This window comes from Pseudomonas sp. NPDC088429 (assembly GCF_044753305.1).
In the GTDB taxonomy this organism is placed as follows: Bacteria; Pseudomonadota; Gammaproteobacteria; order Pseudomonadales; family Pseudomonadaceae; genus Aquipseudomonas; species Aquipseudomonas rustica.
On record NZ_JBIVMX010000031.1, the window covers coordinates 1 to 56,608 of the forward strand.

Genomic DNA, 56,608 nt, shown 5'->3' on the forward strand with positions numbered 1-56,608 from the left:
GCTACACCGAGCCTACTCCGGTGCAACAGCGGGCCATTCCCGCCGTTTTGCAAGGTCGCGACCTGATGGTGGCGGCTCAGACAGGTACCGGTAAAACCGGCGGTTTCGCCCTTCCGATCCTGGAGCGGTTGTTCCCCAACGGTCACCCGGACAAATCCCAGCGTCATGGCCCGCGCCAACCGCGCGTACTGGTCCTGACCCCGACCCGCGAACTCGCGGCCCAGGTACACGAGAGCTTCAAGATCTACGCCCGTGACCTGAAATTCGTCAGCGCCTGCATCTTCGGCGGCGTCGGCATGAACCCACAGGTTCAGGCCATGTCCCGTGGCGTTGACGTGCTCGTTGCCTGCCCGGGTCGTTTGCTCGATCTGTGTGGCCAGGGCAGCGTTGACCTGTCCCACGTGGAAATCCTCGTCCTCGACGAAGCCGACCGCATGCTCGACATGGGCTTCGTGCACGACGTGAAGAAAGTCCTCGCGCGCCTGCCGTCCAAGCGTCAGAACCTGCTGTTCTCGGCGACGTTCTCCAAGGACATCACCGACCTCGCCGGCAAGCTGCTGCACAACCCGGAACGCATCGAAGTGACGCCGCCGAACACCACGGTCGAGCGCATCGAACAACGCGTCTTCCGTCTGCCGGCCAGCCACAAGCGTGCGCTGCTGGCGCACCTGATCACCGCCGGCGCGTGGGAACAGGTGCTGGTCTTCACCCGCACCAAGCACGGCGCCAACCGTCTGGCCGAATACCTGGACAAACACGGCCTGCCGGCTGTGGCGATCCACGGTAACAAGAGCCAGAACGCGCGCACCAAAGCGCTGGCCGACTTCAAGGCCAACCAGGTTCGCATTCTGGTTGCGACCGACATCGCCGCACGCGGTCTGGACATCGATCAGTTGCCACACGTGGTCAACTTCGAACTGCCGAACGTCGATGAAGATTACGTACACCGTATCGGCCGTACCGGCCGTGCCGGTCGTTCGGGCGAGGCGATTTCGCTGGTCGCGCCGGACGAAGAAAAACTGCTGAAAAGCATCGAACGCATGACCAAGCAGAAAATCGCCGATGGCGACCTGATGGGCTTCGATTCGAGCACCATTGAAGCCGAGAAGCCGGAAGTGCGTGAGCGTCCGGACGTGCGTAACCCGCGCAATCCACGTGGCCCACGCGGCGACGGCCCGAATGGCGGCGGCGGTGGCGGCGGTCGTAAAGACAAAGGCAAAGACAAGGGCAGAGAGAAGCCGGCCGGTGAACGTGGCGAGCGTCCTGCCCGTCAGCAGAAGCCACGTGAAGGCACTCCGGCCCGTGAACAGCGTCCAAGCCAACCGCCGCGTGCGGCAGCTGATCGTGCGCCGGACGAGTTCCTCGATGACGATGTGGATAACTTCGGTAACCGCGTTGACTACGTGCCCAAGCCGGCTCCGGCTGGCGGTCGCGGCCGTCGTCCAGGCGCACCGGCTCAAGGTGCAGGCGCAGGTTCGGGCGCACCTCGTGGCGGTCAGCCACAAGGTCGCCAGAACGGCCCGCGCAACAGCAACGGTTCGAGCACCGGCACCCCACCGGCCAAACGCAGCGGCCCGCGCAACGGCGCACCGCGTGATGGTCAGCCGGCTCGTCGCGATGACGCTTCGTCGTCGCGCAACCGCCGTCCGGCCCGTGACGATCAGCCACGCAGCGAGCCAGCCGTGCAAAACCCGCGCAGCACTGGCCCGAAGATCATGCACAAGGAATCGAAAGCCGACCGCTTCCCGACGCCTGAGCAGCTCGATCAACTGCCAAGCCGCCCGCGTGGCGAAAAACCAGCCTTGCTGACCCGCAATCGCTGAGTTAACGCAGCAATGAAAAATGCCCCGCCTCGAAAGAGCCGGGGCATTTTTTATGGACGACCCAAACCCGCTTTCTGTAGGAGCTGCCGAAGGCTCGGGCCGCGATCGGACGATCTTTTGATCTTAGAAAAGCCAACATCAAAAGATCGCAGCCTTCGGCAGCTCCTACAGGGGGAATTGTGTTTTGGCGGGCAATAAAAAACGCCCCCGGCCTTTCAACCGGGGGCGTTTTTGTGGGGCGGGGGAAAGTTACTTAACTTTCACGCCTTCCAGCGAGATGTCCAGATCCGCAGTTTGCGAGGTAGGACCTGGGCCCTTGATCCCGAAATCGTTCAGGTTCAGGGTGGTGGTGGCGTTGAAGCCAGCACGCTCGCCGCCCCATGGATCCTTGCCTTCGCCATTGAACGTGGCCTTGAAGGTCACAGGCTTGGTCACGCCGTGCAGGGTCAAGTCGCCAGTCACGTCAGCGGTCTTTTCACCGGTCGATTTAACGGCGGTGGAGACGAACTTGGCGTCAGCAAACTTGCCAACATCGAGGAAGTCTTTGCTGGCGATGTGCTTGTCACGCTCAGCGTGGTTCGACCACAGGCTGGCGGTTTTCACATCAACGGAGATCTTGCTGGCTTCAGGCTTGGCCGAATCCCACGAGAAGGTACCGTCGAAATCTTTGAAAGTACCGTGGATGAAGCTGTAACCCAGGTGGCTGATTTTCCAGTCAACGAAGGCGTGCTGGCCTTCCTTGTCGATTTTGTAGTCCGCTGCCATGGCCTGAGCCGAGAGCAGTGCAGAACCGATTGCCAGAGCGGCCAGAGTCTTTTTCAACATGCTTTCTTTTCCTTTGAGTCGAGGTTGAATTTCAGGCTTTGCGACCGAGCATTCGCGTCAGGGTCACATCACGATCGATAAAGTGGTGCTTCAAAGCTGCCAACGCATGGAGACCGGAAAAAATTACCAGTATCCACGCCAGCCACAGGTGAATCACCCCAGCGGTATCTGCCTGATCCGGTAGCCCGGAAAGCAGTGCAGGAACTTCAAACAGGCCAAACACCGGGATCCCGACACCGTCTGCGGTGGAAATCAGGTAACCGGCAATCATCACAGCGAACAGCGCGAGATACAGAAACCCGTGGCCGAACTTGGCGCCGAGACGGGTCATGCGGCTGTAGCTTTGCAGCGTCGGCGGCGGTGGGCTGATAAAGCGCCACAGCACCCGTAACACCATCACGGCCAGCAATACCAGGCCGATGCTCTTGTGCAGATCCGGCGCCTCTTTGCGCCAGCTGCTGTAGTAATCCAGCCCGACCATCCACAGACCCAGCGCAAACAATCCGAAGACCACCAGCGCCACGCCCCAGTGCATGAAGATGCTGACCCAACCGTAGCGCGAAGAAGAGTTACGTAGCTGCATTGCCCAAATCCTGTGAGAACTGCGAACCAAGACTAGCGAGTTATCTATCGAATTAAAGCGGAAAATTTCGCTTTGAAATATCGAGAAATACGATCAAGAGTCTGTAAGTGGCGTGTTAAGGAAAGATTAACGGGGAAAGTGTGGCGGGATGTTGTTTCTAAGCAATGGATTTGTGTTGGCAGAGCCGGCCCTATCGCGAGCAGGCTCACTCCTACAGTTGGCCGTATTCCAACTGAAGAAATGCGATCCCCTGTAGGAGTGAGCCTGCTCGCGATAGCAATCTGAAAGGCAAAAAAAAGCGCGGCATAAACGCCGCGCTTCTTCATTCACCGCAAGGCTTACTGCGCCTTGGTCTCGGTCGTTGCAGCAGGCTTGGCCGCTGGCTTCTTCGCCGGCTCAGCCTTCTTCGCTGCCGGTTTCGCCGCAGGCTTTTTCGCTTCGGTTTTAGCCGCTGGTTTCTTCGCCGCAGGCTTGGCCGCCGCTTTCTTCGCTGGCTCAGCTTTCACCGGTGCCGCAGGCTTCGGTGCTTCCACCGGAGCTGGCGCAACTGCCGGAGTCGGCGCAGGTGCTGGTGCTACCGGAGCAGGAGCCGGCTCTGGCGCCTTCACTGGCTCAGGCTTCTTCTCGTCATCCGAACCACCAAACAGGTTGCTGAAGAAGTTACCCTTCTTCGCCGCCACGGCACCCGCCGCCGCTGCTGCAGCCGGCACCACTTTCACCGGTTCAAAGGATTTGCCCGCCGCCAGATCTTCAACCTGACTGGCCGCACGCTGACCGGTGCGCAGTGCGCCTTCCAGCGTGCCCGGGTACAAGGTGTCGGTGTGTTCGCCAGCGAACGCTACGCGTTGCAGCGGACGTTCCCACAGGCGCCAGAACTTGCTGATCTGGCCCGGGCCGTAAGCCAGATAAGCGCCGCCCATCGACGGGTCGGTGCTGTAGCGACGGATTTCATAACCGGTGAACGAGCCACGGGCCTGTGGATAAAACGCGTGCAAACGGATCAGCACCTGATCGACCATCTGCTTGTCGCCGAACGCCTGCATCACGCGGGCATTGTCGCCAGACAGGTTGATCACCACGTTGGCGCCGCCCTTCAGCGCAGGTTCGATCCACAACATGCCGAGACCGGTGTTGCTGTAGATCTCGCCGGACATGCGCGCCTTGGGTTCCCACACTGGCGTCTTGAACTTCAGCATGATCTGGTCGCGCCAGCCGTAGTTGGTGCCTTTGATGGCGGCCATGTGCTGGGCGTCCAGCGCCGGCGTCAGGGCAATCTTGTTCAGCGCACGCAGCGGCACGGCCAACACGACGTAGTCAGCCTGATAACCAACGCTGCCGACTTTGACGGTCACGCCGTCCTTGTCCTGAACGATCGCCGATACCGGCGAGTTGGTCTTGATGGTTTTGATCTGTTTGACGAACGCCTGCGCCAGCACCTGGCTGCCACCGACCAGACGCGAAGCACGCAGGTCACGGTCGGAAACGCCGCGATAAACGCGGTTCTGCTGCGCGAAGTACAGCAGCGACAGACGCGAAGGTTCGTCGTAGTGAGTGCGGATGTCCTGGTTGATCAACTGACGCGCAGTGGCCGGCAGGTTCTGCCGGTCGAGCCAGCTCGCCACGGTGATCTGATCCAGCGCGTGCAGGGTGTTGGTCGCGGCCGGGTTCTGCGGATCATCGATCGAACGCGCCAGGTCATCGACGGTTTTCTCGTAACGCTTGATCGCTTCGGCGGTGGCCGGTTGCTTGGTCGCCAGATCAGCAGCGGAGAAATACTCGCCGTCGATCAGATAACTCGGGGTACGCACGAATTCCGGCGCGGGCGTGGTGCCCAGCTTGAACGTCGACACGTACTTGTTCAGCACCGGCTGCGTCTTGTCGTTGCCGATCCACTCGCTGGTGGCCATGCCCGAGCGCCCGCCCATGCTCGGTTTGGCTTCCAGCAGCGTGACCTGCCAGCCCTTGTTTTGCAGTTCGTAAGCGGCGGTCAGACCCGACAGGCCGCCGCCGATCACGATTGCAGTTTTATCCTTGGCCAGCGCCGTAACGCTGAACAGCCCCAACATCACCAGCGCACAGGCGCGCAGCCAACCGACAGACATTCAGCGAACTCCGGAAATACCACAGAAAAAAGCAGTTGTGCGGGTCAGACGACCCAAAGAACCGCGAAGAATACGTTAGCCATCAAAACGCCGCCAGCGACGTCTATCGGCTCATACAAAGTAGCTCAATCGACACAATGGGTTGTTCCCGCGCGATGCATTGCATAGGCTTGCGCGATTGTTTGCCCGCGCCTGACGCGAGCCGCCTCGAGGAGACTGTAAATGGGCCTGAATAACCAGTGGATGCAACGCGACCTCGCGGTGTTGTGGCATCCCTGCACCCAGATGAAAGACCACGAACAGCTGCCGCTGATCCCGATCAAGCGCGGTGAAGGCGTCTGGCTCGAAGACTTCGAAGGCAAGCGCTACCTCGACGCGGTCAGCTCGTGGTGGGTCAACGTATTCGGCCACGCCAACCCGCGGATCAACCAGCGCATCAAGGATCAGGTCGATCAACTGGAGCACGTGATTCTCGCCGGTTTCAGCCATCAACCGGTGATCGAGCTGTCCGAGCGTCTGGTAAAGATGACGCCGGAAGGCCTGAACCGGGTGTTCTACGCCGATAACGGTTCGTCCTGCATCGAAGTCGCGCTGAAAATGAGCTTTCACTACTGGCTCAATCGCGGCCAGCCAAACAAAAAGCGCTTCGTCACCCTGACCAACAGCTACCACGGCGAAACCATGGCAGCGATGGCGGTCGGCGACGTGCCGCTGTTCACCGAAACCTACAAAGCGCTGCTGATGGACACCATCAAGGTGCCGAGCCCGGATTGCTACGGGCGTCCCGACGGCATGAGCTGGGAAGAACATTCGCGCAACATGTTTGCGGCCATGGAACAGACCCTGGCCGAGAATCATGACAGCGTCGCGGCAGTGATCGTCGAGCCGTTGATTCAGGGCGCTGGCGGCATGCGCATGTATCACCCGGTGTATCTCAAGTTGCTGCGTGAATCCTGCGATCGCTACGGCGTGCATTTGATTCTCGACGAAATCGCCGTTGGTTTCGGTCGCACCGGGACGATGTTTGCCTGCGAGCAGGCCGGCATTCGCCCGGACTTCCTCTGCCTGTCGAAAGCTCTGACCGGCGGCTATCTGCCGCTGGCGGCGTGCCTGACCACCGATGAAGTCTACAGCGCGTTCTACGACGACTATCCAACCCTGCGCGCCTTCCTCCATTCGCACAGCTACACCGGCAACCCGCTGGCGTGCGCGGCGGCACTGGCGACGCTGGATATCTTCGAGCACGACAACGTCATCGAGAACAACAAGGCGCTGGCGCAGCGCATGGCCTCGGCCACGGCGCATCTGGTCGATCACCCGAACGTCTCTGAAGTGCGCCAGACCGGCATGGTGCTGGCCATCGAGATGGTCAAGGATAAAGCCACCAAAGAGGCCTACCCTTGGCAGGAGCGTCGCGGCTTGAAAGTGTTCCAGCATGCGCTGGAACGCGGCGCGTTGCTGCGCCCGCTGGGCAGCGTGGTGTATTTCCTGCCGCCGTACGTGATCACCCCGGAGCAGATCGACTTCCTCGCCGAAGTCGCCAGCGAAGGCATCGACATTGCTACGCGTGACAGCGTCAGCGTGGCCGTGCCAAAAGACTTCCACCCCGGTTTCCGTGATCCGGGTTGATCCGGTTCACTCGCTCGTTCCCACGCTCCGCGTGGGAATGCAGCCCGGGACGCTCCGCGTCCCAAAGCGGACGCAGAGCGTCCATTGAGGCATTCCCACGCAGAGCGTGGGAACGATCTAATCTGAGAGACCCGAAATGAGACTGTCCCGCTTCTTTATCGACGCCCCCCTGAGCACCGGCGAACACGAATTGCCGGAGGCCCAGGCGCATTACATCAGCCGCGTGCTGCGCATGGCCGAGGGCGATGCGGTGCAGATGTTCGACGGTTCCGGTCATGAGTTTCGCGGCGCCCTGCTGGAAGTCGGCAAGAAGCGCGTGACCGTGCAGATCAACGAGCAGTTCGCCGGTCAGGTCGAATCACCGCTGCACATCCACCTCGGTCAGGGTCTGTCCCGTGGCGAGCGCATGGATTGGGCGATTCAGAAAGCCACCGAGCTGGGCGTGAATGAAATCACGCCGATCTTCAGCGACCGCTGCGAAGTCCGCCTCAAGGATGAACGCGCCGACAAACGCCTGCTGCACTGGCGTCAGGTGGCGATCAGCGCGTGTGAACAATGTGGTCGCTCGCGAGTGCCGGTGATTCATCCGCCGGTGTTGTTGGCGGACTGGATCAAGCAGACCGAAGCCGAGTTGAAACTGGTGCTGCACCCGGTGGCGGAGCCGCTGGTGAGTCATGCCAAACCGGCGACGCTGGCGTTTCTGATCGGGCCTGAGGGCGGGTTGACGGATGCTGAGGTTGAGCAGGCCAAGGGCAACGGTTTCCATGCGGCCCGGCTTGGGCCTCGGGTGTTGCGCACCGAGACTGCGCCGGTGGTTGCATTGGCGGTGGCTCAACAGCTTTGGGGTGATTTTTAGGGCCTTAAAAGATCGCAGCCTTCGGCAGCTCCTACACAGTATTCCCCTGTAGGAGCTGCCGCAGGCTGCGATCTTTTGATTTTACTGAACCGGATCACTCACCGGTTTGGCAATAATCGCCTTCAACTCGCTGGTCATCGGAAACTCCAGGTTCAACCCCTTCGGCGGGATCGGCTGTTCAAACCAGCGCTGATAAATCCCGTTGATCTCCCCCGAACGATACAGATCCGCCAACGCGCCATTCACCAGCGCCAGAAACTGCGGATCATCCTTGCGCACCATGCAGCTGTAGATTTCCCGCGACTGCTCCTCCCCCACCACCACCCAGTTATGCGAATCGCGCGCCTTGGCCCGTTCGCCGTAGAGCAGCGCGTCGTCCATATAGAACGCCGCTGCACGTCCCGACTCGAGCATCTGGAACGCCTCGCCATGATCCTTGGCGCTGATCACTGACATATCGAGTTTGTGATCGTGGTTGTAGCTCTTCAGGTAGCGCTCGTTGGTCGTGCCCGCCGTGGTCACCACGTTCTTGCCGCGCAGGTCGTCGAAGCTTTTGATACCGCTGTCCTTGGCCGTCAGCAACTGGCCTTTGACGTAGATGAACCCATAGGAAAACGACACCTGTTTCTGCCGTTCGGCGGTGACGCCGGTGGAGCCGCACTCAAGGTCGACCGTGCCGTTCTGCACCAGCGGAATCCGTGTCTGCGAAGTGACGAGGTTGTACTTCACTTTCAAATCCGGCCGCGCCAGTTGCTGCTGAACGCGCTCGACAATCTTGCCCGCCAGATCCACCGAATAACCCATCGGTTTGCCAGTGTTGTCGCCCACGTAAGAGAACGGCACCGAGGCATCGCGATAGCCCAGGGTGATGCTGTTGGCGTTGGCGATCTTGCCGAGCGTGCCACTCAGCGGCGCCTCATTGGCGTGGGCCTGACTGCCGATCAGCAGTCCCAACGTACAGGCAAGCAACGTGATTTTTTGCATTGTTATTCTCCGTTGTCGGTGTGGTTGTTTGAGCGGTAAAGCGTGTATCAGTTACGCCTCACGGGGATTAAAACCGTGCAGATCGATTGAGGTGCGGTGTTGGCCGATCAGCTCGCTGAGCAACTGTGCGCTGCCGCACGCGAGGGTAAAACCGAGCGCACCGTGACCGAGATTCAGCCACAGATTGCGATAGGCCGTGGCGCCTAACAGTGGCACACCGGTTGGCGTTGCCGGACGCATACCGGCCCACTCGACAGCGGCGTGGTAGTTTCCGGCCTCGGGAAAAGTGTCGCGGGCCTGACGTTTGATCAACGCCAATCGCTGCGGATCGACCGCCGGATCGAAGCCGACAATATCCACCATCGCCGCCACGCGCAGCTGTTCGCCGATGCGCGCGTAGACGATCTTGCGATCGTAGTCGGTGATGCTCACGTCCGGCGCACGGTGCTCGCTGCCGATCGGCACGGTCAGGCTGTAGCCCTTCAGCGGATACAGCGGCAAACGCAAACCGGGCAGCGCCAGCAATGAACTGCGATGGCCGGCGGCGATCACCAGTTGCTCGACGGGCAGCATTTCAGTGCCCAACTCGATTGCGGTGACCGCGCCGTTACTGTGCCGAATCGCGGTCACCGCTTGGCCCAGGCGAAACTCGCAACGCCCGGACGCCTTCAATCGCGCCGCCAGTTGCTGACAGAAACCGTGGCAATCGCCGACCTCTTCGTCCGGCGTATAGATCGCACCCACGAACGGCGCATCGGCCAGCGCCGGTTCCAGTTGCGCGCATTCGCTGGCGGACATCACCTGCTGTTGCTGCGGATCGGCCAGCCCTTTGCGTGCATGCTCAAAACTGCCGGCGTTGCGGAAGGTCACCAGTTTGCCGTTGCGTCGCCAGTTGAATCCGTCCAGCCCATCGTCCTCGCGCCAGCGCTTCAGCGTGCTCTGACTGAACAGCGCCAGACGCAGCAGATGCGCGGCATTTTCACGGTTGACCGAAGTGCGACAGGCGGCAAGAAACGCCACCATCCAGCGCCACTGCGCTGGATCCAGACGCGGACGCAGCTTGAGCGGTGAGTCGCCGCGCAGCATCCAGCCAATCGCCTGCACCGGCACACCGGCATCGGCCAGCGGCGCGACGTAGCGATAGGACAATTGGCCGCCGTTGGCAAAACTGGTCTCGCTGCCGAGCGCATCACGCGCCTCGATCACCGTCACTTCAAAGCCGTCGCGCACCAGCGCATAGGCCGTTGCCAGACCGATCACGCCACCGCCGATGATGCACACACGCTGAGCCATTGCGGCCTCTGAATCCTGCTAAAGACGGATCCGAGGTTAGAGCCAGGTGACAGCCGCCGGACAATGAATAAAGATGCCTTAACCATAAACAAAGGTTATGGAATCGCCATGCGTCTACGTCACATCGAGATTTTCCAGGCCATTCGCCAGACCGGCTCGGTCAGCGGCGCCGCGCAGTTGCTGCACGTCTCGCAACCGGCGGTGAGCAAGGTGTTGCAGCACGCCGAGCAGCAACTGGGGTTTCCGTTGTTCATGCGCGTACGTGGCAAGTTGCAGGCGACCCCGGAAGCGCTCGAACTGGAGCGCGAAGTCGACAAGGTCACGGAAAGCCTGCAAGGCGTGCGGCGTCTGGCGCAGAGCCTACGCCGCGAGCCGGGACACAGTTTGCGCATCGGCGCGACGCCGGCGCTGGCCTTGTCGCTGCTGCCGCCGGCGATTCATCAGTGGACAACGCGCTACCCGGACATCGCCTGCGAACTGTCCAGCGCGCACAGTCGCGAGCTGATGCAGAATTTGTTGATGCGTGAAGTGGATGTCGCGCTGACGTTGCAGTTGCCCGATCACCCGGGATTGAAGGCGCAAGCGCTGGCGTCTGGGGTGTTGGTGGCATTGGCGCCGAAGGATTTCTGGCCGGTTGAAGAGGCAGGAAAACCGTTACCGTTGATGGCGCTGGCGGGGGCGTCGTTGATTGGTCTGTCGAGTGCCGATCCGTTGGCGGCGCGGCTCGACAGTTACCTGGAAGCGGTCGAACCGCCGCCGTTGGTGCGGATTGCCGTGCAGACGTATTCACTGGCGCGGGCGATGGTGGAATCGGGTGCGGGGGTGGCGGTGATTGATCCGTTTACTGCGCTCGGCGCGTCATCGGCGACCACCACAATTCGCCCATTGGCCCCGCCGTTGCCGATCACCCTGTACGCCGTAACCCGCGCCAGCGAACCACCGCCGCATACCCTGAATGACCTGCTGAAAATCTTCAGCGATCGCGCGCAAGAACAACTCAATAACCTGAACCCTGCATAGAACTAATGTGGGAGCGAGCCTGCTCGCGAATGCGGTGTTTCATTCAACAAAGATGTTGCCTGAACTGACGCCTTCGCGAGCAGGCTCGCTCCCACAGGGGATTGGGGATGATTCTGGTTAGAGGACATAAAACATAATCGCCACAAAGTGCAGCAGACTCCCGGCGATCACGAACAAATGCCAGATCCCGTGCGCATGCCGCAAGCGATGATCAAGGGCAAAAAAGATAATCCCCACCGTGTACAAAACCCCGCCCGACGCCAGCCAGGCAAACCCGGTCGTGCCCAGCGCCGCGATCAAAGGCTTCACCGCCACCAACACAATCCAGCCCATCACCGCGTAAATCACGATCGATAGAATCCGCGCTTCCGAACGCGGTTTGATCTCTTGCAGAATACCGATCAGCGCCAGCCCCCAGACAATCCCGAACAACGTCCAGCCCCACGGCCCGCGCAGGGTTACCAGGCAGAATGGCGTGTAACTGCCGGCGATCAACAGGTAGATCGAAAAGTGATCGACCTTCTTCATGATCGCTTTCTTGCGCCCGCGCACGCTGTGGTACACGGTCGAGGCGCTGTAGAGCACCAGCAAGGTGAACGCGTAAATCGCCACACTGACAATCTTCCACGGGCTGCCGTCGAGGCAGGCGATCACCAACATCCACACGCCACCCACAAATGCTGCCACCGCCCCGACCAGATGGGTCCAGGCGTTCAATCGTTCTCCGTGATACATGTATTGCTCACCTCACATTCGTTACCGCAGCGCGCAAGGCTCGGGCCTTGAGCGTAAAAGCGCAATGTTTCTGTTCAAAGCCAAGATCAAAAGATCGCAGCCTTCGGCAGCTCCTACAGGTGATCGCATTCCAATGTAGGAGCTGCCGAAGGCTGCGATCTTTTGATCTTCCGTGCACAATCGGCCGATACCAAAAAGAGTCCGCGCCATGCTGATCGACGAAGAGTTGACCCTGAAAAAACTCGAGGTGTTCCTCGCTTTCATGCGCACCGGCAACCTCGCCCGTGCTGCGGCCGAGCTGCAGACCAGCAACGTCAGCGTGCACCGCGCCATTCATTCGTTGGAAAGTGCCTTGCGCTGCCCGTTGTTCAAACACGAAGGCCGCAACCTGACGCCGCTGGAAAGCGCTTACGTCCTCGAAGAACGCGCACAGAAACTGATCAACGACGTCGTCGAAAGCGTGCGCCTGACCCGCGAAGCAGCCGGATTCTCCGCCGAACGTTTCAAACTCGGCTCCCTGTATTCGCTGACGGTAAAAACCGTACCGCAACTGATCATGGGCCTGAAGATCCGTCGCAGCGAACTCAACATCGACCTGATCCTCGGCTCGAACATCGACCTGCTCTACAAGCTGAAAAACATGGAAGTCGACGCGATTCTGGTGTCGCTGGACGACAGCATCAACGACCCGGACTGCGAGCAGATTGCGCTGTTCTCCGACGACATCTTCCTCGCCACCCCGGCGGATTCAAAGTTTGCTCAGCGCAGTGAAGTCGATCTGGCGGAAGTGCGTGATGAAACGTTCATCACCTTGACCCAGGGCTTTGCCACGCATCAGGACGGCAACCGGGTGTTCAAGCAGGCGGGGTTCGAGCCGAAAGTGGCAATGCAGGTGAATGACATTTTCACGCTGCTGAGCATGGTCAGTTCGGGGGTGGGTTATGCGTTGCTGCCGGGGCGGATTGCGGCGGTGTATGAGAACCGGGTGAAGCTGATTCCGTTGCAGGCGAAGTATCGGTTGCAGCAGCACATCGGGGTGGTGTTTTTGAAGGCCAAGGAGCGCGATCCGAATTTGTTGGCGTTGTTGGCGGAGTGTCGGATGTATGCGAATCGGCAGTTGGCGGATTAACAGCAGATCAAGAGCTTACCCCCTCACCCCAGCCCTCTCCCCCAAGGGGGCGAGGGGGAAAGGGAGCAGATCGGGGGCTTTTCAGAACTTGAGTTCGACTCAGAACTTTCAGGTCGATGTATACCGCCAAAACACCTCGGTCAGTCCCCTCTCCCTCCGGGAGAGGGTTAGGGTGAGGGGCTTTTGATCTTCAGCCCACAATCCCGCGAACAATGAAGAACAACAGCGATGGCCCCAGCAAGCACCCCAGCCCGGTATGGAACGTCGCCGTCAACGCCCCATAAGGCACCAACCGCCGATCCGTCGCCGCCAGCCCAGCTGTAACGCCGCTGACAGTCCCGGCCAAGCCACCAAACACCATCGCCGAACGCGGGTTATCCAGGCCCATCCAGCGCGCCGCGACCGGCGTGCCGACCATCACCAGAATCGCCTTGATCAACCCGGTGGCAATCGACAGCGCCATCACATCCGACGTCGCGCCAATCGCCGCGCCCGTCACCGGCCCGACAATGTAAGTCACCGCGCCCGCGCCAATAGTGGTCATGCTCACCGCATCGCGATAACCAAACGCCCAGGCCATGCACGCGCCAACAATGAACGGCAGGATCGTACCGAGCAACAGCGCAATCACACCAATCAACCCGGCCTTCTTCGCCTCGGTCGCCTGCACTTCAAACGCCGTGGCCACAATCGCAAAATCACGCAGCATCGCCCCGCCCATCAGGCCGATGCCGGAGAACAACGTCAGGTCCGCCAGGCCTTTCTGCCCGCCGGTCATGGTGCCGCCGACCCACGCCAATACCAGACCAATAACGATGGCAATCGCCGAGCCGTGAATGCGTCCGAACGTCAGGCGTTTGGACAGAATCACCGACACCCACATGATCACGCCGACGAAGGCGAATGCAGTGACCAGACCGTTGTGTTCCAGACCTTTTTCGATGAGATCCCACATATCAGCGACCCCCTACTGGCGTGCCGACCGGGGAGATTTCCAGCGGTTCGTCAGGCAACGGCTCACCTTTGTGGGTGCGGCTGATCAAGGCAATCGTGCAGCCGCAGACCACCACCGAACCAATCGCGGCCAGCACCGCCACCGTGCCGCCATGCAGCGCGGTGACGACGTTCTGTTGCGCGGCCATCGCCACCACCACCGGAATGTACATGGCGCCCCAGAAGCCGACGCCCATCTCGCAATCCTTGGTCATGCCGCCGCGTTTCTGCATCCACAACCGCGCGCAAATCAGCAGGATCATGGCGATGCCGACCCCGCCGACGTTGGATTTGACGCCCAACAACGCGCCGAGCATGTCACCCATGATCACCCCTGCCAGCGTACAGATCGCGAGCAGCGCCACACCGTAAATAATCATTGTTGTAGTCCTCAAAGTGCATCGTCGAATGTTGTTTTTGTTGTTCGAAGCTTGAGTCGCGGCGGTTTAGGGTTGGCGGCTACCCTCCTCACGCAGCAGCGCTTGCAGGGTGTCGAGGCGAGCGCTGTCGAAGGCCGTCACGGTGCCTTGTTCAAACACCCGGCGCGCAAGGCCGGTCAGGACTGCACCGGGCGGTAATTCGATCTGTAGCCGCACGCCGCGCTCGTAAGCGCTTTGCACGGTGCCGCGCCAATCCACCACGCGGCACATGTTGAAGGCGAGGTCGTCGCGCAACGCTTCGACTTTGCTCACAGGGCGTGCGCGACTGCCGCTCAGGTAAGCGATCTGCGGTGTCTTCAACTCGACTTTGGCGAAGGCCTCAGCGAGGGTTTGCGCCGGTTTTTCCAGCAGCCGACAGTGCGACGGCACGCTGACCGCCAGACGCTTTACCAGACCGGCGCCGAGACTGCGCGCCAGATCCGCTACCGTTTGCATCGCCTCGTCACTGCCAGCAATCACCACTTGGTTGTCGGCGTTGATGTTGGCCAGATACACCGGCGAATCCTCGCTGTGCACCTGCGCCAGCAGCGTTTCGACTGTGGATAATTGCAGCCCGATGATCGCGGTCATGCCGTAGCCCTGTGGATAAGCCTGTTGCATCAACTCACCGCGCAGGCTGACCAGGTGCAACGCATCGCTGAAGCTCAAGGCCCCCGCAACCACTGCTGCGGGATAAGCGCCGATGGACAGACCGGCGACGTAATCCGCCGTGAGTCCGTCCTGCAACAACTGCCGTGAAGCCGCGACACCAGCGATCAGCAGGCAGAGTTGAACCGCTCTTGTCGTGCACAGTGCCTGAGTAGAATCGAGCAGCAAAACATCTTCACCAAGCACATCACTGGCCTCGACCAGCGTTTCCCGAGGCAAGCGTTGAAGCATGCCCGCCTGCTGCGCGCCCTGGCCGGGGAATACCAACAAGCTGCTCACGCTGCCTGCTCCTGCGGGTTCCACGGATCAATCACCAGACAGGCCTGATGAGCGTTTTTCAGCAGCACGCGCGCCGAGCCGCCGGCCCACTCACGCAACGCCACAGCACCGAATGGCGTCTGCAATTGCATGTCGATCCGGCACGCGGCTTGATCGAAAAGCTCAACGAACTTGCTTGCCTGATTACGCGTGATCATCTGCGGTGTCCGCAAAATCAAATCGAGATCGCTGGCCGCGTGCATCGCGGTAAAGCCACTGGCCAATTCAAACCCGACACTGCCGCTGACACCCCAGACCCAACCGCAATCATCGAGCATCGGCCGCAGTTGTTTGAGCGCCTGCATGACTGGCAGAACGCGCTCGCTGTCGATCTGACACAGCGCTTCCGGGCTGACCCGACAGGCAATCGAATCAACCGCCATAAACGCCGCCAAGCGCTGCTCGCGCAACACACCGCGCACGCCGACCGCGATAAAACCCTCATCGCTCAGCGCCCGCCGCACCACCACCGGTTGCCCGGCGCTGAGCGACTCGACGGCCCACAACGGCGCATCCGCCGGCAGCTGCGCCGGGGTCATGCCCCAGAGCAGATCGTGGGCCAGAGGGGTGCTCACCACTGCGCCCTCAACAGTTCGCGCACACGGCTGGAGGCAGCACGATTTTTTGCGCCGAGACGATTGCTCAAGTCAGCACCGGTGATATCACCGATGGCTTGCTTGAGGCACTCGTTGACCCTTGATAGATCCTCCGCCGTTGGCTGTTCAATCTGCTGCACCGACAAGGTTTCCCAGAGCAATCCGAGGCTCGCATAACTGTCGATGTCATAAGCCATTGGCGGCACACTGGCGGCCAGCGCTTCCAGTTCTTCAACACTGCGCAACGTCACCCGCGCCGCCGACGCCTTGCCCATCGCATGCACCATCACGCCCGGATCGCGCAGCGCGATCAGGCGGTTGGCCTGATAACCATGAGCGAGAAACGCCCCGGACATCGCTTTCCCCACCAACAACGCAATCACCGGATGCCCGGCCAAACGCGCACGGGCATAACTGTCCGCCGCCCCGGCCAGCGCCTGATGAATGCCGAGCGCTTCTTCGCGCCGACCATAAGCCTGGCTCGGCACATCGACGATGGCGATGATCGGACGCTTCTGGGATTTATCACGATCAGCAGTGATCGCATCATCCACAACCTTGGCCAGACCCCAGCCCTCAAGCAAGCCGACTTCGCCATTGCGAGCACGCGGAAAACGATTGTCCGGATCAGCGACCACGGCGATAAAACGCCCCAGCTCACCGTCAGCAACCCTCAACGATGGCGGCAGTCCTTCAACACTTTTGGCGCCCGCGCTCAAGGCGTTGAACCAGTTCAAACCGCGCAATGAATAGCCGCTCATGAGCGCTCTCCTTGATACAGATCGCGAACCACTGACGGTTCGATTTGCGGGTCAGTGTTCAGACTGCCAAGGCGTTGCAGGAACCACTCGGCGCGCTGGCTCCGTGGTTTCGCTGGCAAACCCTGCTGCAGTAATTCACCAACCTGCTGACGAATCTTCGCCACGTCATCGGCGACATAACGATCCACCAGACCACTGGCAAACCGCTGCTCGCCGCCAGTCACGCTCCAGATGAAGGGCCGGTCGCGAGAGTCATATTCTTCGATCCCCGCTTCCTGTTCGATGACCTGCGGGCCGTTCAAACCAAGGCGCGCTTCCTGAGTCACCAGCAAATAACTGCACAGCGCCGCCGCAATCGACATGCCGCCGAAACACCCAACGCTGCCCGCGACCACACCGACCACCGGTTGGTACTGCTGCAAATCGACAATCGCCGCATGAATATCAGCAATCGCCGCCAGCCCGAGATTGGCTTCCTGCAAACGCACGCCACCGGTTTCCAGCAGCAACACCGCGCGGGTCGGAATGCCTTTACGGTTGTCTTCAGCCGCCAGTTCCAGCGCGCCGGCAATCTTCGCCCCGCCGACTTCGCCAAGGCTGCCACCCTGAAAGGCGCCTTCAATCGCGGCAATCACCACCGGCAACCCGTCGAGGCTGCCCTTGGCGATCACCACACCGTCATCGGCCTGCGGCACCACGCCCTGACGTTCAAGCCACGGCGACATCACCCGTTGAAACGGATCAAGCAACTCACGAAAGCTGCCGGCATCGAGCAAGGCTTTCGCCCGTTGCCGCGCGCCGAGCTCGACGAAGCTGTGTTTGTTGAGCAACGCTGCGCTGTCAGTCATGGCCGATCTCCTCGAAACCTTGTTCCAGACGCAAGCGAACCACGCCCGGCGTCGCGCCGAAATCGTGGATATCGATGGCCATTGCCGGCGGCGTGGTGCCGTCGAACATCCGCGCGAACAGGTGCTGCCAGCGCAGTTGCGCGCCGTTGACCGAGGTCTGCACATTGATCGTCAGCTTGCCGGCCAGGCCCGGTTCGATCAGCACTTCCAGATCACCCGAGCCGACACAACCGACCAGCGCGCGACCGCGTGGCGGCTGCCCGGCGGGGAATTCAAACGATAGGGTTTCCATCAAAACGCTCCCTGAAGGATGCCGTTGTGCTCGATACGGTCGAGCAGCAGCGTGGCGGCGAGCAAGTCGGCGGCGCCACCGGGCGAGGCATTCAATGCGATGAGTTGTTGATCCAGTTCGTGCAAGCGACGACGACCGCTGAGGCTGGCGCTGCCGCCAGCGTCGAGCACGGCTTGCGCGCCGAGTTGCATGGCCTGCAAACCCTCTTCGCCGGCGCGGTAGAGCACGCAGGTGTCGGCCAGATTGGTCATGATTGCGAGCAAGGCGTCGAGCCGGGCGTTCTGTTCGCCGCTGGCGTTGGCGCGGCTGCGTTTGAGTTGTGGCAGACCGCGTTGCAGCACCGAGGGGAAGCCGAGTTGCGCTTCTTCCCGAGCGCCGCGTGCGCCGTAACGCAGGGCGACTTGCGCGCCATGGCTCAAGGGTTTGGGGGCGTGGCGATCGTCCAGCAAGGCCAAACGTGCAGCGCGCAGTGAGACTGCGTTGGCACTAGAGGATTGTGGTTCCAGCGCAGCGGCGGTCACCAATAATCCCAAGGCCCAGATCGCACCACGATGTGTGTTCACACCGTTGGTGGTGGTGAGCATCGCTTGTTCGCCTTCGCGCCCGATGCGACCAATCGCTTCGCGCAACGTTGAATCGACTTCACCGATTGCAACCGCCGCTTCAGCCATTTCCTTGAACGCCGGCCACAACGACAGTGCCGAAGCGTGCATCAGGCCCAAGTGCAGATCGGTGTGCGCGCCGTTGCCGCGACGGTCGACCAGTGCCGGTTTCGGCGACAGATCGGCTTCGTCGATCAACGCGTCCACCGCCAGATCGGCCAATCGATCAGCCAGGGACAGCGGTTTCGCTTGCAGGTTAAGTGCGTGCATTACCAGCTCCTGAATTTCGCGGGCGGGTTGTACAGGCCGCCGGACCACTCGACCAGATCGGCCACGCTTTTCGCCGCGAGCAGTTCGCGGGTGGCGTCGGTGCGGCGGATGCCGAGGTCTTCGGGCAAGGCGATCAGGCCTTCGCGGCGCATGCGTTCGGTGTCTTTCGGGTTGTGGCGCAGGCCGATGGCGGTGACGCCTGCAACGGCGGCGATCATTGCCTGGCGCTCTTCCAACGAACGCGCCTTGTACAGGTAGGCGATGCCTTCTTCGGTGAGCAGGTGGGTGACGTCGTCGCCGTAGATCATGATCGGCGCCAGCGGCATGCCGCTTTTCTTCGCCACTTCGACCGCGTCGAGGGTTTCGACGAAGGTCGGTTTGCCGCCCTCTTGGAACGTCTCGACCATTTGCACCACGAGTTTTTTGCCGCGTTCGAGCATCGGTTGCTGCGAGTCGTCGTGGCGCATGTCCAGCCACGCCGGGGTGCCGTGACGCCGACCGCGCGGGTCGTGGCCCATGTTCGGCGCACCACCGAAACCGGCGAGGCGGCCACGGGTGACGGTTGAGGAATGGCCATCGCCATCGACCTGCAACGTCGCACCGATAAACAGATCCACCGCGTATTGTCCGGCGAGTTGGCAGAACATCCGGTTGGAACGCAGCGAGCCATCGCGACCAGTGAAGAACACGTCCGGACGCGCGGCGATGTAGTTTTCCATGCCCAGTTCGGTGCCGAAGCAATGCACGCTTTCGACCCAACCGCTTTCAATCGCCGGGATCAATGTTGGGTGCGGATTGAGCGTCCAGTTGCGGCAGATCTTGCCTTTGAGGCCGAGGGATTCGCCGTAGGTCGGCAGGATCAATTCGATGGCGGCGGTGTTGAAACCGATGCCGTGGTTGAGCGACTGCACGTTGTGTTTTTCGTAGATCCCGCGAATCGCCATCATCGCCATCAGTACGTGCACAGGCTTGATGTGACGTGGATCGCGGGTGAACAGCGGTTCGATGTAGAACGGCTTGTCGGCCACCACGACGAAATCGACCCATGACGCAGGAATATCTACCCGGGGCAGTTCGCTGACGTCGTCGACCAATTGGTTGACCTGAACGATGACAATGCCGTCGCTGAACGCGGCCGGTTCGATCAGCGCCGGGGTGTCTTCGGTGCTCGGGCCGGTATAGATGTTGCCGGCACGGTCGGCCATGAACCCGGCCGAGAGCACGACGTTGGGGATCAGATCCACCACCAGCCGGGCGTAGAGTTCGATGTAAGTGTGAATCGCGCCGACTTCCAACAAGCCGTCTTCGAGCAACTGGCTGATGCGCAGGCTCTGGGTGCCGGCGAAGGAGAAATCGAGCTTGCGGGCAATGCCGCGTTCGAACAGATCCAGATGCTCAGAGCGGCCGACGCTGGGCATGATCATGTGCAGGTCGTGGAGTTTTTCCGGGTCGGCTTTGGCCAGCGAACGCGAAAGGAAATCCGCCTGCTTCTGGTTGTTGCCCTCCAGCACCACACGGTCGCCGGGATGGATCAGCGCTTCAAGCGCGGCGACGATCTTGTCGGTGGGCAACACCACACCGTCGGCCAGCCCGCGCACCTTGTCGAGGCGGCGCTGCTTCTCATCGCGCCGCCGCGTCCAGCGCGAGTCGGGGGAAATTGTTGTTGTCATGCTCACTCCACGGGGTTCGCTGTCGTGGAGCTAAGGTAGGCGCGTGGGGTGGGGGCATCAATCAAGCACGGTGGTGAATCATTACGCTCAGAGTAATGGTCAAAAGCCCCTCACCCTAGCCCTCTCCCGGAGGGAGAGGGAACTGATTGGGGGATATTTTAGAAGTACGCCGACCTGATTTTGCTGTGTTGAATCCATAATCGACTCGGATTGTCAGGTCGATGTATGACGCCAGACACCTCGGTCGGCCCCCTCTCCCTCCGGGAGAGGGCTGGGGTGAGGGTCAGGCCGTTAAACCAGATCTGCCTCAACCAACAGTCGCTCCAACCCCAACAAATCCGGCACCTTCGCCACTTGTTCCCCCACCTGCACCGCCGCCTGCTCCAGCGCACACAACGGCACGTCGACATAGCTCAACTGGCTATCAAGCTTGTACGACCGCGGAATCCCCTGCACCAGCAGCGCAATGAACTTCAACTCCGGCAACCCACCGAGCGCATTCAAGATCACGATCCGAGCGCGCTCGCCAATCACAATTTTCTGCCCACACGCCGATTCAAAACTCAGCAACGGAATCCGCCGTTCACGCCACGTGACCCTGCCGAGATACCACGGCGGCGTATCCAGATCGAAGGCACTGGCCTGATAGTCGATCAGCTCAGCCACGGCGACGTTGGGCAGGATCAAATTGCGATCCGCCAACGGCAACAGCAGCCCGGTCAGTTGGCTACTGCGCTGATTGTGCCGGCGCTCATGCATGTTTCTTGCTCCATTGGGCAATGCTTTCGAGCAGCACCGATTCCTGGTACGGCTTGCCGAGGTAGTCGTTGACGCCGATGGCCATCGCACGATCACGGTGTTTCTGCCCGGTGCGCGAGGTGATCATGATGATCGGCAGGTGTTGCAGACGTTCGTCGTTGCGCACCTGGGTGGCGACTTCAAAGCCGTCCATGCGCGGCATTTCGATGTCGAGTAGCATCAGGTCGGGCATGTGTTCTTCGAGCAGTAGCATGGCGTCGACACCGTCCTTGGCGGTCAACACGTTCATGCCGTGGCGTTCGAGCAAACGGCTGGTGACCTTGCGCACGGTGACCGAGTCGTCGACCACCATCACCAGCAGCGGCTTGTGCGGTTCGCTGTCGATCTCCGGCAGCGTCGGCGTCTGCGCAACCCGCGCTTGCATCGCCCGAATCGGTGCGAGCAAATCGAGAATCAGCACCACCCGGCCATCACCGAGAATCGTCGCCCCGGACACACCCTGCACCGCCGCGAATTGCGCACCGAGGCTCTTGACCACGATCTCGCGAGTGCCGGCCATGGTGTCGACCTGCACGGCGATGCGCCGGTCGTTGTAGTGCACCAGCAGCACCGGCAATGGCAGGTTCTGCCCGAGCAGTTTCGGCCGTGGCGCAGTTTTCAGCAGTTCGCCGAGGTAGCACAGTTCATAGGTCTGGCCGCCGTATTGATAGCGCGGCGGATCCTGACGGAAGTGCCCTTCGAGATCATTCGGCAACACGCGAACAATGCCTTCGATGGTGTTCAGCGGAATCGCGTATTGATCCTCGCCACACTGCACCATCAACGCGCGGTTGACCGACACGGTGAAGGGCAGACGAATGCGGAAATGCACGCCCTGCCCCGGCACCGAGTCGATGCTCATGGTGCCGCCGAGTTGCCGCACTTCTTCGTGCACCACGTCCATGCCGACGCCACGCCCGGAAATCTGCGTAATTTTTTCCGCTGTGGAAAAGCCCGGCTGAAGGATGAACTGCAACACATCGCGGTCGCTGATCTCGGCATTCGGCGCGAGCAAACCACGCTTGATCGCCTTGTTGCGCACCGCTTCCAGTGGCACACCGGCGCCGTCATCGCGGATGTCGAAAACGATGTCGCCGCCCTCGCGAGACAGGTCGAGGCTGATCTGCCCTTGCGCCGGTTTACCCGCCGCCAGCCGCACTTCGGCGGACTCCAGACCATGATCGACGGCGTTGCGCAGCATGTGTTCCAGCGGCGCGGCCATGCGTTCGAGCACGTTGCGATCCATCTCGCCTTCGGCGTTGCCGACGACAAACGCGACGTCTTTGTTCAGCTCTTCGGCGACCTGACGGACGATGCGTTTCAGGCGCGGCAACATGCGCTCGAACGGCACCATGCGCGTGCGCATCAGGCCTTCCTGCAACTCGGTGTTGATACGGCCCTGTTGCTGCAACAAGTTCTCGGCGTCGTGGTTGCGGCGGTCGAGGGTTTCTTTCAGATCGAGCAAGTCAGAGGCCGATTCAAACAACGCCCGCGACAGTTGCTGCAACTGCGAATGGCGATCCATTTCCAGCGGATCGAATTCTTCGTAACCGAGGCGTTCGGCATCTGCTTGCTGGCGACTGAGAATCCGTCCCTGGGTTTCGGTGTCGAGACGGCGCAACTGATCGCGCATCCGTTCGATGGTGGTTTCCATCTCGTTCAGGGCAATCTGTGCGTCGTTGACTTGCTGCTCGATACGGCCCCGGAAGATCGAGGTTTCCCCGGCCAGATTGACCAGTTCATCAAGCAGTTCGGCGGAGACCTTGACCATGTCCGCGCCAACGTCGGCCGCCGGCGGTGCGGCCTCGGTTTTAGCTGCAACCGGCAGCAGCACCGGCGGCGTTTCAATGGTCGCCGGATGACTGAAATTCTGGATCGCATTGATCAGCCGATCGGCCGGCGGGCACGGTTGCCCGGCACGCACCGCATCGAGCATCTGCGCCAGTCGGTCATGCCCGCGCTGCACCAGCGCAAACAGTTCGGTCGAGGCTTGCAGCGAACCGGCCGACAGACTTTCGTAAAGGTATTCCAGCTCATGGGCGAGGTCGCCGATCGGGCCGATCTCGACCATCCGCGCGCCACCCTTGAGGGTGTGCAGATCGCGCAGCAGGGTTTCGATTTCCTGACGATTGCCCGGCTCGGCCTGCCAGCGCAGCAGCGCGGCGCCGGAGTTTTCAATGATGTCGAAACCTTCTTCGAGGAAGATCTCCAGCAGCTCCGGATCGTGACTGGCGCTGTCATGATCGGCGGTGGCTGGCGGCGTTTCGGCGATGCCTGGCCCCTGCCGCACTTGGCGGATCGCTTCAATCAGATCGTGCGCCGGCGTCAGTGGCTGATGGTTTTGCAACTGATCAAGCAACAGCGCCAAGCGGTCGTGACTCTTGAGCAGCAAGCGGCCCAGGGTTTCGCTGTAGTTGTAGCGACGATCGACCAGGCCTTCGTAGAGGCTTTCCAGCTCCTGAGCCAGATCGCCGATGGCCTCGACTTCAGCCATGCGCGCGCCGCCCTTGAGCGTGTGCAAATCGCGCTGCAAGGATGACAACGGCGCGCTGTTGTCCGGATCACTCAGCCAGCGCTGCAAGGCCTGGCCGGCGCTGTCGAGAATGTCCACGGCCTCTTCGAGGAAGATCTCGACGATCTCGTCGTCCGCTTCAAAAGCGCTGGCCGTTTGTTGCAGTTCGGCGGTGGCGCTGCCCAGTTCGCGGATGCTCAGGGTGCGGCTGCCGTCGCTGCGAATCAGGCCCATCGACGACGGGTCGAGGCTTTCATCGAGCAGATCATGCAACGCGCGGATTCGCTCAGGCTGCGGGGTGACTTCCTGGCCGGCAGCCAGTTCGTCGAGCATGTTGATCAGCGCTTCGTGGGCATTTTGCGCTTCGTGAAAAAACCGCTCGCTGACCGCCAGACTGCTTTCTTCGACGGCGCCGTAAAGATCGAGCAAAGCCTCGCACAACACATCGACCGGCAGCAGATCGGCGAGGTGCGCGCCCTCGCCCAGCGTGGTCAATTCATCGAGCAGCGCGCTGAGTTCCTGACGCTCGCCGGGGTGCTGCTGCCAGCGCTGCAACAGGCTTTCGGCGTCGAGGAGGATGTCCATGCCTTGGGCGAGAAAGTTGTTGATCAGTTGCGGGTCGCGCTTGATCCGCAGGCCGGTGTTCGGCGCATCGAGGATCGACGCCAGCCGCTCGGCCAGCAGTTCATCGGTGCGCTTGATCAGCGACTGCGCGCCGACAATCGGCGCCAGCGGATCGTGTTTGAGCTGACGCAAACCGACGCGAAACAAGCCCTCGGCTTCAAGGAGCAATTCCACTTCGTCGAGATCCAGCGGCAACTGGTGCGCCTTGAATTCGCGGGCCAGTTGATCGAGCGGCGCGGCCAGTTCGGCAATCGGCAACACGCCGGCCATCGACGCGCTGCCCTTGAGCGTGTGCAGGGCGCGCTGCAATTCGTCGCTGGCTTGCAACGGCACATGCTCGGCGGCTTGATCGAGGAAACGGTTGAGGCTGGCGAGGTGGGTTTCCGCTTCGTTGCGGAAGATCTCCAGCAACAGTGGATCAAGCGCCGCGACATCGTCGACGTCTTCAGCGGCCATCGGCTCGTCACCCTTGGCCAAGGCGTGCGCGCGGGCGGCGAGTTGATCGACATCGCTGCGCTGACGCTGGCGGTTGATGGCGAATTCGCTGATCAGTTCCGGCAGCAACAGCACCGTGTCGGTCAGCAGTTGCTGCACCACGGAGCCGGGTTCGACGCTTTGTTCGAGCACGCGATTGAGCAGGTTTTCCACCGACCAGGCCAGTTCACCGAGGATCAACGCGCGCACCATACGCCCGCTGCCCTTCAAGGTGTGGAAGGCGCGGCGCAGTTCAGTCAGCGCATCGCGATCCTGCGGATTGGCAGCCCAGCGCGGCAGGTATTCGTGGAGGACTTCGAGGACTTCATCGGTCTCTTCGAGGAACACTTCGCGCAGCTCATCATCGACCGGTTCTTCATCGGCCGGCGGCGGCATCAGGCTGCCGGGAGTGATCAGCGCCGGAGGGTTTAGCGCCGACACCGGGCTGGCCAAAACATCGGCCAGCGACTGCACGATGTCCGGATCGTCAAGCGCCTGCATGTCCTGCATCACCAACGCTTCGCTAGGGCTGAGCACATCCTCGAGCACGGGAACATGCGGCTCATTTGGAAAGAACCCCAGGCTGGCGAGGGATTTCTGCGCGACATCCAGCAGTTGTTCGCCCGGTGCCTGCGGGTCGTCGCTCAAGCGTTCAAGGTAATACTCAAGGCTGCTGATGACATCGGCCAGATGATCCAATTGCTCCCAACCCGGTTCGTGCGGATCGAGCAACAAATGTTCGCGGATAAAACCGTTGCAGGCCTCGATCAGACTCGCCGCGCGGTTCAGCGGAATCATCGCCAGTGCACCGCGCACTTGAGTCAGCAGCGCCGGCAACGGTTGCAGGTGCTGGCGATCCCAATCGGCGTCGATGTAGTCGACGATCATGTCCTTGGCCTGTTGCAGGCAGATGCGCGCTTCCTTGATGACGATCTGATGGATCTGCGTCAGGTCGGTGGTCGGCAGGCGCGCGTCTTCCGGGCTTTCCGGCTCGACGGTGCCGACCATCCCGGCCAGCGTCGCCTCGACGTAGAGCAAGGCGCCGGCGACGTCCATCAGGATCGCGTCGTTCGGTTCGCGCTGGCCCTGGGCAAGGCTGAGCACCACCGCCAATTGATCGATGATGACTTTGCGCGGCTGACCGAATCCGAGCACGGCGAGGGTGTCGGCGATTTGTCGCAGCGGCGCGAGCAGGCTTTCCAGATCCGAAGTGTGCTGGCGGTCGCTGCGCACGAACAGGTCGAGGCGCTCCTTGACTCGCACCAGCTCTTCGCACAATGCCGCCAACACCGAGCGCATCGCATCGCGGTCAGGACCAGCGAGGCGCGCGCGTTCTTCATCGACCATCGCGCTGTCGGGCAGCGCGTCGTCCAGGGAGTAGCGATCTTTCATGGTCAGCATCTGCCCGGTGGGATGTTCGGCTTTGGCAATATAGAACAACAGGCTTTTCAGCAGCTCCGGCGGTGGCGGCTGGTTGAGGCCGGCCATGCCTTGATCGAGCAGACGCTTTAGCTCTTTGTCGGCGTCCTTGAACAGGCTGCGCAGCGCCGGGCTGTTGGCGATCACGCCTTCGCGCATGCCTTCGACCAGCGCCGAGGCGACTTGCCACAACGGACTCAGCGGTGTGTCGCCGCTTAACGCTTCGAGGCGGGTGAAGACTTTCACCAGATAACCGAGGTGGGTCTGGTCGTCCTGTTCACGCAGCAAACCGACCAGGGCCATTTGCAGTGTCTGCCGGAGTTTGCGCAGCACGTTCGGCAACTCTGGCGGTTCCAGCAGCGCCAAGGCCTCTGCGCTCAGCGGCGGCAGCTCGGGCAGTTGCGGGCTGAACAGGCTGGTTTCTGATAACAGGCTTTCGCCACGGGCGCTGCGCAGATCGTTGATCAGCGGCAGCACCACCAGCGGTAAATCACGCCGGGCGCTTTGCACGCGGTCGAGGTAGATCGGCAATTGCCCGAGCGCTTGCAGCAACAGATGCAGCGCTTCGTCGCGATCGCTGACGCGCTCTTGCTGCAGGGCTTCGACCAGATGTTCCATCTCTTCGGCGAGCAAAGCTGCGCCGTAGAATTCGACCATCTGCAGGCTGCCGTGCACCTGATGGATGTAATCCAGGCACTCGTCCAGCCCCGGAAAAGCCTGCGGGTCATCGAGCACGGCTTCAATCGCCTGATGCGCCTGTTTCAGCGTTTCGGCAATTTCGCCTTTGACCCATTCGAGGGCCACATAGTCGTGCCGATCACCCATAACCACTCCACTCACGCTTTGTCTTTCGCCGCCGGCAAGGTGAATCCGGACACCGAGCGCCGCAGCTGGCTGGCCATTTTCGTCAGGTTGCCGATGCTCTCAGCGGTAGCGGTGGAGCCGGACGAGGTCTGCGAGGTGATCTGCTGGATCACATTCATCGTCAGGGAAATCTGCCCGGCCGACGTCGTCTGCTGCTGCGCCGCGTTGGAGATGCTTTGAATCAGCGCCGCGAGGGTTTTCGACACGCCTTCGATTTCTTCCAGGGCCACACCGGCATCCTGCGCCAGTCGCGCGCCGCGCACCACTTCGGTGGTGGTTTGCTCCATGGAAATAACGGCTTCATTGGTGTCGGTCTGAATCGCCCGCACCAGGGTTTCGATCTGCCGAGTGGCGGCGGACGAACGCTCGGCCAACCGTTGCACTTCGTCGGCAACCACAGCAAAACCGCGCCCGGCATCACCGGCCATCGACGCCTGAATCGCCGCGTTGAGGGCGAGGATGTTGGTCTGATCCGCGATGTCATCGATCAGGCTGACGATATCGCCGATTTCCTGCGACGACTCGCCGAGACGCTTGATGCGCTTGGCGGTGTCCTGAATCTGTTCGCGAATGTTGTCCATGCCGTGGATGGTGTTGTGCACCACCTCGTTGCCTTTGTTGGCGATCTCCACGGAACGCTCGGCTACCGCCGAAGACTCGGCGGCGTTGGCCGAGACCTGATCGATGGATTCGGCCATGTCGCTGATCGCCGTCGAGGCTTCGGAAATCTGCTGGGCCTGATGTTCCGAAGCCTGCGCCAGGTGCATGGCGGTGGCCTGGGTTTCCTGCACGGCGGCGGCGACCTGGCCGGCGGTGAGGTTGATGGTGGCGACCAGATCGCGCAGTTGGTCGACGGAATAATTGATCGAGTCGGCGATGGTGCCGGTGAAGTCTTCGGTCACCGAGGCGGTCACGGTGAGGTCGCCGTCGGCAAGGTCTTCGATTTCGTCGAGCAGGCGCATGATCGCGTTCTGGTTGCGCTCGTTCTTCTCGGCGGTTTCGCGCAGTTGCCGGTTGGTTTCGCGCACCATGACCATGCCGATCAGGATGATCGAGGCCAGTGCCAGCAAACCGAGGACGTAGCCGCCGATGGTGTCGGTGTTGCGCCCGCCCGCGAGGTTTTCAAAACCGGTGGCCAGGTGCGAGGCTTCGTCGAGCAGGGTTTGCGAGAGGCTGAAGATATTGCTCGCCGATTCGCGAACCTTGAACAGCTCGGGCGAGGTTTCGAGGATTTCATCGACGGAACCGGAGACGAACTGGAACAGCTCGGAGATTTCGCTCAAACGCGCGCGCGCGTCACGGTCTTCGACCTGAGTGATTTTCAGCGTCGGGTTGCCTTGCAGCATGCCATTGAGCACTTGGCCGAAACGGGTAGCGTCGCGGCCAAAGGCATCGGCGGCTTGCTGCGAGTTTTCGTCACCGGCGAGCACGGTGTTGACCGCGCCAAGGATGCGCTCGGCCAGCAACGACTGACGTTGGGCCATCGCTACTTGTGCAGCCGGGGCACCACGCTGGAGGAGGATTTCGACGACTTTTTCGTATTCGATCTGCAACTGCGGCACGGTTTCAGCGAGGGTAGCGGCGACTTGATGCAGCGACAGCACGGTCTGTTCGCTGGAGAGAATCGCGTCGGTGTTTTTCAGCAGGCGTTCCCAGTCCAGCTGCACGGCGCGCATTTCCGGGCGCACGGTGGCGGGGGCTGGCGGCAGGCCGGTGACCGGGTCGCCCTTCTTCAGGTAACCCCAGCGCAGGGCGAAATCGTTGCGCGCATCGCTGAGCAACTTGAACGCCGCAGCTTTGCCGGCGGCGGCTTCGGTGGCGTTTTTGGCGATGCGTTGCGAGAGCACGCGCAGCTCACCGGCGTGGCCGATGTACTGTTTGTCGTAGTTCGCCTGGGTGTTGAGGTAAGCGAAGTTGGCGAACAGCAGCATGATGAACACGATCAGTGCGATGAACAGCACGATGATCTGCGAGCGACTGCGCGATCCTTCCGCCGGCTTGCCTGTTTTTGCTTTTATCATCGGTCCTCGCCTTGGGAACGGTTCACTTACCCTGTAGGAGCTGAGCTTGCTCGCGAAAGCGGTGGGTCAGCCAACATTGATTGCACCTGACACGCCCTCTTCGCGAGCAAGCTCGGCTCCTACAAGGGACGGTGTTGAATCTGTTATATCGCGACGCTCATGAACACCGGGGATTTCGCCAGCGCGAACAGGCTGAACACCCGCCAGTTCTGCTCGCGCCGAAAATAGCCTTTGACGAACTCGGCCTTGGAGCCCTGGCGCTTGCTGATCGAAATCGGTTCGAAGCTGTCCTGTTCAAAGTGCTGCAAGCCAATAACCTCATCGACCATCAGCCCGGCAAACACGTCCCCATGCTCCACCACCAACACCCGCCGCTGTTTGCGCAGCGGCGACAGTTCATGCCCGAAGAAACCACACAAATCCATGATCGGCAGTAGCCGCCCGCGCAGATTAGCCACGCCTTTGACCCACGGCTTGACCCCGGGCAACTGGGTGAAGCGCGGTTCGTGCAGCACTTCGCTGACTTCGCCCATCGGCGCCACATACCAGTGTTCGCCGAGGCGAAAGCCGATGCCGCTCCAGCGATCCTGGCGCGCCGGTTGCGACGGCAAGTCCGCCGCCAGCAAGCGGCAGCGCTGGTCGATCTGCCAGAGCAGTTCGAACGCGGTCAGCGATTCGCTCATGGTTGCGCGATCAGCCTTTGAGTACGTTGTTCAGGGTCTTGATCAGGGTGTCTTCGTCGACCGGTTTGGTCAGGTAGTCCTTGGCGCCCTGACGGGTGCCCCAGACCTTGTCGGTTTCCTGATCCTTGGTGGTGATAATGATCACCGGGATGTGCGTGGTGTCGGCATCCTTGGTCAACTGGCGGGTTGCCTGAAAACCGTTGAGGCCGGGCATGACGATGTCCATCAGTACCGCGTCAGGTTTTTCCTGCCGGGCCAGGGCCACGCCGTCCGCGCCGTTTTCGGCCTTCAACACTTCATGGCCGTGCTTTTCCAGCATGCCGGTGAGTTTGTACATTTCAGTCGGCGAATCATCGACGATCAGGATACGTGCCATGGTTTTCCCCATTTTTCTTGTCGACGCCCGGCCCGCTGACCGCGCGTCTCTGTACGTGTCTTACTGCGGCAAAACGGCGGCAAAGCCCGGAACATGGGCCTGAATCGCGTTGAGCAGTTCTTCCTTGCTGAAAGGCTTGGTCAAAAATTGATCAGAACCGACAATCCGCCCCTTGGCCTTGTCGAACAGCCCGTCGCGCGATGACAACATGATCACCGGTGTCGCCTTGAACGCGCTGTTGTTCTTGATTAAAGCGCAGGTCTGATAACCATCCAGACGCGGCATCATGATGTCGACAAAAATGATCCCGGGGTGGTTATCGGCGATCTTGGCCAGGGCGTCGAAACCGTCGATCGCCGTGATCACTTCGCAACCGACATTCTTCAACAATGTTTCGGCGGTGCGACGAATCGTTTTCGAGTCGTCGATCACCATGACCTTCAAGGCGCTGGACTGCTGTTCCATAAGAGGGCTCTACCGTCGCCTTTGCGAATCAAATTGTCCGTTTTGCTATGAGTAATGGCCGGAAACCCTTGATGCTTAAGGGCCAGCACGATATGCCAGCCTTTTTAGCACAGTCTCCAGATCCAATCTATCGACGGGTTTTCCCTTGACCGAAAACCCACCCGGCGCCACTCTGGCGGCACTTTTTCAATACCGATCCGGTAGCCAATTTTCGAGGAAAACCCAATGAGCGTTCGCGTCGGGATTGTCATGGACCCTATCGCCAGCATCTCCTATAAAAAGGATAGCTCGCTGGCCATGCTGCTGGCCGCGCAAAAGCGTGGCTGGGAACTGTTCTATATGGAACAGCGCGACCTGTATCAGGGCGAAGGTCAGGCGCGGGCGCGCATGAAGCCGCTGAAAGTCTTCGCCAACCCGGAAAAATGGTTCGAACTGGACGCCGAGCAGGACAACCTGCTGAGCGATCTGGACGTGATCCTGATGCGCAAGGATCCGCCGTTCGACATGGAGTTCGTTTACTCCACCTACCTGCTCGAACAGGCCGAAACCGCCGGCGTACTGGTGGTGAACAAGCCGCAGAGCCTGCGCGACTGCAATGAAAAGCTGTTTGCCACGCTATTCCCGCAGTGCACGCCGCCAACCATCGTCAGCCGCCGTGCCGATGTGCTGCGCGAATTTGCCGCCAAACATGGCGACGTGATCCTCAAGCCGCTGGACGGCATGGGCGGCACTTCAATCTTCCGTCACCGCGCGGGCGACCCGAACCTGTCGGTGATTCTGGAAACCCTGACCGCCCTCGGTGGCCAGCAGATCATGGGCCAGGCCTACCTGCCAGCGATCAAGGACGGCGACAAACGCATCCTGATGATCGACGGCGAGCCGGTGGATTACTGCCTGGCACGCATTCCGGCGCAGGGCGAAACCCGTGGCAACCTCGCCGCCGGTGGCCGTGGCGAAGCGCGTCCGCTGACCGAGAAAGATCGCTGGATCGCCGCCCAAGTCGGCCCGACCCTGCGTGAGAAGGGCCTGCTGTTCGTCGGTCTCGACGTGATCGGCGAGAGCCTCACCGAAATCAACGTGACCAGCCCGACCTGCATCCGTGAAATCGACAATGCGTTTGGCACTGATATCGGCGGCATGCTCATGGATGCCATCGAAAGCAAGCTGCAAGCCTCTAGCCGTAAGCCGCAAGCCTGACGGCCAGCTACAAGCCGCAAGCCATGAGCTACAAGCTTTTACTTGCAGCTTGCCGCTCGAAACTTGCAGCTGCCCTTATGTCGCTTGCCGCTTGAAGCTTGCAGCTAAAAACCAACATTGCGTTATCATGCCGAGCCCGTAAAAACGCGATGTTGGTTTTTCTGTCATGACCCTCCCGTCCGATCTGCCCGCTGAACTCGCCCATCGTGGCGTGCGCCCGGCCGATCGCCTCGGTTTTACCCTATTCCTTGCGGCGCTGATTCATTTGGCGTTGCTGCTTGGCGTCGGCTTCACGATGGTCGAGCCCAAGCAAATCAGCAAAACCCTGGAAATTACCCTCGCCACTTTCAAGAGCGATAAGAAGCCGGAGAAGGCGGATTTTCTCGCTCAGGAAAATCAGGAAGGCAGCGGCACGCTGGACAAGAAGGCGATCCCGAAAACCACTGAAGTGGCGCCGTTCCAGGACAATCAGGTCAAAAAAGTCACGCCGCCACCGGCCGCCAAGCCGGAAGTGCAGGAAGCCGCGCCCAAAGCAGCGGTGACCACGGTGGCACCGAAGCCGAAAAAGGCACCGACCAAGAAAGAAGAAACCAAGACTGAAGTGAAACCGTCGGTCGACGCGCCGACGTTCGACAGTTCGCAGCTGTCCAGCGACATCGCCAGCCTTGAAGCCGAACTGGCCAAAGAACAACAGCTGTACGCCAAACGCCCGCGCATTCATCGCTTGAGCGCTGCGTCGACCATGCGCGACAAGGGCGCCTGGTACAAAGACGAATGGCGCAAGAAGGTCGAGCGCATCGGTAACCTGAATTATCCCGACGAAGCGCGGCGCAAGCAGATCTACGGCAATTTGCGCCTGATGGTTTCGATCAACCGCGACGGCTCGCTGTATGAAGTGTTGGTGCTGGAATCGTCTGGCCAGCCGCTGCTGGACCAAGCGGCGCAGCGCATCGTCCGGTTAGCGGCGCCGTTTGCACCGTTTACCGGCGACCTGTCGGACATCGACCGCCTGGAAATCATCCGCACCTGGAAATTCGCCCGCGGCGACCGCTTGTCCAGCAATTAGGGGCAAGATCAAAAGATCGCAGCCTTCGGCAGCTCCTACAGTTTGGCCTGTGCTCCCCTGTAGGAGCTGCCGAAGGCTGCGATCTTTTGGCGGCTTCAGCTTGTCAGTTTGCCCCCCGAACGCCACACTAGCGCACATGAAAAACGTCAGCCCCAGCTACCTCAAGCATCACTTCCTGATCGCCATGCCTCACATGGCCGACCCGAACTTTGCCCATACCTTGACCTACATCGTCGAGCACACGGCCAATGGCGCGATGGGGATTGTGGTCAATCGACCGCAAGAGCTGAATCTGGCCGACATTCTCGAGCAACTGCGCCCGGACATCGACCCGCCAGCACTCTGCCAGCACGTGCCGATCTTCATCGGCGGGCCGGTACAGACTGATCGCGGTTTTGTCCTGCACCCGGCCGGCAAAACCTTCCAGGCCACCGCACAGCTGGACGGCGACCTGTCGCTGTCGACCTCGCAAGACGTGCTGTTCGCCATCGCGGACGGCGTCGGCCCGGCGAAAAGCCTGATCGCCCTCGGCTATGCGGGTTGGGAAGCCGGGCAACTGGAAGCGGAAATGGCCGACAACGCCTGGCTGACCTGCCCGTACGACGCCGACATCCTCTTCAACACCAGCAGCGAACTGCGCCTCGAAGCGGCAGCCAAGCACTTGGGGATCAACCTCAGCCTGCTGACCAGCCAGGCAGGTCACGCCTGATGGCGCTGCGTCTGATTCTCGGCTTTGACTACGGCACCAAACAGATCGGCGTTGCCGTCGGTCAGGTAATCACTGGCCAAGCCCGCGAGCTGTGCACCTTGAAGGCACAGAACGGCGTTCCCGACTGGAACCAGGTCGAAGCGCTTATAAAAGAATGGAAACCCGACGCCGTGGTCGTCGGCCTGCCGCTGAACATGGACGGCACGCCGAGTGACATGTGCGTACGCGCCGAGAAATTCGCCCGCCGCCTCAATGGCCGCTTCAATGTGCCCTTCTATACCCACGACGAACGCCTGACCACCTTCGAGGCCAAAGGCGAGCGACTGGCCCGTGGCGGCCAAAAAGGCAGTTACCGCGACAACCCGGTGGACGCCATCGCTGCCGCGCTGCTGTTGCAGGGCTGGCTTGATGAAAACACTGCATTATTTGAATCCTGACAAGCGCTTCGGCGCTTTTCTTTTGAGTGAAAAACCGAGTCGTGTCCAAGGATCCGACTCGCCCCCAACAAGGAGCAACCATGAGCCTGCCAAATCCCGCCGATCTGATCAGTCAGATGGCGACCCGCCTCAAGGCGCACCTTGCCCAGCGTGACATCACTGAACCGCGCTACATCGGCATCCGCACCGGCGGCATCTGGGTCGCGCAGGCCTTGCTCAAGGAACTGGGCAGCGACGCGCCACTGGGCACGCTCGACGTGTCCTTCTACCGCGACGACTTCAGCCAGAACGGCCTGCACCCACAAGTGCGCCCGTCCGCCCTGCCCTTCGAGATCGAAGGCCAGCATCTGGTGCTGATTGACGACGTCTTGATGAGCGGCCGCACCATCCGCGCCGCCATGAACGAATTGTTCGACTACGGCCGCCCGGCCAGCGTGACTCTGGTCTGCCTGCTGGACCTGGACGCCGGTGAGCTGCCGATCCGCCCGAATGTGGTCGGCGCGACCTTGGCGCTGGCCGCTCACGAACGGGTGAAGCTGTCCGGCCCCGAGCCGCTGACGCTCGAACTGCAAGACATGTCCCTTTAATCCGCCCTATTGAGAGTCCCCTTCGCGATGACGCCTCTAGATACCAAGCGCCCGCTGCAGCTCAATGATCAGGGCCAGCTGCGCCACTTCCTCTCGCTCGACGGCCTGAGCCGTGAGTTGCTGACGGAAATCCTCGACACTGCCGACTCGTTCCTCGAAGTCGGTGCCCGGGCGGTGAAGAAAGTCCCGTTGCTGCGCGGCAAGACCGTGTGCAACGTGTTCTTCGAAAACTCCACGCGCACCCGCACCACCTTCGAACTGGCGGCCCAGCGGCTGTCGGCGGACGTGATCACCCTGAACGTATCGACCTCGTCGGCGAGCAAGGGTGAAACGCTGCTCGACACCCTGCGCAACCTCGAAGCCATGGCCGCCGACATGTTCGTCGTGCGCCACGGTGATTCCGGCGCTGCGCACTTCATCGCCGAACACGTTTGCCCGCAAGTGGCGATCATCAACGGCGGCGACGGCCGTCACGCGCACCCGACGCAGGGCATGCTCGACATGCTCACCATTCGTCGGCACAAGGGCGGCTTTGAAAACCTCTCGGTGGCCATCGTCGGCGACATCCTGCACTCGCGGGTCGCACGCTCGAACATGCTCGCCCTGAAAACCCTCGGTTGCCCGGACATCCGCGTGATCGCGCCGAAAACCCTCCTGCCGATCGGCATCGAGCAATACGGCGTGAAGGTCTACACCGACATGACCGAAGGCCTGAAAGACGTCGACGTGGTGATCATGTTGCGCCTGCAGCGTGAGCGCATGACCGGCGGCCTGTTGCCGAGCGAAGGCGAGTTCTACCGTTTGTTCGGCCTGACCACAGCACGTCTGGCCGGGGCCAAACCCGATTGCATCGTCATGCACCCGGGGCCGATCAACCGTGGCGTGGAAATCGAGTCCGCAGTGGCCGACGGCCCGCACTCGGTGATCCTCAATCAGGTTACCTACGGCATCGCAATTCGTATGGCTGTGCTGTCCATGGCCATGAGCGGACAAACCGCGCAGCGTCAATTCGAGCAGGAGAACGCCCAGTGAAGCTCAGCATTCTCGGCGCACGCGTCATCGATCCAAGCAGCGGCCTGGATCAAGTCACCGACATTCACGTTGAAGCCTGCAAGATCGTCGCCCTCGGCGCCGCTCCAGCGGGTTTCACGGCAGTAGAAACCATCGACGCCCAAGGCCTTGTCGCCGCTCCGGGGTTGGTCGATCTGAACGTGGCCCTGCGCGAGCCGGGTTACAGCCGCAAAGGCTCGATCATCAGCGAAACCCGCGCCGCCGCTGCCGGTGGCGTGACCAGCCTGTGCTGCCCGCCGAAAACCAAACCGGTGCTCGACACCTCCGCCGTGGCCGAGCTGATCCTCGATCGCGCCCGCGAGGCCGGCAACACCAAGGTGTTCCCGATTGGCGCGCTGAGCAAAGGTCTGGACGGCGAGCAACTGGCTGAACTGGTGGCGCTGCGCGACGCTGGTTGTGTGGCGTTCGGCAACGGTCTGGAGAGCTTCCGCAATACCCGCACGCTGTGCCGGGCGCTGGAATATGCGGCGACGTTTGATCTGACGGTGATTTTCAACTCGCAGGATCATGATCTGGCCGAAGGTGGTTTGGCTCACGAAGGCGCGGTGGCCAGCTTTCTCGGTCTGCCGGGGATTCCGGAAACCGCTGAGACTGTGGCGCTGGCCCGCGATCTGCTGCTGGTCGAGCAATCCGGCGTGCGCGCGCACTTCAGCCAACTGACCAGCGCGCGCGGCGTTGCCCTGATTGCTCAGGCCCAGGCCCGTGGTTTGAAGGTGACGGCGGATGTCGCGTTGTATCAGCTGATTCTGACCGACGAAGCATTGATCGACTTCAGCAGCCTCTATCACGTGCAACCGCCGCTGCGTACCCGCGCTGACCGCGACGGTCTGCGTGAAGCGGTGAAATCCGGGGTGATCTCGGCGATTTCCAGCCATCACCAGCCACACGAACGTGACGCCAAACTGGCACCGTTCGGCGCGACCGAGCCGGGCATCAGCAGCGTTGAGTTGTTGCTGCCATTGGCGATGACGCTGGTGGAGGATGGTTTGCTCGATCTGCCGACCTTGCTCGCGCGTCTGAGTGCTGGCCCGGCTGAGGCGTTGCGCCTGCCGGCGGGCAAGCTGGCGGTGGGTGGGGCGGCGGATATCGTGCTGTTCGACCCGCAGGCATCGACGGTGGCCGGTGAGAACTGGCTGTCGAAGGGCGAGAACTGCCCGTTCCTGGGGCACAGTCTGCCGGGTGTGGTTCGCTATACGCTGGTGGATGGGCGGATTAGCCACCAGGCTTGATACCGAGTTGTCCCAATCGCGAGCAAGCTTTGCTCCTACAGAAGATCGGTTTCTGTAGGAGCAAAGCTTGCTCGCGATGGCTTATTGGAAAGCGCCGCGATTCTGCGCGTTACGCACCGAGACCTGATCATTCAGCGTCCAGAAGTCATACAGCACGCCAATAAAGAACAACCCGCCCGTGAGCAGATACACCAGCCCGCTGATCCATTTCCCCTGATACATCCGGTGCACCCCGAAGACCCCAAGGAACGTCAGCAGAATCCACGCGACGTTGTATTCGATCGGCCCTGCGGTAAAACGCAGATCGGCCTCACGATCCATCGCCGGGATCAGGAACAGGTCGATCAGCCAGCCGATGCCGAGCAAACCGAAGGTGAAAAACCAGATCGTCCCGGTCACCGGTTTGCCGTAATAGAAGCGGTGAGCGCCGGTGAAGCCAAGAATCCACAGCAGATAACCGATCACCTTGCTGTGCGTGTCCTGCGGTTGAGCAACCTGCTGATAGCGGTTCATGAATGACCTCATTTGCCTCGATAGATAAATATTTTCTGCATCTTTGTGACTTTTTTGTGTCGAGCCGACAAGTGGCTCTTCACTGTTACACATTGCGCAAAGCCTTGTGGGGCTTGGGTTCTGTCCGACAATTGAGTCAATTTGCCGCTTGTTGAGCGAAATTGACCACCGGGTTGAATCGACCAACGGCCTCGGAAGGGACAAAAAAGCTGTTATAAAGTTGCGCGCTACCACTTAAGAGCCACGCCTAATGCGACCATTTTTCAAGACATGGCTAACCATCTGCCTATTAATGCCACTGGCCGCCCACGCCACCAATCGTGAGCAACGTCTTCCTAACGTTAACGGCTTTACCCCTAAATCCCATGCTTCGGCTCCTTCGAGCAAAAGCAGCAAAAGCAAAACCACCACGCTGAGCAGCAAGAACCACAGCAAGCTGGTGCCACCGATGGCGAGCAAGGAGAGCAGCAACGTGCTCAGCCGCGCTGTAAACGTCCTCGGTACACCTTATCGTTGGGGCGGCAGCAGCCCAAGTAAAGGCTTCGATTGCAGCGGTCTGGTGAAATACGCGTTTAACGACGCCACATTCGACCTGCCACGCACTTCCAACGCCATGGCCAGCGGTCATGGGGTGAAAGTCGAGCGCAACGATCTCAAGCCCGGTGACCTGATCTTTTTCAACATCAAGAGCCGTCGAGTCAACCACGTTGCCATCTACCTGGGCAATGATCGCTTTATCCATGCGCCGCGTCGTGGCAAGTCGGTGAGCATCGATACGCTGAACAAGCCGTATTGGGAAAAGCATTACGTCGTCGCCAAGCGCGTATTGCCTAATGAACCGGCCAGCAAGCAATTGCGCGTTGTTCAGCGCTGATCTGATTCAGCTTTAAACGCGACATACAAAAACGCCCCGATCATTGCTGATCGGGGCGTTTTTTATTGCCTGTTCGCCGGTTACGCAGCGATCGACAACTTGAGCTTGTTCATCGCGCTCTTCTCGAGCTGACGGATACGCTCAGCCGACACGTTGTACTTCTGCGCCAGGTCGTGCAGCGTGGCTTTCTCTTCTGCCAGCCAGCGCTGATAGAGGATGTCACGGCTGCGTTCGTCCAGCACTTCGAGTGCTTCGTGCAGGTTGTTGTTGGAGTTGTCGCTCCAGTCGGCATCTTCCAGTTGACGCGCCGGGTCGTACCGGTGGTCTTCCAGATAGTTGGCCGGCGACTGGAAAGCGCTGTCGTCGTCGGCTTCAGCAGCCGGGTCGAAGGCCATGTCATGGCCGGTCAGGCGACTTTCCATCTCGCGCACTTCACGCGGTTCCACACCGAGGCTTTCCGCCACACGGTGGACTTCCTCGTTGTTCAGCCACGCCAGACGTTTCTTCTGGCTGCGCAGGTTGAAGAACAGCTTGCGCTGGGCCTTGGTGGTCGCGACTTTCACAATGCGCCAGTTGCGCAGGATGAACTCGTGAATTTCCGCCTTGATCCAGTGCACGGCGAACGACACCAGACGCACACCCATTTCCGGGTTGAAGCGCTTGACCGCCTTCATCAGGCCGACGTTACCTTCCTGGATCAGGTCAGCCTGAGCCAGACCGTAGCCGGAATAGCTACGGGCAATGTGTACAACAAAACGCAGGTGGGCGAGCACCATCTGCCGAGCCGCCCCCAAATCCTGCTCATAGTAGAGACTCTCGGCCAGTTCACGCTCCTGCTCCGGCGTCAGCAATGGAATGCTGTTGACGGTGTGCACGTAAGCTTCCAGGTTCGCACCCGGAACCAACGCATACGCAGGTTGCAAAGAATTGGTCATACGAAAAAACCTCCGACTTACATACTCGTGCTTCTCAGCACTGCGAAAAATTGACCGGGAATTCAAACGAGAGTTCCCATAAAAACCGCGAGGTCAATCACGCGCAAAAAAGATTCTACTTCGGCGCCAGCTCCCTGAGATGACGTGCGACTGCAATCCATGCACCGATATAACCCAACAGCACCGCGCCAAGCAAGAGCGACAGACCGTCGGCAACTGGCACGCCGGCCAGTGCGAAATCACTGCCGTACAACCCGGCCAGCCCAACCACCGCATCGTTCAGCCAGTTCAGGCCGAACGCCAATACACCCCAGGACAACAGCCCCGCACCGAAGCCATACAACGCCCCCATATAGAGGAAGGGACGTCGCACATAACTGTCAGTGCCGCCGACGAGTTTAATCACTTCTATCTCGGTGCGGCGGTTTTCAATATGAAGACGAATGGTATTGCCTATCACCAAAAGTAATGCAGAAACCAACAGCACCGTCAGACCGAAGACAAAACGATCGCCGAGCTTGAGGATGGCGGCCAGACGCTCGACCCAGACTAGATCAAGTTGCGCCTGTTGTACCTTGGGCAGCTCGGAAAGTTTTTGTCTTAATGCTTCCAGGGTTGGCTTGTCGACTTCGTTCGGCGTCACTAGCACCACACCCGGCAATGGGTTCTCAGGCAGCTCGCGCAGGGCTTCGCCCAGTCCGGACTGTTGCTGGAATTCTTCCAGCGCCTGATCACGGCCGACATATTCAGCATCAGCAACGCCGGGCATGCCTTTGATCTGCTCGCGTAACGACTCGCCCTGCTCCGGGCTCGCGTCGAGTTGCAGATACAACGAGATCTGCGCCGCACGCTGCCACGAACCACCGAGACGCTCGACGTTGTTCAGCAGCAACGACAAGCCCATTGGCAGGCTCAAGGCCACGGCCATCACCATGCACGTGAAAAAGCTGCCAATCGGCTGCTTGCCGAGGCGACGCAGGCTGTCGAGCAGGCTGGCGCGATGGCTTTCGATCCACGCGCGGAACAGCGTGGCGAAGTCCGGGCCATCGTCATCGTCGTGCTTTTTCTTCTTTTGCGGCTGCGGATCGGCGGCTTTCGGCGCCACGCGCTCGGAAACCTTGGGGCTGCGCGTCGCACTCATACCCCAGCCTCCCCGTCGCCGATCAATCGGCCACGTTGCAGGGTTAGCATGCGGTGCCGCATGCGCGCGATCAGTGCCAGGTCGTGACTGGCGATCAGCACGCTGGTGCCCAGCCGGTTGATGTCTTCGAACACGCCCATGATTTCCGCGGCCAGACGCGGGTCGAGGTTACCGGTCGGTTCGTCCGCCAGCAGCAAGGCTGGGCGGTGGACGATGGCGCGGGCGATGCCGACGCGCTGTTGCTGACCGGTCGACAGATCGCCTGGGTACAGATCGGTTTTATCCGACAGCGCCACACGCTCCAGCGCCGAATCGACACGCTTGGCGATTTCGGCCTTGGACAGCCCGAGAATCTGCAGCGGCAACGCGACGTTGTTGAACACCGTGCGATCAAACAGCAACTGGTGATTCTGGAACACCACGCCGATCTGCCGGCGCAGGAACGGAATCTGCGCGTTGCTGATGGTGCTCAGGTCTTGCCCGGCCAGCAGCAATTTGCCGCTGGTCGGACGTTCCATCGCCAGCAACAGGCGCAATAACGTGGATTTACCGGCACCGGAGTGGCCGGTGACAAACAAGAACTCGCCACGACGGACTCGAAAGCTCAGCTCATGCAAGCCGACGTGACCGTTCGGGTAGCGTTTACCGACCTGTTCGAAACGAATCATGAACGCTCCCGCTCGGCAAAGAGTGCCTGGACAAAGGGTTCTGCTTCAAAAGTACGCAAGTCGTCGATGCCTTCACCGACGCCGATGTAGCGGATCGGCAAGCCGAACTGCTTGGCCAGGGCGAAAATCACGCCGCCCTTGGCAGTACCGTCGAGCTTGGTCAGCGCCAGACCGGTCAGTTCGACGGTCTGGTTGAATTGCTTGGCCTGATTGATGGCGTTCTGGCCAGTACCGGCATCGAGCACCAGCAGCACTTCGTGCGGCGCGTCGGCGTCGAGCTTGCCGATGACCCGGCGAACCTTTTTCAGCTCTTCCATCAGGTTGTCTTTGGTGTGCAGACGACCGGCGGTGTCAGCGATCAACACGTCGATGCCACGGGCCTTGGCGGCCTGCACGGCGTCGAAGATCACCGAGGCAGAGTCGGCGCCGGTGTGCTGAGCGATCACCGGAATCTTGTTGCGCTCGCCCCAGACCTGCAATTGCTCCACGGCAGCGGCGCGGAAGGTGTCACCGGCGGCGAGCATGACTTTCTTGCCTTCCAGTTGCAGCTTCTTCGCCAGTTTGCCGATGGTGGTGGTTTTGCCGGCGCCGTTGACGCCGACCACCAAAATCACGAATGGCTTGTTCTGCGAGGCGATTTTCAGCGGTTGTTCAACCGGTTTGAGCATCGCGGCCAGTTCGGCCTGCAGGGATTTGTACAGCGCGTCGGCGTCGGCCAGTTCTTTACGAGCGACCTTCTGGGTCAGGCGCTGGATGATCTGCGTGGTGGCTTCGACGCCCACGTCAGCGGTGAGCAGACGGGTTTCGAGGTCATCGAGCAGATCGTCGTCAATGGTTTTGCGACCGAGGAACAGGCTGGCCATGCCCTCGCCGATGCTGGCGCTGGTTTTCGACAGGCCTTGCTTGAGGCGGGCGAAGAAACCGGCTTTGGTTTCTTCGGTACGCGGGGCTTCGACGGGGGCTTCAGTGACCACTTCAACTGGCGCAACTGGCGCAACTGGCTCAGCGATAACCGGTGCAGGTAAAGGTGCAGGCTGTTGAACAACCGGCGCAACTGGCTCAACGAATACCGGGGCAACCGGCTCAGCAACCACCGGCGCAGGCTCGACAATCGGCTCAACCAGAGGCGCGGGAGCTACTTCCGGCTCAAACGCGACTGGCGCAGGAATCACCGGCGTAATGTGCGGCGCAGCCTCTTCAACCAACGCCACCGGCTCTTCCGCCACCGGCAAGGTAAGCCACGGCTCGGCCGCCGGGGTCAGCGGCAATTCCGCCGCTACTGGCACTTGCGGCTCGGGTTCCGGCTCAACCGGTTGCAACACCGGTTCGGCAAGCGGCAGAACGATCGGTGCCGGCTCTTCTTCTATTACCGGCGCCGGCGCGGGAGCGGGCTCAGGAATCGCGGGCGGCTGTTCGACGACGGGTTCCTGCGGTTTCTTACGCAGCCATCCGAACAGGCTTTTCTTCTCGCCAGCCGCAGCTGGGGTCTTCTTGTCGTCGTTGGAACCAAACATGGAGGACGGCTATCTCACGGTAGCGACGCGCCATAAGGGCGCCCCGGCAAATAAATATTCGATGCAGAACAGACTGTGTTTCATCCAGCTTGTTCACGCGCAACATTTTGTCGAGGCGCCAGAGGCACCTCAAAGGTCGATTAATACGAAGGACTGGAACGGCATCTTCGGCGAAAACGCAGAGTTTAGCTGACAAACTCAAAGCTTCTGCCGGGAACCCATACAACCTATCTACCGATCAGTGGCTTGATAGGCGTGGCCGCCAGTAAAACGGATCAGTATCCTAGCACCCTCTCGCCCGCCGACGCTAAGACCAAGCGGGCAGCCCAACAGGTTAAAAAACGAATGAATGCTCTAGCCCGCCGCGCCGCAGGCCTGCTGCTCAGCACAGTCTGCCTGCCCCTTTCGGCCCTGGCGGCCGACCCGCAACCGACCCACGAATTCACCCTCGACAACGGCCTCAAGGTCGTCGTGCGCGAAGACCATCGCGCGCCAGTGGTGGTCTCGCAGGTCTGGTACAAGGTCGGCTCCAGCTACGAAACCCCGGGCCAGACCGGTCTGTCTCACGCGCTTGAGCACATGATGTTCAAGGGCAGCGAGAAAGTCGGCCCCGGCGAAGCGTCGCTGATCCTGCGCGATCTGGGCGCCGAAGAGAACGCTTTCACCAGCGACGACTTCACCGCTTATTACCAGGTGCTGGCCCGCGACCGTCTGGGCGTAGCCTTTGAGCTGGAAGCCGACCGCATGGCCAATCTGCGCCTGCCGGCCGACGAGTTCGCCAAGGAGATCGAAGTCATCAAGGAAGAGCGCCGCTTGCGCACTGATGACAAGCCGATGTCCAAAGCCTACGAGCGCTACAAGGCCATGGCCTACCCGGCCAGCGGCTACCACACGCCGACCATCGGCTGGATGGCTGACCTCGACCGCATGAAGGTCGAAGAGCTGCGCCACTGGTACCAATCCTGGTACGTGCCGAACAACGCCACGTTGGTAGTAGTCGGCGACGTCACCCCGGACGAAGTGAAAACCCTCGCCCAACGCTACTTCGGCCCGATCGCCAAGCGCGACGTGCCTCCGGCGAAAAAACCGCTGGAACTGGCCGAACCCGGCGAACGCCAAATCACCCTGCACGTGCAGACACAACTGCCTAGCCTGATGCTCGGTTTCAACGTGCCAAGCATCGCCACCGCTGAAGACAAACGCTCGGTCAACGCCTTGCGCCTGATCTCGGCTTTGCTCGACGGCGGCTACAGCGGTCGCATCCCGACACAACTGGAGCGCGGCGAAGAACTGGTCTCCGGTGGTTCATCGAACTACGACGCCTACACCCGTGGCGACAGCCTGTTCACCCTCTCGGCAACGCCAAACACGCAGAAGAAAAAGACCATGGCGCAAGCCGAGGCCGGTCTGTGGAAACTGCTGGAACAGCTGAAAACCACCGCACCGTCCGCCGAAGAATTGGAGCGCGTGCGTGCCCAAGTGATTGCCGGCCTGGTCTTCGAACGTGATTCGATCACCAGCCAGGCCACTGCGATTGGCCAGCTGGAAACCGTCGGCCTGTCGTGGAAACTGATGGACACCGAACTTGCCGATCTGGAAAGCGTGACCCCGCAAGACATCCAGAACGCCGCCAAGCTGTATTTCACCCGCGAACGTCTCAGCGTCGCCCACGTCCTGCCACTGGAGACGACTCATGAGTGAGCGCAAAACCCCACGTTTGATGCTGCTGGGCCTGATCGCCGTGGCGGTGATCGGCTCTGCTGCTTTCTATCTGTCGCCAAGCGCTGACAGCAAGGCCAGCGAGACCAGCCAGAAGCTGCAATCGCTGGCCGAACTCGACGGCAAGGCCCCGGCCAGCCGCAAACTCGACGTGCAGACCTGGAACACCGCCGACGGCGCCAAAGTGCTGTTCGTTGAAGCCCATGAGCTGCCGATGTTCGACATGCGCCTGATCTTCGCCGCGGGCAGCAGCCAGGACGGCAGCGCCTCGGGTCTGGCAGTGCTGACCAACGCGATGCTCAACGAAGGTGTGGCTGGCAAAGACGTCGGCGCCATCGCCCAAGGCTTTGAAGGTCTTGGAGCAGATTTCGGCAACGGTGCTTTCAAAGACATGGCGCTGGCCTCGCTGCGCAGCCTGAGTGCCGCTGACAAACGCGAACCGGCACTGAAGCTGTTCTCGGAAGTGGTCGGCAAACCGACCTTCCCGGCTGACTCCTTTGCCCGCATCAAAAACCAGATGCTCGCCGGTTTCGAATACCAGAAGCAGAACCCCGGCAAACTCGCCAGTCTTGAGCTGATGAAGCGTCTGTACGGCGATCACCCGTACGCGCACTCGAGCGACGGCAATCCGCAAAGCGTGCCGAAGATCACCCTCGCGCAATTGCGTGAGTTCCACGCCAAGGCCTACGCGGCTGGCAACGTGGTGATTGCATTGGTCGGCGATTTGTCTCGCGCTGAGGCCGAGGCGATTGCCAATCAGGTTTCCTCAGCCCTGCCGAAAGGCCCGGCGCTGGCGAAGATCGCGCAGCCGCAGGAACCGAAAGCCAGCGTTAATCACATCGAGTTCCCGTCCAAGCAAACCAACCTGTTGCTCGCGCAACTGGGCATCGACCGTGACGATCCGGATTACGCGGCGCTGTCGATGGGCAACCAGATCCTCGGCGGCGGCGGTTTCGGTACACGCCTGATGAGCGAAGTGCGCGAGAAGCGTGGCCTGACTTACGGCGTGTATTCGGGTTTCAGCCCGATGCAGGTTCGCGGCCCGTTCATGATCAATCTGCAGACCCGCGCGGAAATGAGTGAAGGCACCCTGAAACTGGTGCAAGACGTGCTCGCCGACTACCTGAAAACCGGCCCGACGCAGAAAGAACTCGACGACGCCAAACGCGAACTGGCCGGCAGCTTCCCGCTGTCCACCGCGAGCAATGCTGATATCGTCGGCCAACTTGGCGCGATGGGCTTCTATAATCTGCCGTTGAGCTATCTGGACGATTTCATGCGTCAGTCGCAAAGCCTGACCGTGGAACAAGTCCGCGACGCCCTGAACAAACATCTGAGCACGGACAAAATGGTCATCGTCACCGCTGGCCCGACCGTGCCGCAAAAGCCGTTACCGGCCCCATCTGATAAACCTGCCGAGCAACCGCTCGGGGTTCCGGAGCATTAATGGCAACTCGTTCCCCTAAAAAGCCTGTGCACAACGTTCACAACGGTGTGAACCAGTTGCGCATCATTGGCGGTCAATGGCGCAGCCGCAAGCTGAGTTTCCCCGATGCGCCGGGCCTGCGCCCGACGCCGGATCGCGTGCGTGAAACCCTGTTCAACTGGCTCGCGCCGTACGTTGAAGGGGCCAAGGTACTCGACCCGTTCGCCGGCAGCGGCGCGCTGTTTCTCGAAGCGCTGTCCCGTGGCGCGGCCATGGGCCAGGCGCTGGACGCGAGCAACATTGCGGTGTCCAGCCTGAAGGAACACCTCGGCACCCTGCGCTGCACCAACGGCCAGGTGCAGACGGCGGACGCGCTGCGTTATCTGGAAACCCAGACCGCCAGTGCATACGACCTGGTGTTCCTCGACCCGCCGTTCAACCAGAACCTGCTGCCCGCCGTGTGCACCTTGCTCGAAGAACGTCAGTGGCTGGCCGCCGACTCGTGGATCTACACTGAAAGTGAAACGGCGCCATCGACGCTGGGCCTGCCGGGCAACTGGCGCCTGCACCGCGAACAGAAATCCGGCCGGGTTTACTACGCGCTGTGGCAACGTACGGCAGAAGTCGCCGCTTAACCCAAGGCGAGCAAAAACCTGTGGCGAGGGAGCTTGCTCCCGCTGGGCTGCACAGCAGTCAGAAAAAGGGCCGCTGCGTGCCCCGTCGGGAGCAAGCTCCCTCGCCACATTGAGCCTGTGTACTCTGGAAATTGACTAACAGCTTTGTGGGCCTCATCACATCGCTGCATCGAGAACCATCGTGTCCGCCTCTTCAGAACGCTTCATCCCCGCCCTCGGCCTCGGCAATCCGCACCTGCAAACCTTGTGGGGGCCGCTGTGGCGCAAAACCGTGCATATCCAGCGTGAGCGCGAGCGCTTTTGGCTTGAGGATGGTGACTTTCTTGACCTCGACTGGCATGGCCCGCACACGGCCGATGCGCCACTGGTGCTGGTGCTGCATGGCCTGACCGGTTCTTCCAATTCGCCTTATGTCGCCGGCGTGCAAAAAGCCTTGGCCGATCAAGGCTGGGCCAGCGTTGCGCTGAACTGGCGCGGTTGCTCGGGCGAACCGAATCTGCTGCCACGCAGCTACCACTCCGGCGCCAGCGAAGACCTCGCCGAAACCATCAAACACCTGCGCGCGAAACGACCGTTGGCGCCGTTGTACGCCGTCGGCTATTCGCTGGGTGGCAACGTATTGCTCAAACATCTGGGTGAAACCGGTAGCGCCAGTGGCGTGGTCGGTGCGGTGGCGGTATCGGTACCGTTCCGCCTCGACCAGTGCGCCGACCGTATCGGCCAGGGATTTTCCAAGGTGTATCAGGCGCACTTCATGCGCGAGATGGTCGCCTACATTAAGAACAAGCAACGGCAGTTTCAGCATGACGGGCGCGAGGATGGACTGGCGGCTCTGGCAGCGCTCGGTTCGCTGGAGAACATGCGCACATTCTGGGATTTCGATGGCCGGGTGACCGCACCGCTGCACGGCTTTACCGATGCCGAGGATTATTACCGTCGAGCGTCGAGCCGTTATTTCCTCGGCGAGATCCGCACACCGACGTTGATCATTCAGGCAGCGGACGATCCATTTGTGTTCCCGCACAGCCTGCCTTCGGAAAGCGAACTGTCGGCCTCGACCACTTTTGAATTGCAGGCGCGCGGCGGGCACGTTGGATTCGTCGACGGCTCAGTGCGCCAGCCCGGTTATTACCTCGAACGCCGTATCCCGCAATGGCTGGCCAGCGTGCCCGCATGAGCGATCAGGGCGAGTCGATCCGATTCTGGCAAACCGCGCCACTGGCCGGGGTCGAGTTGTTGTCGGCGCGCTATATCGAGCAACGCTTCGCCCCGCATGTACACGACGGTTTTGTCATCGGCATGATCATGGCCGGCGCTCAGCGCTACCGCTATCGCGGCGCTGAACACCTGGCGGGCAGCGGCACGTTGGTGCTGATCAATCCGGACGAATTGCACACCGGGCACAAAGGCACCGAGGACGGCTGGCTGTACCGGGCGTTTTATCCGGATACCGGCAAGATTGTTTCGCTGCTGGATGAGCTGGAGTTGCCGACCACCAGTCTGCCGGCCTTCGGCGCCACGCTGTATCGCGACCCGGATCTGGTCAACGGTTTCTGCCAGTTGCACCGTTTGCTGGAAAGCCCCGCGACCGCGCTGCAACAGCAAACGGTGTGGCGCGAGATGATGTTGCTGCTGTTGCAGCGTCACGCGGCGGTGCGCGAGGTTGCCAAACCCGGCAAAGAGCACCGCGCGGTGCTGTTGGCCAAGGACGTCATGCACGCTCAACTGGCGGCGCCGCCGTCGCTGGAAGAACTGGCGGCGGCGGTCAATCTGTCACCCTTCCATTTCGCCCGGGTATTCCGCCGCGCGACCGGCATGCCGCCGCACACATGGCTGATGCAGCAACGCATCGCCCAGGCGCGGGCACTGTTGCAGAGTGGTTGCTTGCCGCTGGAAGTCGCGACTCAGTTGGGCTTTGCCGATCAGAGCCACTTGAGCCGACAGTTCAAGCAGGCTTATGGCGTCGGGCCCGCCGCGTATCGCAATGCCCGCCTGGAAAGCTAAAAGATCGCAGCCTGCGGCAGCTCCTACAGGGAAATGCATTCCAATGTAGGAGCTGCCGCAGGCTGCGATCCTTTGATCTTATTCGCCGGTGGCGATGCCGCGCGCTGGCTCGTTGATCCACTCACTCCACGACCCGGCATACAACGAACCCAACGGATACCCGGCCAGACACAACGCAAACAAGTTGTGACACGCCGTCACCCCGGAGCCGCAATACGCGACCAGATCCGACGGCGAACGATCACCCAGCTTCGCGGCAAAACGCTGCTGCAACTGATCCGCCGGCAAAAAACGCCCGTCGCTGCCCAGGTTATCGGTGAACGCCGCGCACTGCGCCCCCGGAATATGCCCGGCCACCGGATCAATCGGCTCAACCTCACCCTTGAATCGCGGCAAGGCCCGAGCATCGATCAAGGTCAACGCTGGTTGGCCGAGACGCTTTTGCAGTTTTTCGGCACTGATCAACAAGCCCATGTCCGGCTGACCACTGAAACCCCCACGAGTGACCTCCGGCGCATCCAGACTCAACGGCAAACCCGCTGCATGCCAAGCCTTCAGCCCGCCATCAAGAATAAACACCCCATCGCGCTTGCCCAGCCACGCCAGCAACCACCACGCCCGCGCCGCATAAGCACCCGGGCCGTCGTCATACAAAACCACGTCACTGTCGTTGTTGATGCCCCACGCTTGCAGCCGCTCGATCAACGCCGCCGGCTCGGGCAGCGGATGACGTCCGGTCACGCCTTTCACCACTTTACCGCTGAGATCGCGCTCAAGATCGGCGAAGCGCGCGCCGGCAATGTGTCCTTCGGCGTAGCTGCGCTGCCCGTAATCCGGGTCTTCGAGGGCAAAACGACAATCGAGAATCACCAGCCCCGGCTGTTCCTTGCGGGCATCCAAGGCTTGCGGGCTGAGCAACTGCGCAATCTGCATAACGAGCTCCTGTGGAGTTTCAACGGAATGTTTACTTTACGTCTTCGAGGGCCTGGGCCAGCGGTACATAAAACTCGTCGAACAGTGCATTGACCGCATCCCGCGACTCATCAGTGACGAACCCGGCTTCCAGCACCAACACCTGATACACGCCGCGTTTAACGGCTTGCTCGCTGAGGTGGTTGGAATTCTCGCGGGTGGTGCACAGAAAGCGCACCCACGAGGTCAGGATGATCCACGCGTTGAGGGTCAGGGATTCGATCTGCACGCGATCCATCTTGAGGATCCCGGCGGCGACAAAGCCTTCGTAAATCGCCGCGCCCTGAATCACGCAGCGCTGGGAAAAGCGCCGGTAACGCGCGGCCAGTTCCGGGTCGCTGTCGAGCAAATGTTCAAGGTCGCGGTGCAGAAAGCGGTAACCCCACATCGCCGAGAGCAGCTCCTTGAGATAGAAACGCTTGTCTTCGACGGTCGCGGCACGCCCCTGCGGCGGGCGCAGAAAGCTGTCCACCAAGGCTTCGTACTCACTGAACAGCACCGAGATGATCGCCTGCTTGTTGGGGAAGTGGTAGTACAGGTTGCCCGGAGAAATCTCCATATGGGCGGCAATGTGGTTGGTGCTGATGCTGCGCTCGCCCTGCTGATTGAACAGCTCGAGGCTGTTCTGCACGATGCGCTCGCTGGTTTTTATTCGTGGGGCCATGGCTTGAGCTTTAATTCAGAGTGCGGTGAGGGGCATCTTACGACCTATCCGGAAATGGATAAAACAAAGCTGCACACGGAAGTCATTTGACTTTATAGAGCATAGACTCTAAAAAGTTCATCACTACAATAAATCCGGAGCCTACGATGACTGCCGATATTGCCTACCTGCAAACGCTGCAACAGCCCCTGGAAGAGCTCGACCGGTTATTCGAGGCGCAACGGGCCGCATACGCCGCCAACCCGATGCCGCCCGCCGCGCAGCGCCAGCAATGGCTGAAGTCGTTGCGCGACCTGCTGAGCAATGAACGTCAGGCTTTGATCGAGGCGATCAGCGCGGATTTCAGTCATCGCAGTGCCGACGAAACCCTGCTCGCCGAACTGATGCCGAGCCTGCACGGCATTCATTACGCAAGCAGCCATCTCAAGGGCTGGATGAAGGATTCGCGGCGCAAAGTCGGCGTGGCGTTCCAGCCGGCTTCGGCGAAAGTCGTGTACCAGCCGTTGGGCGTAGTCGGCGTGATCGTGCCGTGGAATTACCCGTTGTATCTGGCCATCGGCCCGTTGGTCGGCGCGCTGGCAGCGGGCAACCGGGTGATGCTCAAACTCAGTGAATCGACCCCGGCCACCGGGCAGTTGATGAAGGAATTGTTCGCGCGCATCTTCCCCGAAGATCTGGTCTGCGTGGTGCTCGGCGAGGCCGACATCGGCGTGGCTTTCTCCCGCCTGCGCTTCGATCATTTGCTGTTCACCGGCGCCACCAGCATCGGCAAACATGTCATGCGCGCAGCCGCGGAAAACCTGACGCCGGTCACTCTGGAACTGGGCGGCAAGTCGCCGGCCATCGTCTCCCGTGACGTGCCGCTGAAGGACGCCGCCGAGCGCATCGCCTTCGGCAAAACCCTCAATGCCGGGCAAACCTGCGTCGCTCCAGACTACGTTTTGGTGCCGGAAGACCGCGTCGGCGGCTTCGTCGAAGCCTATCGCCAGGCGGTGCAAAGCTTCTATCCAACCCTCGCCGATAACCCGGATTACACGGCGATCATCAACGAACGCCAATTGGCCCGGCTCAACAGTTACATCAGCGATGCGACCAGCAAAGGCGCGCTGTTGATTCCGCTGTTCGAACAAGGTCAGGGCCGACGCATGCCGCACAGCGTGCTGCTGAATGTCAGCGACGACATGACCGTGATGCAGGACGAAATCTTCGGCCCGTTGCTGCCGATCGTGCCCTACCGCGATCTGGAGCAGGCATTCGCTTACATCAATCAGCGCCCACGACCTCTGGCTCTTTACTACTTTGGCTACGACAAACGCGAACAAACCCGCGTGCTGCACGAAACCCATTCGGGCGGCGTATGCCTGAACGATACGCTGCTGCATGTCGCCCAGGATGATATGCCGTTTGGCGGCATCGGCCCTTCCGGCATGGGCCATTACCACGGGCATGAAGGCTTTCTGACCTTCAGCAAGGCCAAAGGCGTGCTGATTAAACAGCGCTTCAACGCCGCCAAACTGATCTACCCGCCGTACGGCAAATCGATTCAGAAACTGATCCAGAAGCTGTTCATTCGCTAATCATTCGTCACCGCCGGGTAATAAAAACAATGCACCCAAGCCTGACCGAAACACCTGCCCTGTCGCGCCGTGGCCTGCTGAAGTTCAGCCTCGGTGCCACGGCCTTCCTCGCCACCGCTGGCCTTGGTGCCAGCCTCAGTGGCTGCTCCTCCAGCGTCGCGGCCAACGGCTTCATCAGCTTGCGCGACGGCGATCTGCTGTTTCTGCGCGCGCTGATTCCAGTGATGCTCGATGGCGCCGTGGCTACTGAAAAGATGCCGAGCGCGGTGGATGGCACGCTGAAGACGCTGGATTACAGCCTCGATCACCTGTCGCCGGAAATGCTCAAACTCACTCGCCAATTGTTCGACGTGCTCGGCATGGCCGTGACGCGCGGGCCGCTCACCGGGATCTGGGGCAGTTGGGAAAATGCCAGTGCCGAGGCGATGCGCAACTTCCTCGATCGCTGGGAAAACAGTTCGTTGAGTTTGTTGAAAATGGGGCATAGCTCGTTGCAGCAAATGGTCACGATGGCTTGGTACACCCGCACGGAATCGTGGGGGCATTGCGGCTATCCCGGCCCGCCTACCGTCTGAGACCGTGTCGCGCCCATCGCGAGCAGGCTCACTCCTACAGGGGATTGCATTCCAAATGTAGGAGTGAGCCTGCTCGCGATGAGGCCAGCCGCTCCACCACCGCTATCAGAATAATAAAGAGAACCTGACCGATGCCTGTACCCGACCCCTTCCGCGAAGGCCTCGCCCGAGGCTGGAAAACCTACAACGGCGCGCAACTCACCGATAACCTGACCCTCGAAGCCGACGTCGCGATCATCGGCAGCGGCGCCGGTGGTGGCACCACGGCGGAAATCCTCAGCGCCGCCGGCTACAAAGTCCTGCTGATCGAAGAAGGCCCGCTGAAAACCAGTTCCGACTTCAAAATGCTCGAAGACCAGGCCTACAGCAGCCTCTATCAGGAAGGCATCGGCCGCATGAGCAAGGACGGTGCGATCACCATCCTGCAGGGCCGCGCGGTCGGCGGCACGACGTTGATCAACTGGACATCAAGCTTCCGCACCCCGGAACCCACTCTTGAACACTGGGCCACCGAGCACAACGTCAAAGGCCACAGCGTTGCCGAGATGGCGCCGTGGTTCGAGAAAATGGAGCAGCGCCTCGGCGTCGCCCCGTGGTTGGTGCCGCCCAACGCCAACAACGACGTGATCCGCAAAGGCTGCGAGCAACTCGGTTACAGCTGGCACGTGATTCCGCGCAACGTGCGCGGCTGCTGGAACCTCGGCTACTGCGGCATGGGCTGCCCGACCAACGCCAAACAATCGATGATGGTCACCACCATTCCGGCAACATTGGAAAAGGGCGGCGAACTGCTTTATCTGGCTCGCGCGGAAAAACTGCTGATCAGCGGCGACAAGGTCACCGGCCTGCAATGCGTGGCGATGGATGAGCGCTGCGTCGCGCCGACCGGGCGCACCATCACCGTCAAGGCGCGGCATTACGTGCTGGCCGGTGGCGGCATCAACAGCCCGGCGTTGCTGCTGCGCTCCGATGCGCCGGATCCGCACAAGAATGTCGGCAAGCGTACTTTTCTGCATCCGGTGAACATGTCGGCCGCGCGTTTCGACGAGGTGGTCAATCCGTTTTACGGGGCGCCGCAATCGATCTACTCCGACCATTTCCAATGGAAGGACGGCACCACCGGGCCGATGGCGTTCAAACTTGAAGTGCCGCCACTGCACCCGGCACTGGCGGCGACGTTGCTCGGTGGTTTCGGCCAGGAGAACGCGCAGCACATGGCCGACCTGCCGCACACCCACGCCATGCTCGCCCTGCTGCGCGATGGTTTTCACCCGGACAGCAGCGGCGGCGCCGTGGAATTACGCGGTGACGGCACGCCGGTGCTCGACTATCAGGTTTCGCCCTACGCCTGGGAAGGTTTGCGCAAAGCGTTCCACGTCATGGCCGAGATCCAGTTTGCTGGCGGCGCAAAATCGGTGATGCCGATGCATGCCGACGCGCGTTATGTGAAGACGCTGGCCGAAGCCCGAACGCTGATCGATGGCCTGAGCCTTGAGCTGTACCGCACTCGATTGGGCAGCGCCCACGTCATGGGCGGTTGCGCGATGGGCGAAGAGGCGAAATCGGCGGTCACTGACAGCCTTGGCCGCCATCATCAACTGAGCAATCTGTCGATCCACGACGGCTCGTTGTTCCCCACCAGCATTGGCGCCAACCCGCAGTTGTCGGTGTATGGCCTCACTGCACAACTGGCGACCGCCCTCGCCGATCGATTGAAAAACCCATGAAAAAACCGATTATTCCCGTCGTCTATAGTGCTTTCTTACCCAACAGGCGACTTTCCCGACCGGGACGGCTGCGATACCATCCGACTCCCCAACGGACTCCCGCCAGGACGACGCGATGAACCGAGTGTTGTACCCAGGTACCTTCGACCCTATTACCAAGGGCCATGGCGATCTGGTCGAACGCGCCTCGCGCCTGTTCGATCACGTGATCATTGCGGTCGCCGCCAGCCCGAAGAAAAACCCGCTGTTCCCGCTGGAACAACGGGTTGAACTGGCTCGCGAGGTCACCAAACACCTGCCGAACGTGGAAGTGGTCGGTTTCTCGACGCTGCTCGCGCATTTCGCCAAAGAGCAGAACGCCAACGTGTTCCTGCGTGGTTTGCGCGCGGTGTCGGACTTCGAATACGAATTCCAGCTGGCCAACATGAACCGCCAGTTGGCGCCGGACGTGGAGAGCCTGTTTCTCACGCCGTCCGAGCGTTACTCGTTCATTTCTTCGACGCTGGTGCGGGAAATTGCTGCGCTGGGCGGCGACATCACCAAGTTCGTCCACCCTGCCGTGGCCGACGCCCTGACCCTACGCTTTAAAAAGTAGGAGCTGCCGAAGGCTGCGATCTTTTGATCTTGATCGCAGCCACGCACAGCAGTTGATCGCAGCAACGTGCACTGCGCTCGCCAATGCGGCACAATTGCGCGCATTGATTTATAGCGCCCGGGCCTGCCGCCCCGGCTGGAGTTAGCATGTCCCTGATCATCACCGACGATTGCATCAACTGCGACGTCTGCGAACCCGAGTGCCCGAACGCCGCCATCTCCCAAGGCGAAGAGATCTACGTGATCGACCCGAACCTGTGCACCCAGTGCGTCGGCCACTACGACGAACCGCAGTGCCAACAGGTCTGCCCGGTGGATTGCATCCCACTGGATGAAGCGCACCCGGAGACTGAAGAACAGTTGATGGAGAAATATCGCATCATTACCGGTAAGGCCTGAATCGCTAAAAAGATCGCAGCCTTCGGCAGCTCCTACACAGGATCGCGTCCCCCTGTAGGAGCTGCCGCAGGCTGCGATCTTTTGATCTTGCCCTTCACTCGCGCTGCTCAAACCCCTCCCCCGTACACCCCAGACACCTTACAAACGCCGCCCGCGCCGGATCCACCACCAGCGCCTGTCCCGCATCGCCGATCCCGCCACCCAGCGCGGTAAACGGCAACGACACCACAAACGCCCCCGCACCAATCACCGTTGCCACCACCAATAACGGTCGGGCAATCAGCAAGTCGCCGATCATGGCGTAGGCAGGCGGGTTTTGAATGGTGTAACGCGGGTCGCCGCTGCCGCTTTCCGTGGCCTGAACCGCCAGGCTGGAACACAGCAGCAACGTGACGAAGAGGACTTGCAGGGATTTCATGGCACGATCCTTCGGGCTGAACAGTGAGTCACCTCACTATAGACCCCAGGACTTTTTCAGCTCTGGCAGCGTGGGCAAAACACACTGGCGCGCTGGCCGAGCTTCACTTCGCGCAGCCCGGTGCCGCAGACCTTGCAGTGCTCACCACCGCGGCCATAGACAAACAGTTCCTGCTGGAAATACCCCGGCTGACCGTCGCCACCAATAAAATCGCGCAACGTCGTGCCGCCACGTTCGATGGCGGCGGCGAGGATGCGTTTGATCTCGATCGCCAGCTTCAGATAGCGCCCACGGGAAATGCCCCCAGCCTCGCGGCGCGGATCGATGCCGGCGGCGAACAGCGCTTCCGTCGCATAAATATTGCCGACCCCGACCACGATTGCGTTGTCCATGATGAACGGCTTGACCGCCATCGACCGCCCGCGTGACAGCTGAAACAAGCGCTCGCCATCGAACAGATCGGTCAACGGCTCCGGGCCGAGGCGAATCAGTAATTCATGATTAAGCGGATCGTTGCTCCACAGCATCGCCCCAAACCGGCGCGGATCGGTGTAGCGCAGCGCCAGCCCCGACTCCAGTTCGATATCGACGTGCTCATGCTTGAGGGCCGGCAGCCCCGCTTCGACCAGACGCAAATTGCCCGACATGCCCAAATGGCTGATCAACGTGCCGACTTCAGCGTTGATCAACAAATATTTGGCACGCCGCTCGACCAGCACAATGCGCTGCCCGGACAGGCGCACATCGAGGTCTTCGGGGATCGGCCAGCGCAACCGCCGGTCACGCACGATCACCCGGCTGACACGCTGGCCTTCCAGATGCGGGGCGATCCCGCGACGGGTGGTTTCGACTTCCGGCAGTTCAGGCATGGTGTCCTCGAATCAATGCGCGCCGAGGTCGCGAATCGTTTGTTTGAGGGTTTCGAAATCGTAGTCCGACAGACCGACGTAATCGAGAATCAGCGGGCCGATGCTGTTCCACTCGTGGTCTTCGGTCTGGTTGCCCAGCACGCGATACGACGCACAAATGTGTTCGGCCATCTTCAACAGCGCCAACAGATTCTTCAACTGGCTGTTGCGCGACGACTCGTCGCTGAAAATCGCCAAGGCGTTGTGGTGATTGGCGATCGCGGCACTGACATGCTCCGGCAAACGCCACGACTTCGCTGTGTAATAGCCGACCACCGCATGGTTGGTGTTGAACGTACGGTTTTCGGTATCGACCACGCGACAGGTCGGGCTGGCGTTGGCATACGCCTCTTCCAGCACCGACATGTAATTGGGGAAACGCTGCAGCATCAACGG

Annotated in this window: 55 protein-coding genes (1 of these 55 cut by a window edge); 24 read left to right on the top strand and 31 right to left on the bottom strand. The window is 60.9% G+C overall.

Features of this window, described 5'->3' with window-relative positions:
- The coding region (locus tag ACIP66_RS16630; protein ID WP_400649216.1) for a DEAD/DEAH box helicase at positions 1–1,823 on the top strand (1,823 nt) is incomplete at its 5' end.
- Between the two features lie 249 nt (positions 1,824–2,072).
- Here the strand turns inward: ACIP66_RS16630 and ACIP66_RS16635 are convergent.
- The 3 genes from ACIP66_RS16635 to ACIP66_RS16645 form a co-directional block, all read right to left on the bottom strand.
- Positions 2,073–2,648 (bottom strand): YceI family protein, encoded by a 576-nt coding sequence (locus ACIP66_RS16635; RefSeq protein WP_159811867.1) that lies wholly within the window; start codon positions 2,646–2,648, stop codon positions 2,073–2,075.
- Between the two features lie 31 nt (positions 2,649–2,679).
- The gene (locus ACIP66_RS16640; protein ID WP_053124660.1) at positions 2,680–3,231 is read right to left on the bottom strand and encodes a cytochrome b; all 552 of its coding nucleotides are present in this window, start codon (positions 3,229–3,231) and stop codon (positions 2,680–2,682) included.
- Positions 3,232–3,569: 338 nt separating this feature from the next.
- On the bottom strand, positions 3,570–5,333 hold the full coding sequence (locus tag ACIP66_RS16645; protein ID WP_282358746.1) for a flavin monoamine oxidase family protein: 1,764 nt from the start codon (positions 5,331–5,333) through the stop codon (positions 3,570–3,572).
- 222 nt (positions 5,334–5,555) lie between these two features.
- Between ACIP66_RS16645 and ACIP66_RS16650 the strand changes: the two genes are divergently transcribed.
- On the top strand, positions 5,556–6,962 hold the full coding sequence (locus ACIP66_RS16650; RefSeq protein ID WP_212550140.1) for an adenosylmethionine--8-amino-7-oxononanoate transaminase: 1,407 nt from the start codon (positions 5,556–5,558) through the stop codon (positions 6,960–6,962).
- Between the two features lie 136 nt (positions 6,963–7,098).
- Complete coding sequence (locus tag ACIP66_RS16655) at positions 7,099–7,818, top strand: 16S rRNA (uracil(1498)-N(3))-methyltransferase (protein ID WP_212545068.1); 720 nt, start codon at positions 7,099–7,101, stop codon at positions 7,816–7,818.
- An 81-nt stretch (positions 7,819–7,899) separates the two neighbouring features.
- Here ACIP66_RS16655 and ACIP66_RS16660 read toward each other — a convergent pair whose 3' ends face one another.
- Positions 7,900–8,802 carry a transporter substrate-binding domain-containing protein gene (locus tag ACIP66_RS16660; RefSeq protein ID WP_400649221.1) on the bottom strand — a complete coding sequence of 301 codons (903 nt, stop codon included), beginning with the start codon at positions 8,800–8,802 and terminating at the stop codon, positions 7,900–7,902.
- 51 nt (positions 8,803–8,853) lie between these two features.
- Complete coding sequence (locus ACIP66_RS16665; RefSeq protein ID WP_400649223.1) at positions 8,854–10,095, bottom strand: D-amino acid dehydrogenase; 1,242 nt, start codon at positions 10,093–10,095, stop codon at positions 8,854–8,856.
- A gap of 108 nt (positions 10,096–10,203) precedes the next feature.
- On the opposite strand from ACIP66_RS16665, the gene ACIP66_RS16670 reads away from it, so the two are divergent.
- Positions 10,204–11,115, top strand: coding sequence for a LysR family transcriptional regulator (locus tag ACIP66_RS16670; protein ID WP_400649226.1), 912 nt, complete (start codon positions 10,204–10,206; stop codon positions 11,113–11,115).
- Between the two features lie 117 nt (positions 11,116–11,232).
- Here the strand turns inward: ACIP66_RS16670 and ACIP66_RS16675 are convergent, their stop codons facing one another.
- A complete protein-coding gene (locus ACIP66_RS16675; protein ID WP_053124673.1) occupies positions 11,233–11,850 on the bottom strand; it encodes a hemolysin III family protein in 618 nt (205 codons plus the stop codon).
- Positions 11,851–12,058: 208 nt separating this feature from the next.
- On the opposite strand from ACIP66_RS16675, the gene ACIP66_RS16680 reads away from it, so the two are divergent.
- Positions 12,059–12,979: a LysR substrate-binding domain-containing protein gene (locus ACIP66_RS16680; protein ID WP_064388098.1), complete on the top strand. Its 921-nt coding sequence runs from the start codon at positions 12,059–12,061 to the stop codon at positions 12,977–12,979.
- A 190-nt stretch (positions 12,980–13,169) separates the two neighbouring features.
- Here the strand turns inward: ACIP66_RS16680 and madM are convergent, their stop codons facing one another.
- The 15 genes from madM to pilG form a co-directional block, all read right to left on the bottom strand.
- The gene (gene madM, locus ACIP66_RS16685) at positions 13,170–13,934 is read right to left on the bottom strand and encodes a malonate transporter subunit MadM (RefSeq protein ID WP_095049482.1); all 765 of its coding nucleotides are present in this window, start codon (positions 13,932–13,934) and stop codon (positions 13,170–13,172) included.
- Between the two features lies 1 nt (position 13,935).
- A complete protein-coding gene (madL, locus tag ACIP66_RS16690) occupies positions 13,936–14,352 on the bottom strand; it encodes a malonate transporter subunit MadL (RefSeq protein ID WP_053124679.1) in 417 nt (138 codons plus the stop codon).
- Between the two features lie 66 nt (positions 14,353–14,418).
- The gene (mdcH, locus tag ACIP66_RS16695; protein WP_400649229.1) at positions 14,419–15,339 is read right to left on the bottom strand and encodes a malonate decarboxylase subunit epsilon; all 921 of its coding nucleotides are present in this window, start codon (positions 15,337–15,339) and stop codon (positions 14,419–14,421) included.
- Entirely contained in the window at positions 15,336–15,956 is a 621-nt protein-coding gene (locus ACIP66_RS16700; RefSeq protein ID WP_400649232.1) for a malonate decarboxylase holo-ACP synthase, read from the bottom strand. The genes mdcH and ACIP66_RS16700 overlap by 4 nt, the downstream gene beginning before the upstream one ends.
- Complete coding sequence (mdcE, locus tag ACIP66_RS16705; RefSeq protein WP_400649235.1) at positions 15,950–16,735, bottom strand: biotin-independent malonate decarboxylase subunit gamma; 786 nt, start codon at positions 16,733–16,735, stop codon at positions 15,950–15,952. The genes ACIP66_RS16700 and mdcE overlap by 7 nt, the downstream gene beginning before the upstream one ends.
- Positions 16,732–17,583 (bottom strand): biotin-independent malonate decarboxylase subunit beta, encoded by an 852-nt coding sequence (locus ACIP66_RS16710; protein ID WP_400649237.1) that lies wholly within the window; start codon positions 17,581–17,583, stop codon positions 16,732–16,734. The genes mdcE and ACIP66_RS16710 overlap by 4 nt, the downstream gene beginning before the upstream one ends.
- Positions 17,576–17,875, bottom strand: a complete 300-nt coding sequence (locus ACIP66_RS16715) for a malonate decarboxylase subunit delta (RefSeq protein WP_007913697.1) — start codon at positions 17,873–17,875, stop codon at positions 17,576–17,578. Before ACIP66_RS16715 ends, ACIP66_RS16710 begins: the two co-directional genes overlap by 8 nt.
- The gene (locus ACIP66_RS16720) at positions 17,875–18,747 is read right to left on the bottom strand and encodes a triphosphoribosyl-dephospho-CoA synthase (protein WP_212545076.1); all 873 of its coding nucleotides are present in this window, start codon (positions 18,745–18,747) and stop codon (positions 17,875–17,877) included. Before ACIP66_RS16720 ends, ACIP66_RS16715 begins: the two co-directional genes overlap by 1 nt.
- Positions 18,747–20,417: a malonate decarboxylase subunit alpha gene (gene mdcA, locus ACIP66_RS16725; protein WP_007913685.1), complete on the bottom strand. Its 1,671-nt coding sequence runs from the start codon at positions 20,415–20,417 to the stop codon at positions 18,747–18,749. Before mdcA ends, ACIP66_RS16720 begins: the two co-directional genes overlap by 1 nt.
- 291 nt (positions 20,418–20,708) lie before the next feature.
- Positions 20,709–21,176 (bottom strand): chemotaxis protein CheW, encoded by a 468-nt coding sequence (locus tag ACIP66_RS16730; RefSeq protein ID WP_053124693.1) that lies wholly within the window; start codon positions 21,174–21,176, stop codon positions 20,709–20,711.
- Entirely contained in the window at positions 21,169–27,069 is a 5,901-nt protein-coding gene (locus tag ACIP66_RS16735; protein WP_400649240.1) for an Hpt domain-containing protein, read from the bottom strand. The genes ACIP66_RS16730 and ACIP66_RS16735 overlap by 8 nt, the downstream gene beginning before the upstream one ends.
- 11 nt (positions 27,070–27,080) lie before the next feature.
- The gene (locus ACIP66_RS16740; RefSeq protein WP_053124698.1) at positions 27,081–29,129 is read right to left on the bottom strand and encodes a methyl-accepting chemotaxis protein; all 2,049 of its coding nucleotides are present in this window, start codon (positions 29,127–29,129) and stop codon (positions 27,081–27,083) included.
- A 143-nt stretch (positions 29,130–29,272) separates the two neighbouring features.
- Positions 29,273–29,812, bottom strand: a complete 540-nt coding sequence (locus tag ACIP66_RS16745; protein WP_007913675.1) for a chemotaxis protein CheW — start codon at positions 29,810–29,812, stop codon at positions 29,273–29,275.
- A 10-nt stretch (positions 29,813–29,822) separates the two neighbouring features.
- The gene (gene pilH / locus ACIP66_RS16750; protein ID WP_053124759.1) at positions 29,823–30,188 is read right to left on the bottom strand and encodes a twitching motility response regulator PilH; all 366 of its coding nucleotides are present in this window, start codon (positions 30,186–30,188) and stop codon (positions 29,823–29,825) included.
- A gap of 60 nt (positions 30,189–30,248) precedes the next feature.
- Positions 30,249–30,653, bottom strand: coding sequence for a twitching motility response regulator PilG (gene pilG / locus ACIP66_RS16755; RefSeq protein ID WP_007913673.1), 405 nt, complete (start codon positions 30,651–30,653; stop codon positions 30,249–30,251).
- A gap of 225 nt (positions 30,654–30,878) precedes the next feature.
- Here pilG and gshB point away from each other — a divergent pair, with 225 nt between their 5' ends.
- From gshB to ACIP66_RS16790, 7 genes are all read left to right on the top strand, one after another.
- Entirely contained in the window at positions 30,879–31,850 is a 972-nt protein-coding gene (gene gshB / locus ACIP66_RS16760; RefSeq protein WP_212550152.1) for a glutathione synthase, read from the top strand.
- Positions 31,851–32,016: 166 nt separating this feature from the next.
- Complete coding sequence (locus tag ACIP66_RS16765) at positions 32,017–32,916, top strand: energy transducer TonB (protein WP_400649243.1); 900 nt, start codon at positions 32,017–32,019, stop codon at positions 32,914–32,916.
- 136 nt (positions 32,917–33,052) lie between these two features.
- A complete protein-coding gene (locus tag ACIP66_RS16770; protein WP_053124707.1) occupies positions 33,053–33,625 on the top strand; it encodes a YqgE/AlgH family protein in 573 nt (190 codons plus the stop codon).
- Positions 33,625–34,062: a Holliday junction resolvase RuvX gene (ruvX, locus tag ACIP66_RS16775; protein ID WP_034153652.1), complete on the top strand. Its 438-nt coding sequence runs from the start codon at positions 33,625–33,627 to the stop codon at positions 34,060–34,062. Before ACIP66_RS16770 ends, ruvX begins: the two co-directional genes overlap by 1 nt.
- Before the next feature lie 80 nt (positions 34,063–34,142).
- Positions 34,143–34,649, top strand: coding sequence for a bifunctional pyr operon transcriptional regulator/uracil phosphoribosyltransferase PyrR (gene pyrR / locus ACIP66_RS16780; protein WP_400649246.1), 507 nt, complete (start codon positions 34,143–34,145; stop codon positions 34,647–34,649).
- 27 nt (positions 34,650–34,676) lie between these two features.
- Entirely contained in the window at positions 34,677–35,681 is a 1,005-nt protein-coding gene (locus ACIP66_RS16785) for an aspartate carbamoyltransferase catalytic subunit (RefSeq protein WP_400649248.1), read from the top strand.
- The gene (locus ACIP66_RS16790; protein WP_400649250.1) at positions 35,678–36,949 is read left to right on the top strand and encodes a dihydroorotase; all 1,272 of its coding nucleotides are present in this window, start codon (positions 35,678–35,680) and stop codon (positions 36,947–36,949) included. The genes ACIP66_RS16785 and ACIP66_RS16790 overlap by 4 nt, the downstream gene beginning before the upstream one ends.
- Positions 36,950–37,030: 81 nt before the next feature.
- Here the strand turns inward: ACIP66_RS16790 and ACIP66_RS16795 are convergent, their stop codons facing one another.
- The gene (locus ACIP66_RS16795) at positions 37,031–37,462 is read right to left on the bottom strand and encodes a TM2 domain-containing protein (protein ID WP_053124713.1); all 432 of its coding nucleotides are present in this window, start codon (positions 37,460–37,462) and stop codon (positions 37,031–37,033) included.
- 250 nt (positions 37,463–37,712) lie between these two features.
- Here ACIP66_RS16795 and ACIP66_RS16800 point away from each other — a divergent pair, with 250 nt between their 5' ends.
- Positions 37,713–38,336, top strand: a complete 624-nt coding sequence (locus tag ACIP66_RS16800; protein ID WP_053124715.1) for a C40 family peptidase — start codon at positions 37,713–37,715, stop codon at positions 38,334–38,336.
- A gap of 80 nt (positions 38,337–38,416) precedes the next feature.
- On the opposite strand, the gene rpoH is transcribed toward ACIP66_RS16800, so the two are convergent.
- From rpoH to ftsY, 4 genes are all read right to left on the bottom strand, one after another.
- Positions 38,417–39,271 (bottom strand): RNA polymerase sigma factor RpoH, encoded by an 855-nt coding sequence (rpoH, locus tag ACIP66_RS16805; RefSeq protein WP_042561557.1) that lies wholly within the window; start codon positions 39,269–39,271, stop codon positions 38,417–38,419.
- A gap of 115 nt (positions 39,272–39,386) precedes the next feature.
- Positions 39,387–40,412, bottom strand: coding sequence for a permease-like cell division protein FtsX (gene ftsX / locus ACIP66_RS16810; protein WP_053124717.1), 1,026 nt, complete (start codon positions 40,410–40,412; stop codon positions 39,387–39,389).
- Entirely contained in the window at positions 40,409–41,080 is a 672-nt protein-coding gene (gene ftsE, locus ACIP66_RS16815) for a cell division ATP-binding protein FtsE (RefSeq protein ID WP_003229148.1), read from the bottom strand. Before ftsE ends, ftsX begins: the two co-directional genes overlap by 4 nt.
- Positions 41,077–42,594 carry a signal recognition particle-docking protein FtsY gene (gene ftsY / locus ACIP66_RS16820; protein ID WP_400649255.1) on the bottom strand — a complete coding sequence of 506 codons (1,518 nt, stop codon included), beginning with the start codon at positions 42,592–42,594 and terminating at the stop codon, positions 41,077–41,079. Before ftsY ends, ftsE begins: the two co-directional genes overlap by 4 nt.
- On the opposite strand from ftsY, the gene ACIP66_RS16825 reads away from it, so the two are divergent.
- From ACIP66_RS16825 to ACIP66_RS16850, 6 genes are all read left to right on the top strand, one after another.
- A complete protein-coding gene (locus ACIP66_RS16825; RefSeq protein WP_053124721.1) occupies positions 42,593–42,787 on the top strand; it encodes a hypothetical protein in 195 nt (64 codons plus the stop codon). The two genes, ftsY and ACIP66_RS16825, sit on opposite strands and share 2 nt — an antisense overlap.
- A 152-nt stretch (positions 42,788–42,939) precedes the next feature.
- A complete protein-coding gene (locus ACIP66_RS16830) occupies positions 42,940–44,295 on the top strand; it encodes a pitrilysin family protein (RefSeq protein WP_008077830.1) in 1,356 nt (451 codons plus the stop codon).
- On the top strand, positions 44,288–45,760 hold the full coding sequence (locus ACIP66_RS16835) for a M16 family metallopeptidase (RefSeq protein ID WP_400649258.1): 1,473 nt from the start codon (positions 44,288–44,290) through the stop codon (positions 45,758–45,760). Before ACIP66_RS16830 ends, ACIP66_RS16835 begins: the two co-directional genes overlap by 8 nt.
- Positions 45,760–46,374, top strand: a complete 615-nt coding sequence (gene rsmD / locus ACIP66_RS16840) for a 16S rRNA (guanine(966)-N(2))-methyltransferase RsmD (RefSeq protein ID WP_400649260.1) — start codon at positions 45,760–45,762, stop codon at positions 46,372–46,374. Before ACIP66_RS16835 ends, rsmD begins: the two co-directional genes overlap by 1 nt.
- A 181-nt stretch (positions 46,375–46,555) precedes the next feature.
- Positions 46,556–47,551: a hydrolase gene (locus tag ACIP66_RS16845; RefSeq protein WP_400649263.1), complete on the top strand. Its 996-nt coding sequence runs from the start codon at positions 46,556–46,558 to the stop codon at positions 47,549–47,551.
- Positions 47,548–48,378, top strand: coding sequence for an AraC family ligand binding domain-containing protein (locus ACIP66_RS16850; RefSeq protein ID WP_400649289.1), 831 nt, complete (start codon positions 47,548–47,550; stop codon positions 48,376–48,378). The genes ACIP66_RS16845 and ACIP66_RS16850 overlap by 4 nt, the downstream gene beginning before the upstream one ends.
- A gap of 78 nt (positions 48,379–48,456) precedes the next feature.
- Here ACIP66_RS16850 and ACIP66_RS16855 read toward each other — a convergent pair whose 3' ends face one another.
- Both ACIP66_RS16855 and ACIP66_RS16860 read right to left on the bottom strand, forming a co-directional pair.
- Positions 48,457–49,311 carry a sulfurtransferase gene (locus tag ACIP66_RS16855; RefSeq protein ID WP_400649266.1) on the bottom strand — a complete coding sequence of 285 codons (855 nt, stop codon included), beginning with the start codon at positions 49,309–49,311 and terminating at the stop codon, positions 48,457–48,459.
- 31 nt (positions 49,312–49,342) lie between these two features.
- Complete coding sequence (locus tag ACIP66_RS16860) at positions 49,343–50,014, bottom strand: TetR/AcrR family transcriptional regulator (protein ID WP_053124733.1); 672 nt, start codon at positions 50,012–50,014, stop codon at positions 49,343–49,345.
- Positions 50,015–50,142: 128 nt separating this feature from the next.
- Here ACIP66_RS16860 and ACIP66_RS16865 point away from each other — a divergent pair, with 128 nt between their 5' ends.
- The 5 genes from ACIP66_RS16865 (at position 50,143) to ACIP66_RS16885 (ending at position 54,886) form a co-directional block, all read left to right on the top strand.
- Positions 50,143–51,591, top strand: a complete 1,449-nt coding sequence (locus tag ACIP66_RS16865) for a coniferyl aldehyde dehydrogenase (RefSeq protein ID WP_400649292.1) — start codon at positions 50,143–50,145, stop codon at positions 51,589–51,591.
- 29 nt (positions 51,592–51,620) lie between these two features.
- On the top strand, positions 51,621–52,166 hold the full coding sequence (locus ACIP66_RS16870; protein ID WP_400649268.1) for a twin-arginine translocation pathway signal protein: 546 nt from the start codon (positions 51,621–51,623) through the stop codon (positions 52,164–52,166).
- 131 nt (positions 52,167–52,297) lie between these two features.
- Positions 52,298–53,893 (top strand): GMC family oxidoreductase N-terminal domain-containing protein, encoded by a 1,596-nt coding sequence (locus ACIP66_RS16875; protein ID WP_053124738.1) that lies wholly within the window; start codon positions 52,298–52,300, stop codon positions 53,891–53,893.
- A gap of 115 nt (positions 53,894–54,008) precedes the next feature.
- On the top strand, positions 54,009–54,488 hold the full coding sequence (coaD, locus tag ACIP66_RS16880) for a pantetheine-phosphate adenylyltransferase (RefSeq protein ID WP_003176711.1): 480 nt from the start codon (positions 54,009–54,011) through the stop codon (positions 54,486–54,488).
- 146 nt (positions 54,489–54,634) lie between these two features.
- Positions 54,635–54,886, top strand: coding sequence for a YfhL family 4Fe-4S dicluster ferredoxin (locus ACIP66_RS16885; protein ID WP_038358877.1), 252 nt, complete (start codon positions 54,635–54,637; stop codon positions 54,884–54,886).
- Positions 54,887–54,980: 94 nt separating this feature from the next.
- On the opposite strand, the gene ACIP66_RS16890 is transcribed toward ACIP66_RS16885, so the two are convergent.
- The 3 genes in view from ACIP66_RS16890 to ACIP66_RS16900 are tightly spaced (at most 56 nt apart) and all read right to left on the bottom strand, a layout consistent with a single transcriptional unit that may run on beyond the window.
- Complete coding sequence (locus ACIP66_RS16890; protein WP_053124741.1) at positions 54,981–55,304, bottom strand: hypothetical protein; 324 nt, start codon at positions 55,302–55,304, stop codon at positions 54,981–54,983.
- Between the two features lie 56 nt (positions 55,305–55,360).
- Positions 55,361–56,173 carry a bifunctional DNA-formamidopyrimidine glycosylase/DNA-(apurinic or apyrimidinic site) lyase gene (gene mutM / locus ACIP66_RS16895; RefSeq protein WP_282358479.1) on the bottom strand — a complete coding sequence of 271 codons (813 nt, stop codon included), beginning with the start codon at positions 56,171–56,173 and terminating at the stop codon, positions 55,361–55,363.
- A gap of 12 nt (positions 56,174–56,185) precedes the next feature.
- Positions 56,186–56,608: the 3' portion of an HDOD domain-containing protein gene (locus ACIP66_RS16900; RefSeq protein ID WP_172680168.1), read on the bottom strand. It continues 390 nt past the right edge of the window; the window shows 423 of its 813 coding nt (coding positions 391–813); its start codon lies beyond the right edge, outside the window; its stop codon occupies positions 56,186–56,188.

Bases quoted from the DNA above. Each gene is read 5' to 3' on its own strand.
- ruvX (WP_034153652.1), top strand. From the start codon at position 33,625: ATGGCGCTGCGTCTGATTCTCGGCTTTGACTACGGCACCAAACAGATC.
- ACIP66_RS16795 (WP_053124713.1), bottom strand. From the start codon at position 37,462: ATGAACCGCTATCAGCAGGTTGCTCAACCGCAGGACACGCACAGCAAG.
- pilG (WP_007913673.1), bottom strand. From the start codon at position 30,653: ATGGAACAGCAGTCCAGCGCCTTGAAGGTCATGGTGATCGACGACTCG.
- ACIP66_RS16645 (WP_282358746.1), bottom strand. From the start codon at position 5,333: ATGTCTGTCGGTTGGCTGCGCGCCTGTGCGCTGGTGATGTTGGGGCTG.
- ACIP66_RS16635 (WP_159811867.1), bottom strand. From the start codon at position 2,648: ATGTTGAAAAAGACTCTGGCCGCTCTGGCAATCGGTTCTGCACTGCTC.
- ACIP66_RS16650 (WP_212550140.1), top strand. From the start codon at position 5,556: ATGGGCCTGAATAACCAGTGGATGCAACGCGACCTCGCGGTGTTGTGG.
- ACIP66_RS16860 (WP_053124733.1), bottom strand. From the start codon at position 50,014: ATGGCCCCACGAATAAAAACCAGCGAGCGCATCGTGCAGAACAGCCTC.
- coaD (WP_003176711.1), top strand. From the start codon at position 54,009: ATGAACCGAGTGTTGTACCCAGGTACCTTCGACCCTATTACCAAGGGC.
- ACIP66_RS16800 (WP_053124715.1), top strand. From the start codon at position 37,713: ATGCGACCATTTTTCAAGACATGGCTAACCATCTGCCTATTAATGCCA.
- madL (WP_053124679.1), bottom strand. From the start codon at position 14,352: ATGATTATTTACGGTGTGGCGCTGCTCGCGATCTGTACGCTGGCAGGG.
- ACIP66_RS16720 (WP_212545076.1), bottom strand. From the start codon at position 18,747: ATGCACGCACTTAACCTGCAAGCGAAACCGCTGTCCCTGGCTGATCGA.
- ACIP66_RS16640 (WP_053124660.1), bottom strand. From the start codon at position 3,231: ATGCAGCTACGTAACTCTTCTTCGCGCTACGGTTGGGTCAGCATCTTC.
- ACIP66_RS16675 (WP_053124673.1), bottom strand. From the start codon at position 11,850: ATGTATCACGGAGAACGATTGAACGCCTGGACCCATCTGGTCGGGGCG.
- rsmD (WP_400649260.1), top strand. From the start codon at position 45,760: ATGGCAACTCGTTCCCCTAAAAAGCCTGTGCACAACGTTCACAACGGT.
- ACIP66_RS16890 (WP_053124741.1), bottom strand. From the start codon at position 55,304: ATGAAATCCCTGCAAGTCCTCTTCGTCACGTTGCTGCTGTGTTCCAGC.
- ACIP66_RS16710 (WP_400649237.1), bottom strand. From the start codon at position 17,583: ATGACTGACAGCGCAGCGTTGCTCAACAAACACAGCTTCGTCGAGCTC.
- ACIP66_RS16715 (WP_007913697.1), bottom strand. From the start codon at position 17,875: ATGGAAACCCTATCGTTTGAATTCCCCGCCGGGCAGCCGCCACGCGGT.
- ACIP66_RS16745 (WP_007913675.1), bottom strand. From the start codon at position 29,812: ATGAGCGAATCGCTGACCGCGTTCGAACTGCTCTGGCAGATCGACCAG.
- rpoH (WP_042561557.1), bottom strand. From the start codon at position 39,271: ATGACCAATTCTTTGCAACCTGCGTATGCGTTGGTTCCGGGTGCGAAC.
- ACIP66_RS16670 (WP_400649226.1), top strand. From the start codon at position 10,204: ATGCGTCTACGTCACATCGAGATTTTCCAGGCCATTCGCCAGACCGGC.
- ACIP66_RS16875 (WP_053124738.1), top strand. From the start codon at position 52,298: ATGCCTGTACCCGACCCCTTCCGCGAAGGCCTCGCCCGAGGCTGGAAA.
- mdcE (WP_400649235.1), bottom strand. From the start codon at position 16,735: ATGAGCGGCTATTCATTGCGCGGTTTGAACTGGTTCAACGCCTTGAGC.
- ACIP66_RS16655 (WP_212545068.1), top strand. From the start codon at position 7,099: ATGAGACTGTCCCGCTTCTTTATCGACGCCCCCCTGAGCACCGGCGAA.
- ftsE (WP_003229148.1), bottom strand. From the start codon at position 41,080: ATGATTCGTTTCGAACAGGTCGGTAAACGCTACCCGAACGGTCACGTC.
- gshB (WP_212550152.1), top strand. From the start codon at position 30,879: ATGAGCGTTCGCGTCGGGATTGTCATGGACCCTATCGCCAGCATCTCC.
- ACIP66_RS16825 (WP_053124721.1), top strand. From the start codon at position 42,593: ATGGAGGACGGCTATCTCACGGTAGCGACGCGCCATAAGGGCGCCCCG.
- mdcA (WP_007913685.1), bottom strand. From the start codon at position 20,417: ATGACAACAACAATTTCCCCCGACTCGCGCTGGACGCGGCGGCGCGAT.
- ACIP66_RS16870 (WP_400649268.1), top strand. From the start codon at position 51,621: ATGCACCCAAGCCTGACCGAAACACCTGCCCTGTCGCGCCGTGGCCTG.
- ACIP66_RS16830 (WP_008077830.1), top strand. From the start codon at position 42,940: ATGAATGCTCTAGCCCGCCGCGCCGCAGGCCTGCTGCTCAGCACAGTC.
- ACIP66_RS16785 (WP_400649248.1), top strand. From the start codon at position 34,677: ATGACGCCTCTAGATACCAAGCGCCCGCTGCAGCTCAATGATCAGGGC.
- ACIP66_RS16660 (WP_400649221.1), bottom strand. From the start codon at position 8,802: ATGCAAAAAATCACGTTGCTTGCCTGTACGTTGGGACTGCTGATCGGC.
- ACIP66_RS16730 (WP_053124693.1), bottom strand. From the start codon at position 21,176: ATGCATGAGCGCCGGCACAATCAGCGCAGTAGCCAACTGACCGGGCTG.
- ACIP66_RS16735 (WP_400649240.1), bottom strand. From the start codon at position 27,069: ATGGGTGATCGGCACGACTATGTGGCCCTCGAATGGGTCAAAGGCGAA.
- ACIP66_RS16680 (WP_064388098.1), top strand. From the start codon at position 12,059: ATGCTGATCGACGAAGAGTTGACCCTGAAAAAACTCGAGGTGTTCCTC.
- madM (WP_095049482.1), bottom strand. From the start codon at position 13,934: ATGTGGGATCTCATCGAAAAAGGTCTGGAACACAACGGTCTGGTCACT.
- mutM (WP_282358479.1), bottom strand. From the start codon at position 56,173: ATGCCTGAACTGCCGGAAGTCGAAACCACCCGTCGCGGGATCGCCCCG.
- ACIP66_RS16850 (WP_400649289.1), top strand. From the start codon at position 47,548: ATGAGCGATCAGGGCGAGTCGATCCGATTCTGGCAAACCGCGCCACTG.
- ACIP66_RS16740 (WP_053124698.1), bottom strand. From the start codon at position 29,129: ATGATAAAAGCAAAAACAGGCAAGCCGGCGGAAGGATCGCGCAGTCGC.
- ACIP66_RS16855 (WP_400649266.1), bottom strand. From the start codon at position 49,311: ATGCAGATTGCGCAGTTGCTCAGCCCGCAAGCCTTGGATGCCCGCAAG.
- pilH (WP_053124759.1), bottom strand. From the start codon at position 30,188: ATGGCACGTATCCTGATCGTCGATGATTCGCCGACTGAAATGTACAAA.
- ACIP66_RS16765 (WP_400649243.1), top strand. From the start codon at position 32,017: ATGACCCTCCCGTCCGATCTGCCCGCTGAACTCGCCCATCGTGGCGTG.
- ACIP66_RS16665 (WP_400649223.1), bottom strand. From the start codon at position 10,095: ATGGCTCAGCGTGTGTGCATCATCGGCGGTGGCGTGATCGGTCTGGCA.
- ftsY (WP_400649255.1), bottom strand. From the start codon at position 42,594: ATGTTTGGTTCCAACGACGACAAGAAGACCCCAGCTGCGGCTGGCGAG.
- ACIP66_RS16885 (WP_038358877.1), top strand. From the start codon at position 54,635: ATGTCCCTGATCATCACCGACGATTGCATCAACTGCGACGTCTGCGAA.
- ACIP66_RS16835 (WP_400649258.1), top strand. From the start codon at position 44,288: ATGAGTGAGCGCAAAACCCCACGTTTGATGCTGCTGGGCCTGATCGCC.
- pyrR (WP_400649246.1), top strand. From the start codon at position 34,143: ATGAGCCTGCCAAATCCCGCCGATCTGATCAGTCAGATGGCGACCCGC.
- ftsX (WP_053124717.1), bottom strand. From the start codon at position 40,412: ATGAGTGCGACGCGCAGCCCCAAGGTTTCCGAGCGCGTGGCGCCGAAA.
- ACIP66_RS16770 (WP_053124707.1), top strand. From the start codon at position 33,053: ATGAAAAACGTCAGCCCCAGCTACCTCAAGCATCACTTCCTGATCGCC.